Source organism: Roseateles sp. SL47 (assembly GCF_026625885.1).
Lineage (GTDB): Bacteria > Pseudomonadota > Gammaproteobacteria > Burkholderiales > Burkholderiaceae_C > Roseateles.
Window position 1 is genome coordinate 2,284,693 of sequence record NZ_CP113068.1, and the last position, 57,671, is coordinate 2,342,363.

The 57,671-nt window shown below is 64.3% G+C and carries 54 protein-coding genes (2 of these 54 only partly in view); 27 read left to right on the forward strand and 27 right to left on the reverse strand.

Annotation, left to right across the window (positions count from 1 at the left end):
• The 19 genes from OU995_RS09860 to OU995_RS09950 form a co-directional block, all read right to left on the reverse strand.
• On the reverse strand, positions 1-323 hold the 5' portion of the coding sequence (locus tag OU995_RS09860) for an HAD-IIIA family hydrolase (protein WP_267835341.1). 1,603 nt of this gene lie to the left of the window's left edge; the window shows 323 of its 1,926 coding nt (coding positions 1-323); the start codon lies at positions 321-323; the stop codon falls past the left edge of the window.
• Positions 324-354: 31 nt separating this feature from the next.
• On the reverse strand, positions 355-1,170 hold the full coding sequence (locus OU995_RS09865) for a glycosyltransferase (protein ID WP_267835342.1): 816 nt from the start codon (positions 1,168-1,170) through the stop codon (positions 355-357).
• A gap of 11 nt (positions 1,171-1,181) precedes the next feature.
• The gene (locus OU995_RS09870) at positions 1,182-2,144 is read right to left on the reverse strand and encodes an NAD-dependent epimerase/dehydratase family protein (RefSeq protein WP_267835343.1); all 963 of its coding nucleotides are present in this window, start codon (positions 2,142-2,144) and stop codon (positions 1,182-1,184) included.
• 31 nt (positions 2,145-2,175) lie between these two features.
• Entirely contained in the window at positions 2,176-3,084 is a 909-nt protein-coding gene (locus OU995_RS09875) for a glycosyltransferase (protein WP_267835344.1), read from the reverse strand.
• Positions 3,085-3,110: 26 nt separating this feature from the next.
• Complete coding sequence (locus tag OU995_RS09880) at positions 3,111-4,304, reverse strand: hypothetical protein (protein ID WP_267835345.1); 1,194 nt, start codon at positions 4,302-4,304, stop codon at positions 3,111-3,113.
• Positions 4,305-4,388: 84 nt separating this feature from the next.
• Entirely contained in the window at positions 4,389-6,290 is a 1,902-nt protein-coding gene (locus OU995_RS09885; RefSeq protein WP_267835346.1) for a glycosyltransferase, read from the reverse strand.
• On the reverse strand, positions 6,272-6,772 hold the full coding sequence (locus OU995_RS09890; protein WP_267835347.1) for an acyltransferase: 501 nt from the start codon (positions 6,770-6,772) through the stop codon (positions 6,272-6,274). The genes OU995_RS09885 and OU995_RS09890 overlap by 19 nt, the downstream gene beginning before the upstream one ends.
• Positions 6,773-6,882: 110 nt before the next feature.
• The gene (locus OU995_RS09895) at positions 6,883-7,914 is read right to left on the reverse strand and encodes a glycosyltransferase family 2 protein (protein ID WP_267835348.1); all 1,032 of its coding nucleotides are present in this window, start codon (positions 7,912-7,914) and stop codon (positions 6,883-6,885) included.
• Positions 7,911-9,245 (reverse strand): hypothetical protein, encoded by a 1,335-nt coding sequence (locus tag OU995_RS09900; protein ID WP_267835349.1) that lies wholly within the window; start codon positions 9,243-9,245, stop codon positions 7,911-7,913. Before OU995_RS09900 ends, OU995_RS09895 begins: the two co-directional genes overlap by 4 nt.
• A gap of 44 nt (positions 9,246-9,289) precedes the next feature.
• Positions 9,290-10,165: a transketolase family protein gene (locus OU995_RS09905; RefSeq protein ID WP_267835350.1), complete on the reverse strand. Its 876-nt coding sequence runs from the start codon at positions 10,163-10,165 to the stop codon at positions 9,290-9,292.
• Positions 10,158-10,973 carry a transketolase gene (locus OU995_RS09910; protein WP_267835351.1) on the reverse strand — a complete coding sequence of 272 codons (816 nt, stop codon included), beginning with the start codon at positions 10,971-10,973 and terminating at the stop codon, positions 10,158-10,160. Before OU995_RS09910 ends, OU995_RS09905 begins: the two co-directional genes overlap by 8 nt.
• Positions 10,970-12,034 carry an NAD-dependent epimerase/dehydratase family protein gene (locus OU995_RS09915; protein ID WP_267835352.1) on the reverse strand — a complete coding sequence of 355 codons (1,065 nt, stop codon included), beginning with the start codon at positions 12,032-12,034 and terminating at the stop codon, positions 10,970-10,972. The genes OU995_RS09910 and OU995_RS09915 overlap by 4 nt, the downstream gene beginning before the upstream one ends.
• Positions 12,035-12,041: 7 nt before the next feature.
• The gene (gene rfbH, locus OU995_RS09920; protein ID WP_267835353.1) at positions 12,042-13,394 is read right to left on the reverse strand and encodes a lipopolysaccharide biosynthesis protein RfbH; all 1,353 of its coding nucleotides are present in this window, start codon (positions 13,392-13,394) and stop codon (positions 12,042-12,044) included.
• Complete coding sequence (gene rfbG, locus OU995_RS09925; RefSeq protein WP_420714881.1) at positions 13,391-14,488, reverse strand: CDP-glucose 4,6-dehydratase; 1,098 nt, start codon at positions 14,486-14,488, stop codon at positions 13,391-13,393. Before rfbG ends, rfbH begins: the two co-directional genes overlap by 4 nt.
• Positions 14,479-15,252, reverse strand: a complete 774-nt coding sequence (gene rfbF / locus OU995_RS09930) for a glucose-1-phosphate cytidylyltransferase (RefSeq protein WP_267835355.1) — start codon at positions 15,250-15,252, stop codon at positions 14,479-14,481. Before rfbF ends, rfbG begins: the two co-directional genes overlap by 10 nt.
• A 35-nt stretch (positions 15,253-15,287) precedes the next feature.
• On the reverse strand, positions 15,288-16,301 hold the full coding sequence (locus tag OU995_RS09935; protein WP_267835356.1) for an FAD-binding oxidoreductase: 1,014 nt from the start codon (positions 16,299-16,301) through the stop codon (positions 15,288-15,290).
• Positions 16,301-16,681: a MarR family EPS-associated transcriptional regulator gene (locus OU995_RS09940; RefSeq protein ID WP_267835357.1), complete on the reverse strand. Its 381-nt coding sequence runs from the start codon at positions 16,679-16,681 to the stop codon at positions 16,301-16,303. Before OU995_RS09940 ends, OU995_RS09935 begins: the two co-directional genes overlap by 1 nt.
• A gap of 53 nt (positions 16,682-16,734) precedes the next feature.
• Positions 16,735-17,856, reverse strand: a complete 1,122-nt coding sequence (locus OU995_RS09945; protein ID WP_267835358.1) for a Wzz/FepE/Etk N-terminal domain-containing protein — start codon at positions 17,854-17,856, stop codon at positions 16,735-16,737.
• A gap of 68 nt (positions 17,857-17,924) precedes the next feature.
• The gene (locus OU995_RS09950; RefSeq protein ID WP_267835359.1) at positions 17,925-19,976 is read right to left on the reverse strand and encodes an SLBB domain-containing protein; all 2,052 of its coding nucleotides are present in this window, start codon (positions 19,974-19,976) and stop codon (positions 17,925-17,927) included.
• Positions 19,977-20,107: 131 nt separating this feature from the next.
• Here OU995_RS09950 and OU995_RS09955 point away from each other — a divergent pair, with 131 nt between their 5' ends.
• Positions 20,108-21,232, forward strand: coding sequence for an MraY family glycosyltransferase (locus tag OU995_RS09955; protein ID WP_267835360.1), 1,125 nt, complete (start codon positions 20,108-20,110; stop codon positions 21,230-21,232).
• A 72-nt stretch (positions 21,233-21,304) separates the two neighbouring features.
• Positions 21,305-22,819: a DEAD/DEAH box helicase gene (locus OU995_RS09960; protein ID WP_267835361.1), complete on the forward strand. Its 1,515-nt coding sequence runs from the start codon at positions 21,305-21,307 to the stop codon at positions 22,817-22,819.
• A 154-nt stretch (positions 22,820-22,973) separates the two neighbouring features.
• Here the strand turns inward: OU995_RS09960 and OU995_RS09965 are convergent, their stop codons facing one another.
• Positions 22,974-23,744, reverse strand: coding sequence for an SAM-dependent methyltransferase (locus OU995_RS09965; RefSeq protein WP_267835362.1), 771 nt, complete (start codon positions 23,742-23,744; stop codon positions 22,974-22,976).
• Positions 23,741-24,481, reverse strand: a complete 741-nt coding sequence (locus OU995_RS09970) for a Maf family protein (protein WP_267835363.1) — start codon at positions 24,479-24,481, stop codon at positions 23,741-23,743. The genes OU995_RS09965 and OU995_RS09970 overlap by 4 nt, the downstream gene beginning before the upstream one ends.
• Before the next feature lie 71 nt (positions 24,482-24,552).
• Here OU995_RS09970 and OU995_RS09975 point away from each other — a divergent pair, with 71 nt between their 5' ends.
• From OU995_RS09975 to nagZ, 19 genes are all read left to right on the forward strand, one after another.
• Entirely contained in the window at positions 24,553-25,119 is a 567-nt protein-coding gene (locus OU995_RS09975; RefSeq protein ID WP_267835364.1) for a YceD family protein, read from the forward strand.
• Between the two features lie 263 nt (positions 25,120-25,382).
• Positions 25,383-25,568: a 50S ribosomal protein L32 gene (rpmF, locus tag OU995_RS09980; protein ID WP_091726670.1), complete on the forward strand. Its 186-nt coding sequence runs from the start codon at positions 25,383-25,385 to the stop codon at positions 25,566-25,568.
• A gap of 345 nt (positions 25,569-25,913) precedes the next feature.
• Positions 25,914-27,065: a phosphate acyltransferase PlsX gene (plsX, locus tag OU995_RS09985; protein ID WP_267835365.1), complete on the forward strand. Its 1,152-nt coding sequence runs from the start codon at positions 25,914-25,916 to the stop codon at positions 27,063-27,065.
• Positions 27,062-28,072, forward strand: coding sequence for a beta-ketoacyl-ACP synthase III (locus OU995_RS09990; RefSeq protein ID WP_267835366.1), 1,011 nt, complete (start codon positions 27,062-27,064; stop codon positions 28,070-28,072). The genes plsX and OU995_RS09990 overlap by 4 nt, the downstream gene beginning before the upstream one ends.
• Positions 28,073-28,223: 151 nt before the next feature.
• Positions 28,224-29,165, forward strand: a complete 942-nt coding sequence (fabD, locus tag OU995_RS09995; protein WP_267835367.1) for an ACP S-malonyltransferase — start codon at positions 28,224-28,226, stop codon at positions 29,163-29,165.
• Between the two features lie 69 nt (positions 29,166-29,234).
• Positions 29,235-29,972, forward strand: coding sequence for a 3-oxoacyl-ACP reductase FabG (gene fabG, locus OU995_RS10000; RefSeq protein WP_267835368.1), 738 nt, complete (start codon positions 29,235-29,237; stop codon positions 29,970-29,972).
• Between the two features lie 213 nt (positions 29,973-30,185).
• Positions 30,186-30,425 (forward strand): acyl carrier protein, encoded by a 240-nt coding sequence (acpP, locus tag OU995_RS10005; RefSeq protein ID WP_267835369.1) that lies wholly within the window; start codon positions 30,186-30,188, stop codon positions 30,423-30,425.
• Between the two features lie 98 nt (positions 30,426-30,523).
• Positions 30,524-31,771 (forward strand): beta-ketoacyl-ACP synthase II, encoded by a 1,248-nt coding sequence (gene fabF / locus OU995_RS10010; protein WP_267835370.1) that lies wholly within the window; start codon positions 30,524-30,526, stop codon positions 31,769-31,771.
• A 268-nt stretch (positions 31,772-32,039) separates the two neighbouring features.
• Complete coding sequence (locus tag OU995_RS10015) at positions 32,040-32,402, forward strand: hypothetical protein (protein ID WP_267835371.1); 363 nt, start codon at positions 32,040-32,042, stop codon at positions 32,400-32,402.
• Positions 32,403-32,460: 58 nt separating this feature from the next.
• Positions 32,461-33,996 carry a DegQ family serine endoprotease gene (locus OU995_RS10020; protein WP_267835372.1) on the forward strand — a complete coding sequence of 512 codons (1,536 nt, stop codon included), beginning with the start codon at positions 32,461-32,463 and terminating at the stop codon, positions 33,994-33,996.
• A 577-nt stretch (positions 33,997-34,573) separates the two neighbouring features.
• Complete coding sequence (gene lepA / locus OU995_RS10025) at positions 34,574-36,382, forward strand: translation elongation factor 4 (protein ID WP_267835373.1); 1,809 nt, start codon at positions 34,574-34,576, stop codon at positions 36,380-36,382.
• Positions 36,383-36,387: 5 nt separating this feature from the next.
• Positions 36,388-37,350 (forward strand): signal peptidase I, encoded by a 963-nt coding sequence (lepB, locus tag OU995_RS10030; RefSeq protein ID WP_267835374.1) that lies wholly within the window; start codon positions 36,388-36,390, stop codon positions 37,348-37,350.
• 56 nt (positions 37,351-37,406) lie between these two features.
• Entirely contained in the window at positions 37,407-37,820 is a 414-nt protein-coding gene (locus OU995_RS10035) for a DUF4845 domain-containing protein (protein ID WP_267835375.1), read from the forward strand.
• 8 nt (positions 37,821-37,828) lie between these two features.
• On the forward strand, positions 37,829-38,536 hold the full coding sequence (rnc, locus tag OU995_RS10040; protein WP_267835376.1) for a ribonuclease III: 708 nt from the start codon (positions 37,829-37,831) through the stop codon (positions 38,534-38,536).
• A 308-nt stretch (positions 38,537-38,844) separates the two neighbouring features.
• A complete protein-coding gene (gene era / locus OU995_RS10045; RefSeq protein WP_267836231.1) occupies positions 38,845-39,756 on the forward strand; it encodes a GTPase Era in 912 nt (303 codons plus the stop codon).
• Between the two features lie 73 nt (positions 39,757-39,829).
• Entirely contained in the window at positions 39,830-40,576 is a 747-nt protein-coding gene (recO, locus tag OU995_RS10050; protein ID WP_267835377.1) for a DNA repair protein RecO, read from the forward strand.
• A gap of 15 nt (positions 40,577-40,591) precedes the next feature.
• Entirely contained in the window at positions 40,592-41,377 is a 786-nt protein-coding gene (locus OU995_RS10055; RefSeq protein WP_267835378.1) for a pyridoxine 5'-phosphate synthase, read from the forward strand.
• A 98-nt stretch (positions 41,378-41,475) separates the two neighbouring features.
• Positions 41,476-41,871, forward strand: a complete 396-nt coding sequence (gene acpS / locus OU995_RS10060) for a holo-ACP synthase (RefSeq protein ID WP_267835379.1) — start codon at positions 41,476-41,478, stop codon at positions 41,869-41,871.
• 60 nt (positions 41,872-41,931) lie between these two features.
• The gene (nagZ, locus tag OU995_RS10065) at positions 41,932-43,017 is read left to right on the forward strand and encodes a beta-N-acetylhexosaminidase (RefSeq protein ID WP_267835380.1); all 1,086 of its coding nucleotides are present in this window, start codon (positions 41,932-41,934) and stop codon (positions 43,015-43,017) included.
• Between the two features lie 80 nt (positions 43,018-43,097).
• On the opposite strand, the gene OU995_RS10070 is transcribed toward nagZ, so the two are convergent.
• Complete coding sequence (locus OU995_RS10070) at positions 43,098-44,321, reverse strand: MFS transporter (protein WP_267835381.1); 1,224 nt, start codon at positions 44,319-44,321, stop codon at positions 43,098-43,100.
• A 170-nt stretch (positions 44,322-44,491) separates the two neighbouring features.
• Between OU995_RS10070 and OU995_RS10075 the strand changes: the two genes are divergently transcribed.
• The gene (locus tag OU995_RS10075) at positions 44,492-45,472 is read left to right on the forward strand and encodes a LysR family transcriptional regulator (protein WP_267835382.1); all 981 of its coding nucleotides are present in this window, start codon (positions 44,492-44,494) and stop codon (positions 45,470-45,472) included.
• Here the strand turns inward: OU995_RS10075 and OU995_RS10080 are convergent, their stop codons facing one another.
• Both OU995_RS10080 and OU995_RS10085 read right to left on the reverse strand, forming a co-directional pair.
• On the reverse strand, positions 45,473-46,993 hold the full coding sequence (locus tag OU995_RS10080; RefSeq protein ID WP_267836232.1) for an oligopeptide:H+ symporter: 1,521 nt from the start codon (positions 46,991-46,993) through the stop codon (positions 45,473-45,475).
• A gap of 229 nt (positions 46,994-47,222) precedes the next feature.
• Entirely contained in the window at positions 47,223-50,354 is a 3,132-nt protein-coding gene (locus tag OU995_RS10085) for an Rne/Rng family ribonuclease (protein ID WP_267835383.1), read from the reverse strand.
• Between the two features lie 827 nt (positions 50,355-51,181).
• Between OU995_RS10085 and OU995_RS10090 the strand changes: the two genes are divergently transcribed.
• From OU995_RS10090 to OU995_RS10110, 5 genes are all read left to right on the forward strand, one after another.
• The gene (locus OU995_RS10090; RefSeq protein WP_267835384.1) at positions 51,182-52,165 is read left to right on the forward strand and encodes an RluA family pseudouridine synthase; all 984 of its coding nucleotides are present in this window, start codon (positions 51,182-51,184) and stop codon (positions 52,163-52,165) included.
• A gap of 82 nt (positions 52,166-52,247) precedes the next feature.
• Positions 52,248-52,904 (forward strand): HAD family hydrolase, encoded by a 657-nt coding sequence (locus OU995_RS10095; protein ID WP_267835385.1) that lies wholly within the window; start codon positions 52,248-52,250, stop codon positions 52,902-52,904.
• The gene (locus tag OU995_RS10100) at positions 52,897-53,283 is read left to right on the forward strand and encodes a Rieske (2Fe-2S) protein (protein WP_267835387.1); all 387 of its coding nucleotides are present in this window, start codon (positions 52,897-52,899) and stop codon (positions 53,281-53,283) included. The genes OU995_RS10095 and OU995_RS10100 overlap by 8 nt, the downstream gene beginning before the upstream one ends.
• Entirely contained in the window at positions 53,284-54,315 is a 1,032-nt protein-coding gene (locus OU995_RS10105) for a S49 family peptidase (RefSeq protein ID WP_267835388.1), read from the forward strand. It abuts the gene before it with no gap.
• Positions 54,316-54,495: 180 nt separating this feature from the next.
• Positions 54,496-55,461, forward strand: coding sequence for a ChaN family lipoprotein (locus OU995_RS10110; RefSeq protein WP_267835389.1), 966 nt, complete (start codon positions 54,496-54,498; stop codon positions 55,459-55,461).
• A gap of 157 nt (positions 55,462-55,618) precedes the next feature.
• On the opposite strand, the gene OU995_RS10115 is transcribed toward OU995_RS10110, so the two are convergent.
• From OU995_RS10115 to tcuB, 3 genes are all read right to left on the reverse strand, one after another.
• The gene (locus tag OU995_RS10115) at positions 55,619-56,059 is read right to left on the reverse strand and encodes a hypothetical protein (protein WP_267835390.1); all 441 of its coding nucleotides are present in this window, start codon (positions 56,057-56,059) and stop codon (positions 55,619-55,621) included.
• Between the two features lie 577 nt (positions 56,060-56,636).
• Entirely contained in the window at positions 56,637-57,614 is a 978-nt protein-coding gene (locus OU995_RS10120) for a Bug family tripartite tricarboxylate transporter substrate binding protein (protein ID WP_267835391.1), read from the reverse strand.
• Positions 57,615-57,649: 35 nt separating this feature from the next.
• Positions 57,650-57,671: the 3' portion of a tricarballylate utilization 4Fe-4S protein TcuB gene (gene tcuB / locus OU995_RS10125; protein WP_267835393.1), read on the reverse strand. Its footprint extends 1,163 nt past the window's final position; the window shows 22 of its 1,185 coding nt (coding positions 1,164-1,185); its start codon lies off the right edge, out of view; its stop codon occupies positions 57,650-57,652.

The following is a 57,671-nucleotide window of genomic DNA, read 5'->3' on the forward strand; positions in this document are numbered from 1 at the left end:
AGGAAGCGGCTGTCCATCGTGCCCAGCGCATCCACCAGGGCGCCGGCAGTGCCGCGGGCTTCGCCTTCCACGCAGTACTCGAGTTCGACACCAAAGCCGCTGCCGTCGCCAAAATGCGCGCGGATGGTCTCGTGCTCGTAATGGACCAACAGCGCAATACGCGTAAAGCCATGACGACGGCAGAGCTCGATTTGATGCTGCAGTACCGGCCGCCCATGGATGGGCGCCATCGGCTTGGGCAGATTGCCGGTGCGCACTTTGAGTCGGGTGCCCATGCCACCGGCAAGGATGGCAACGGTGCAAGGTCCGGAGGGCTGGGTCATGGGAAATCCGTGAAACAGAGGCGCGGTGTACTCAACCCTTGCGCAACAGCAGGTGATGGAACACCCGCTCCTGGATGGAGGCAGGGATGATTCGCCAGGTGGCAATCGCCAGCAGGCCGAACAGGCGGCGCGGCAGTTGCCGGGTACTGAAGTTCTTGGTCCGCGCACGCAGGTTGAACTGCCAGTGCTGCGGATTGCGACGTGTCGATTGCTGACGGTAGCGGACCAGCACTTCGGGCAGGTTGGCAAACCGGGCGCCTTGATTGAGCAGGCGTAGCCAGAGATCCAGGTCCTCCGCGAAGCGGAAGCTGGGGTCGTAGGCACCGGCCCGGTCCAGCACCGCTTTGCGCATCATCACCGTGGGATGTGCAATGGGGGTGGTGGTCTGGAAGCGCCGTTCAATGGTCGCAGCGTCGACGGGGTATTCGCGCACCGCAATGACCCCACGGTCGGCGCTGAAAATCTCGAGACCGCCGCCCAGCACGTCCACTTCGGGGTGCTGGTCCAGGTAGGCCACCTGGCGTTCCAGTCGATGCGGCAGGCAGATGTCGTCAGAATCGAAACGAGCAATCAGCGGCGCCCGTGCCTGGGAGATGCCGAGGTTCAGGCTGGCGGCCAGGCCGATGCGGGTCTCAGGATGGATGTAGCGGAAGCGGGCATCCCGTTCGCACAGGGCCCGGCAGGTGGCCGCTGCTTCGGGTTTGGTGCTTTCGTCGATCACCAGGCATTCGAAGTCCTGCAGTGTCTGCCCGGCAATGCTGTCCAGGCTGGCCGTCATGATCTCCGCCGACTCATTGAAGGCCGGCATGACGATCGTGACGCGGGGGGAGACGGAAGTATCTGACATGAAACGGCCGCTCAATGCCCTTGCTGGCGTGCGATCTCATCCACGGCGCGTTGCACGGCACCTGCCGAACTGACGCTGGGTTGCCAGCCGTAGGCTTGCATCTTGTTGGTGAGGTAGGTGAACTTGGGAACATCGCCCACCCATCCCTTGTTGCCTTGGCCGAAACTGAGGCGGGCTTGGGGCGCCACGCGGGCGACGACCATCTCGGCAATGCGCCGCACGGTGATGCCTTCGTCAGTAGGGCCGATGTTCACCAGCTCCACCTTGTGTTCAGACTGGCGGGCCCGCACCATCAGCATGGCGTTGACCAGGTCCGAGACATGAAGGTAAGCCTTCTGCTGGGTGCCGTCTCCCAGCACGTCAAGGTTGTCCGGGGTACGAGCGAGCTTGTTGATGAAGTCCAGGATGACACCATGTGTGGCAGGAACGCCCACCACATTCGGGAAGCGGAACAGGTTGACGCGGTCCAGAAAGCTTTCGGCCGCCGCGCTGGCCTGTGCCTCTGAGGCCAGCTTCATCGCGCCGTAGTTGGAGATGGGCAGCAGTGGCCCCAGACCTTCATGCAAGGGCTGGTTACCCAGGTCTCCGTACACGGCAGAGCTGGACGCAAAATGGAAGTGCTTCACGCGGTGAGCCCGCATGGCACGCAGCAGCTCGAAGGTCGTGCGGAAAGTGTCTTTGAAATCAACGTCGCTGTCTTCCACGCCGGCAGGAATGTCAGAGTTGGCGGCTAGGTGCCAGACCTCTTTCAAAGGGCCGAGGGCGGCCGCTTGATCGAAAGCCTGTGCCGTAGCGGCGCGGTCAGCCAGATCGGCCTCGATGACGTGGAGGCGGTCATGGGTGGGAAGGGCTTCGCGCCGGCCGCGGCAGAAATTGTCTGCCACCACCACGATGGCACCTTCATCCAGCAGGCGCGGAACCAGATTGGCTCCGACAAATCCGGCGCCGCCGGCCACGAAAATGACTTGACTCATGAATGAAAGATCCCTGGAGAGAATTTTTGTATCAATGCGGATGCTGCGGTGTGACACTGCGGCTTGTAGCCGATTGTCCCCCCTGCAGGCGTGCCGCAGCGGCGCCGACGCTCCAGCGACGCAGGAGAAAGTCTCGGATCCCCTTGAGCATCCAGGTCACGCGCTCCAGCCCGCGGTCCAAGATGAAGGGGTAGACCAGAAACTTGGGCGGTAGCAGGGCGCCGAGACGGACTTTCGAGTACAGCGGCACATGGCGGAAGGTGAGCAGCCGCAACGTATCCCGGAACTGGAAGTAGTGGCGATAGGGGGCGGGAACGTGATAGTGCATGCCCAGCACACTGCGCTGCGCCAGCCCAAGTCGGTGGGCCATCGGTACATTGTCCAGCTTGAACAGGCGCCAGCCCTTCTGGCCCATTCGCCAACACCAGTCGAAGTCGACAAAATCCAGGAAGAGCTCTTCAGAGAACAGGTCTTCTGGCATCAGGTCACCGATAGGGAACAGCATGCCGGAGGTGGCCAGGCAGGTCACCGGTCGGGCCTTCACCTCGGGTGTGATCTCTGGCAGGCCGCTCGTTTCCAGGACGGAGTCGTCCAGCATGAGCGGGCCCACCGCGCAGCGCTGCCCGCCCAGGGATTGCAGCCCGTCTGCGAGTGCTTGAAGGAAATCTGGCCCTGGCGTGCTGTCCTGATCGAACAGGATCACCGCATCACACCCCATCTCCCGTGCTTGGCGGATGCCCTGATTGAGCGCCGCACCGAGTCCCTTGTTCCGTCCATCCTGCAGCAGGGTCAGCTCGGGACAGTGCCCGAAGTCGTGTCCGCCCGGCGTGTTGTCCACCACGATGACGGCCTGGCAGCGGGCCGCCAGGGGGGCAACCCGTTCGCGGAAGGCCGCATCAGGCCGGTAGGTGGTGTAAATGGCCGCAATTCGATCAATCATGGGACAGCAGGCGGGGAACAGGGCGACTAGCCGGCGGATGAGCCGGATGCGACTGGGGTTGCAGGAGGCAGCACCGGCGCCGCAGTAGCGACACGGGTCGCAGCGTCGGCAGGGCGCGTACGGCGCGGGAAGCAGTGCACCAACAGCATCGTGGCGATGATCTGATTGGTGTCCAGGATGTAGGGGTTGCTGATGCCTGACAGCATGTAAAGCCAGAAGATCTGCTGGCCTTCACGGCTGAGGGTGCGCCGGGCGAAATAGAGGAGCGTAACGCCGTACAGAGCGGCTCCGATGAGCCCCAATTGATAGCCCACGAACAGCGCCTGCAGTTCGATGTAAAGGCTGTCGGAGTAATCGTTGAGCCGGCCGTTGGGAAACCTGCTGCCCAGACCCGCTCCGGTCAGCACCGCTGCCGGCAACGCGTCCGTGGCCCGCACAACCGCCTCGATCTGGTCAAAGCGGACGCCCATCGAAGAGCCGGCGCCATCAAACTTGCGAGTGACGGAATTGATGCCGACATCAGAGTTTGCAACGGCCACCACCGCCAGCACGCTGAACACGGTCAGCCAGGTGCGGGTGTGGGTGTAGAAGTAAGACTTGAACCGCAGGAAGACGGCGACCCCGGCCATCAGGAAGTAGGTGAGATTGCCCGCAGCCAACAGACCGACAACAGCCGTGATGAGCCCCCAACTTCTGAAGCGCGACGGTGGCTGCCAAAGGCAGATCGCGAACAGCAGCGGGATCAGCGCGTTGCCGATGACTTGGACACGGTAATAGACGCCGTCCAGCGTGTAGACGTCGCCCCAGTCACTCGTGAGGGCATAGGCGCGTACGGCACCACCCATCAGCGGATCCTGCATGACGGATAGGGTGAGCGACAGACCTGCGATGCCGATGGCCTGCAGCGTGACAGGGAAAAGCGCCCAGGCGGGCGATACCGGCTGGGAGCGAACCCCAAACGCCACCAAGGTGGCGATGGTGATGACCAGGAAGCGCAGACCGACCGTGGCCTCGTTACCTAGGAAGACGGACACCACCAGCGAGACGCAGCAATAGGCGAGCATGGGGACTATCGCCAAGGTGAGCTTGCTCAGGCGCAGCGTCACAGCCAGGATGAGCAGTGCCCAGGGGGCCGTGACACTGCTCAGTCCGGGGACCTGGGCGTGTCGGGTCAGCAGCAGGGTGGCGAGAGCGAAGGCCAGCGACAGGGCGACCGCCACTTTCGGACGACTTCCAGACGAAGGTCGGTCCACTGCCCAGTTGGAGAGGGGTTGCATGCTATTGCTCATCGCGTGCTCATGACATCAGGCCAGCCAGTAAATGAAGGCATGGTCCGGGCGGATGCCCCGTGACAGCAAATAGCCTAGCCGACGCACGGCACCGCCGCGCTCCGCATCGATGGCTTGTCGGCAGTCGCGAACGTTCAGGGTCGGCCACTGGCGCGACATCAGCGCCTGCAGCATGCCCAGGCGAAGGGATCGGGAGGTGCGCGCCTGGGCGCGGAAGCTGTCGAGCGCTCGTAGACGGCCGGCCAGTCGCTGCAGCAGTGGGCCGCGCCGAGCGACGCCACACTGGTTGCGGCCGTGCTGGCGGTACAGCATCAGCGGCTGCTCGATGGCCTGGATGCGTCCGGTGTATTTGCCGACCATGCCGATCCAGTAGTCGTGCATGGGGGCGCCCTCCGGCACGGGGAATGCGGCGTCGAGCAAGTCGCGGTTGCCCATCATGGTGCAGCCGGCCACGACGTTGATCACCGGCAGACCTGCCAGATTGCGGGCATAGGGGCGTGCGCTCAGGGTGTCCCAGAAGGAGTCGGCGGTTGGCGTGAGATCCGCGTCTGTCACCGTCATGTCGCAGAACACCAGTCCCGGGGTACCCGCCGGGCAGTCCAGCGCTTGCAATCGCTCCAGCGACGTTGCCAGTTTCTCGGGCTGCCAGACATCGTCCTGGTCGCAGAACGCGAATACCGGAGCCTGCACATGGGTGCTCAGCGCGTTGAGACAGCGGACCGTGCCGAGGTTGCCCAGGTCATCCTCGATCAACACGAAACGGTCCGGGTGGGTGGCGGAATAGTGGCGCAGGATTTCCAGCGACGAGTCCTTGGAACCGTCGTCGCGCATCAGGCAGCGCCAGGCGGTGTGCGTCTGCGAGAGCAGCGAGTCCAACTGGGCTTGCAGATACTGGCCGCCGTTGTAAACCGGCAAGAGGATGTCGATGGTCGCCATGAATGAAGACGTCGAAAGAGCCCCGTGCGCACGGTGCTGGGGCCGCTCTGGGACCTTGCCGGTCAACAGCCATCGTTGCATGGCTCGAGCTGCGTTGGGATGCTCTTTTTGCAAACGTTGGTGGAACCGGAAGAGGCGATAGGGCCGCACAATGCGAGCCAGAAGCGGCCACTCACGCAGAAGCAGGCGCTCTGACTCCAACATGTTGATGATCCGCCAAACCGGCATGGCTCCGAGTTCGACCACCGAAAGGTCATGCGACAACGTGCAGTCGATCACTCGCACGGACCGCCGCAGACTGTGCAGCCGAGTGAAGATCCAATGATCAACACCGTCGAGCCAGAGTTGTTCCGGTGGCGTGCCCATATCGCTGAACGCAGACGCTCGCAGCAACGTGCCGGAGGCGATCGCCGTCAGCCGCGCGTGCGCGGGAGCTTCTGCGTGGATGGGCAGCGGTCGCACAATGCCGGTATCCGCAATAACGCCGGGTGACACGGGCAGATCCCCGTGACAGACTCGTGGCACCAGTGCTGCCACCGTCGTATCAGTGGCGCCGGCGATGGCCGCCTTCTCCAGGAAGCCTGCAGGCAGGACGGTGTCCTGATCCAGCAGCAACAGCCACTGGTAGCCCAACTGTTGGGCTAGTTCGGCGGCGGTGAGAAAGCCGGCCCGGGTGCCACCGTTTGCCGGGTCGTGCCGGTAACTGAGTCGGGGGTCGGAGCGGAGCGCTTCCGGCAGCTCGGCAGGCTCGGGCGAGTTGTCGTGAAAGACGACGTGAGTCAACGAAAATGAAGCACTGGCGGGAGGCTCGCTCAACCAGGCCGAAAGTACCGGCCAGGCCGCTGCTTCCGTCGGCGCGCGTCGAAACAGGACAACGATGGCAAGGACGGACCCTTCTCGCACGGGGTTCGCGGAAGCGGTGTTGGGCGGAACACGAGAGGTAGTCATCGGCGCTGCAGCTTTCAACGGATGGGCATCCATGTCCCGGTCGTCCTGTCGAAACGCTTGATCGGGCGCGCAGGCGTTCCCACGCACAGCGTCTCGGCGGGAAGGTGTCCCCGCACCACTGAATTGGCTCCCACCACGACACCGTCCCCAATGTCACTGCCGGGCAGTACCACCACTCCATCGGCCAGAAAGACTCGATGTCCAATGCGGACAGGTTCGCCCGACAGGACGCGGGCCGTTGGCGGCTCATCTGGACTGGAGTGGGGACCTGCACCCTTGTAGGCACCATGATTGTGATCCGTCACATGGACCTTGCTGCCGATCAACACGTCATGGCCAATCGTCAGCGAGAACGCACACGCGATGTGGACGTTGTCGCTGCAACTAAGCCGCTCTCCGATATGTAATTTCGGGTCCAGCGGCTTCGAGCCGTCATGGGTCACGGCAGCCAGCCAAAGACCGCGTCCAGCACGAAAACCCCGGCCGACACGAATCTTTCGATCGGCAACGATCATGCTGCCTGCGCCTAGCACAAGACCGGGACAGTCCAAAAGGCGAGACCACATCCACGAGCGCACGCGCGTGGCCAGCATGTCGGGGCCCAGGGCCAGGACGCGGATCCACTTCATAGCGGTCGCAGCGCGCCGCGGGCGCGAGCGTTGAGCCTATCGTAAAGACTGACGAGGCGGGCGATCAAGCTGTTGAATCTCATCAGCCAGCGGGCAGAGCGCATCGGCAAGGATTCCAGCGGTAGCACCAGGAGCCGGTAGACCAGGGAGCTCCCCAATTGCGACTGCATGGCCGACGCAGCGCGTTCTGATCGGTCGAAGTCGCCCAGCGTGGCTTGGCGCAGCGCCCAGACGACGCTCGGCAGGAAATAGATGGACGTGCGGCTCACCAGCAGTTCCGCAAGCCTTCTGGATTCCTTGTCGCCAACGAACACCTCGCGGGCGATGCGTTGAAAGGAGTCGCCGAACACTCGAAGGACCGCATAACTCCCCCGATTGCCGGCAGTGGCGAAGACCGCGCGATTGCGAACGTGCACAAAGCGCTGTCCCTGGGCCAGCGCTCCGAACACCCAGCCCAGTTGAACCAGATGTGTGCCGGTGAATCGGCGCAGCGCCGCGTCGGGCGCAAATTGCCGACGAATCACACAACCCGAGACGAAGGTCATCCCGACATGAATCAGGCTGGCAAAGGCTCGGCGGTCCAGAAAGGTGGCGTCAAGCGCTTCAGACCTGAGGGTCTCGCGGTCCGCGCCGGTCACAGCGTCCATGTCCTTGCTGTTGATGTACACCAGGTCCGGTGAGGACTGCTTCAGCATGGTGAGCAGGACGGAAATGAGTCCCCGCTGAGGCAGATCGTCATCGCCGATGATCCAGAAATACTCAGTCTTGACCTCGGCGATACAGCGGCAGAAGTTCTCGTCGGGGCCTAGATTCTGGGCATGTCGCAGCACCCGCGTGTCCGGTACCTGGGCAGCGAACGCTCTCGTGACTTCCGGAGTGACATCCGTGGACCCGTTGTCACCAATCACCACGCGCACGAGACCGGGTTGTGTCGCCAGTTCGGCCTGCAACACGTCGAGCAATGCTCCAAGGCAATCGGCTCGGTTATAGGTCGGGATGCAGACTGTGAGGAGGGGAGCAGTCGTCATTCCGACCTCCGGCGATAGGTCGTATAGATGATCGTGACCCAGGGCAGGGCAACCAGAAGCGTGACACTGCTGTAGGCTGCGACAGCGGCCGTCAGACTGTGGCCTGCCATCCCATAGGCACCCACGGCAATTAGCACGGCAGTCACCAGAGACTGGCCGAGCAGAGGCTCTTCTTTGTGAGCGCGCATGTAAACCGCCATCGCAAAGATCGCCGCGTTGGCAACGGTGGCTGACGCCATCATCAGCAGGGCCGGTAAGGGCGGGATGCGATTCAGCACCGCCGGTGCAAATTGGCCGCCAATCTCCACAATCAGGACGAATGCCGCCACGCAAAGCGCAGTGACTCCGACAGTGCGCTTTGCCACGCGGTCAAACAGGGCATTCAGTTCCTTCCGCTCATGTCGGGCGACGTGCGCGGACATGGCAGGGACCTTCGCAGAAACCCAGCTGATTCCGAGCGTCAAGATCGACCAGAAGATCGTGTGCGCCAAGCCGAGCCTGCCGGCGTCCACCGGACCTTGCTGTGAGAAAACAATCGGCGTCAGGAAGTTAAAGATGAAATATCCACTCATCCAACTGAGTGCGATGCGCCACTGCAGCGGGAAAATGTCCCGCCGCCACGTATAGCGATGGACACCATCAGTGTCTAGAAGGTTGTAGGCGGCACCCCGCAATTGCTTCAGGGTTGCATGTCGGCTGAGCCAGACTATGGCCATCACCGCAGAAGCGGCCGGAACGGCCACCGCAGCCCAAAGGCCCTGATGGCTGAACAGCAGCACCCACAGCACGGCGTAGCCGACCATGGACTGGTGCATCCGCAAACGCGCAATTTGACCGACCTCACCCAACCCTTCACAGATCGCCAGACGTGCGCTCATGGCGAGATTCAGCGCTGTCGCACCAATCAGGGCGACCCAGGGGGGCAGCCATTCCATGATGGGCAGGGTGCCTTTCAAGGAGAAGAAGTAGCCCCCCCCGGCCAAGGCCGCCGCGAAGAACAGGGTGGCCATGGTGGCGTTCCACCTCGCTGCCAACCTGAGAAGCGAGGAGAGTCCGACCAGCCACTTCTGGTCGCCGCTCAACACCCCATGGGTCTCCCGGCGCAAGTGTGCTGCAGTGTGACTGGTCAGTTGGGTGAGCACATGGTTCAGCCCCAGCTCGAAGAAGATCTGAGCTGCAAGAACGGAGGCAAACGTGTAGTAGTAGCCCTGCTGGGCCGGGGTCAGAAATGCCGGGATCAGCAGCGCTGTTCCGCCTCCTGCAAGGACTGACCAGCCCCGGCTCAGAAGGGTCAGGAAGATGTGGATATCCATCCCGGCCAAACGGATCAAGCGCCCCACTGCGGTGGTGGAGGCACCCGGCATTGGTGATGGACTCACAAGCCGCCCAGCCGATTCAGCGTCGCCTGCGACCCGACAGTGCCGCAGACTTCAGGACTGAGCGCGACCGGCCGCACGATGCATGCCAGCTTGGAGTCCATGGCCTTCGCCTCCAGCATCCACGAGCCGAAGCCCCCATCTTGCAGGTGGTCCTCGATCGTTACCACCTCATCGTAGGGCCTCAAGATCTCGGCCTGGGCTGTCTTGTCGGCCATCGACCACAGCGGCATTGAGTGAACCGCGTGACCAGCGTGGGCCTCCTGCTTGACCCAGTCCATGGCGACCTGCAGACCCGCACCGGTGCTGAGCAGGGTGCGCTCGCCGCTACCCTCGCGGACTTTCAGCCAGCGGCCCGGGGCCACATCCGGGGGCGCTGGATGGAAATTCGGTTCACCCGCCTTGCCCAGACGGAGGTAGGACGGTCCGGGGTTGTTGACGAGGTAGCGCATGCAGGCACGCGTTTCCATCGGATCCCCCGGGGCTGCAATCAGCATATGCGGCAGCGTGCGCATCAGAGCATAGTCCTGCACCGCATGGTGGGAATAGCCAAGCGCTCCATAGGCCAGTCCTCCTCCCACGGCGACGACCGTCACCGGGAGTTGGTGATAGGCCACGTCATTGCGGATCTGTTCAGCGCAGCGGAACGTTGGGAAGTTGGCGATGGAGTACGTGAAGACGTGGTAACCCTCGGAGGCCATGCCCGCAGCCAGACCTGTCATGTTCTGCTCGGCCACGCCAGCGTTGATGAAGCGGTCGGGGAACTCATCCGCAAAGGGCTCAATCACTGAGTAGCCAAGATCACCGACGATCAGCGCGATCTGCGGATGCACGCGCGCCAGCGTCACCAACTCGTTGATAAAGGCGTTACGCATGGCGGATCTCCTCCAGGGCCTGTGCAAGTTGGTCAGCTGAGGGCGATTTGTAGTGCCAATCGACACTGTTCTCCATGAAGCTGACGCCCTTTCCCTTCGTCGTATGGGCAATCAGGAAAGAGGGCTTGCCGGCTTCCCACGGCGCGGCAGCGAGCGCTTCGTCCAAGGCACCATGGTCATGGCCGTCGACCTCACGCACGGCCCAGCCGAAAGCCCGAGCCTTGTCGGCGAGCGGCTCCACGCGCAGCGTTTTGTCGACGGTCGTGAGGCTTTGCAGTTTGTTGTAGTCAATGATGGCCACCAGGTTGTCCAACTGGTGATGAGCTGCGAAGAGCATCGCTTCCCAGTTCGACCCTTCACCAAGCTCACCGTCGCTCAGCAGCACGAAGGTCCGCCATGGCTGCCTGGAGCGTTTGGCCGCGAGCGCCTTGCCGGTGCCAAAGGGCAGACCGTGACCCAGTGAACCCGTCGAGAACTCGACCCCGGGCACCTTGTGGCTGATGTGATTCATCAGGTTGGAGTGATCGCGACCGTAGGTGGCGAGCGAGGCCTCACTGATGAATCCACGAGCCGCGAGCGTGGCATACACGGCCACGCAGGCGTGCCCCTTGCTGAGGATGAAGCGGTCGCGCAGGGCCCAGTCGGGCCTCTGAGGATCCACTTTCATCACCGAGCCGTAGAGCACCGTGACGATGTCTGCAATCGAGAGCGCGCTGCCGATGTGGGAAGCCTTGGCGTGATGCACCATGGTCAAAGCGTGGCCACGGACCGTTGCGGCAAGCGTCTTGAGTTCGGAGGGGGCAGTCATTGCAGTGCCTCAATCATGCGTTTAAAGCCTTGCGCCGGAGTGACTTCAGCCTTCCAGCCCAGCGATTCCAGACGGGCGGTATCGGGCACCAGCCTGTTGTATGCACTGGGTATGTAGTTCGGGCTGCTGGTGTCGACACGGCGATCCACCCTCAATCCCTTCTCGGGGAAAAGTCCGACCATGAGCTCGGCGAATTCCATCACCGACATCTCGGCCCCGGCATTTGCGACGTTATAGGCGGTCCCCGCCTCACCGCGCAGCATCACGGCAAAGAATCCTGCCACAGCGTCACTCGCATAACAGAAAGCGCGTCGGGCGGAGCCGTCGCTATTCATGACGATGTTTTCGTTGCGCAGTACGTTGTAGGTGAAATCTGAAAACACCCGACCGTCCTCTGGCGTCAAGCCCGGCCCATAGGTGTGGAACGGACGGACGATCCAGGTCGGGATCCGGTACTGGTGATGGAATGACACACAGGTCGTCTCACCTGCTCGTTTGCTCTCGGCATAGCAGGCGCGCAGCTGCGTGGGATTCACGACACCGTAATCGTCCTCCTTCAGCCCTGCGTTCCCGTTGACGGCTCCGTAAACTTCACTGCTGCTCACGAACAGGAAGCCCTTGGGATCTGAACTTTTCCTGAGCGCCTCCAGGAGCGCTGCCGTACCCACCGTGTTCGGCAACAAGGTGCCGACGGGGTCTGTCCCATAAAACCTTGGGCTCGCCTGGCTCGCTGCATGGATGATGTAGTGGACATCCCCGAGTTCCGGCACCGCCACAGTGTTCAGGTCCCAGGTTTTGATTTCCAGCGCGGAGCCATCGACGAGATCACTGAATCGTTCACGGGCTCGCTCGGCATTGCGGACGAGTGCGACCACACGAACCGGTTCCGCAACGCGGCCGAGGCGGTGAAGGGACAACAGCGTTCTGACCAGATAGGCGCCCAGGAAGCCGCCGGCACCGGTCACCACGACACGGCGCCCACTCAGTTGATTCCAGGGAAGGTCGCGCGCTGCAATGGCGCGCAGGTCTTCTTCCACGACGGCGTTGGTGATGGCGGTCATATGGCGTTCAGAAATTAAGCCCGAAGAACTCTTCCAGCTTGTCCGCGATGTAGTCCAGCTGCGGTTCACCCAGCGCCGGGAACGTGCCGAGCCAGAAGGTCTGGTTCATCACAACGTCGGTGTTGGTCAGCTCGCCGCTCACTCGATAGTTGCGGCCGGCCATGTAGGGCTGCTTGGTCAGGTTGCCGGCGAACAGCAGGCGCGTGCCGATCTTGTTCTCTTCCAGGAAGTTGATCAGATCGGCGCGCTTCACACCGGCCGTCTCCTTCAGCACCAGCGGGAAGCCGAACCAGGACGGTTCGGACTTCGGCGTCGCTTCCGGCAGATGCAGGAACTCGGCGCAGCTCTGCAGGCGGTTCTTGAGGTAGGTGAAGTTGGCGCGGCGCTTGGCGATGAACTCGTCCACACGGTCCATCTGTGCGAGGGCACAGGCGGCCTGCATGTCTGAGATCTTCAGGTTGTAGCCCAGGTGGCTGTAGGTGTACTTGTGGTCGTAGCCATCGGGCAGGTCGCCGCCCAACTGCTCCTTGGTCCAGCAGAAGCGCTTGTCGCAGGTGTTGTCCTTGCCGGGCGGGCAGTAGCAGTCGCGGCCCCAGTCGCGGAACGATTCGGCGATCAGCTTGAGTTCGGGGTTGTTGGTGAACACCGCGCCGCCTTCACCCATCGTGATGTGGTGCGCCGGGTAGAAGCTCAGCGTACCGATGTCACCGAAGGTGCCGACCAGCTTGCCGTCGTAGGTGGCGCCGAGCGCGTCACAGCAGTCTTCCACCAGCCACAGCTTGTGCTTCTTGCACAGCGCCGTGACGACGTCCAGGTTGAACGGATTGCCCAGGCTGTGGGCCAACATGATGGCCTTGGTCTTGGGTGTGATGGCCGCTTCAATCTTGCTGGCGTCGATGTTGTGCGTGGCCAGATCCACGTCCACGAACACCGGCACGGCGCCGAACTGGAGAATCGGATTCACGGTGGTCGGGAAGCCCGCCGCCACTCCGATGACCTCATCGCCCTGCTTGATGGCGCGGTCGCCCAGCTTGGGGCTCGTCAGCGCGGAGAACGCCACCAGGTTGGCGGACGACCCCGAGTTGACAGTGATCAGGTACTTGACGCCCAGGAACTGCGCGAGGCGTTGTTCAAACTGGGCGTTGAAGCGGCCGGTGGTCAGCCAGCCGTCCAGCGAGGCCTCGACCATCAACTGGAGTTCTTTGGCGCCGATCACCTTGCCGGAGACCGGCACAGCGCTCTGGCCCGGAACGAAGGGCTTGGGTGCATAGGCAATGTCCGCATATTGCTGGACCAGGTCGCTGATCTGGCTGCGCAGCTTGTCCAGCTGCGGTTGGAAATTGACGGGGGAAGTGCTCATGCGTGGGCTCGGTGATCGTGGTGCGAGGCGTTGTAAGAAGAAATCTGCTCAAGGCAGATGGCATGCATGTCCTGGCCCTTCAGCCAGGCCTGATGCCATTCAGTGATGCGGGTCAGGGCAGTCTCCAGGGACCACCGCGGCGCCCATTGCAAGCGCTGACGCGCCTTGGAAATATCCAGCTTGAGGAAGTGCGCTTCATGGGGGTGGTCGCCGGGCTGAAGCGTCCAGCGGGCGCCGTGGCCCCAGTGCTCGCACAAATGCTCGACGATCCATTGGACCGGACGGGCATCCTCGTCACGGGGCCCGAAATTCCACCCTTCGGCATCAGTCTGGCCGTGCAGGTACAGCCGCTCGGCCAGCAGGAGGTAACCGGACAGGGGCTCCAGCACATGTTGCCAGGGCCGGATGGCGTGAGGATTGCGGATGAGCACCGGCTCATCGGACTGCAGTGCCCGGAGGATATCTGGAAGCAACCGATCCGCTGCCCAGTCTCCGCCGCCGATAACATTGCCGGCGCGTACCGTGGCCATGGCGATGCCGGCGTCTTTCAGGAAGGACCGGCGATAGGCACTGCTCACCAGCTCAACGCAGCCTTTGCTGTTGGAGTAGGGGTCGTGGCCGCCCATCGGCTCGTCTTCACGGTAGCCCCAGACCCATTCCCGGTTCTCGTAGCACTTGTCCGTCGTGATGTTCACGATGGCCTTGACCGAGCCAACCTGACGGGCGGCTTCCAGTACATGCACCGTGCCCATCACGTTGGTGGCATAAGTCTCCACCGGTTGCTGGTAGGACAACCGGACGAGCGGCTGGGCCGCCATGTGGATGACGATTTCCGGACGGAACTCGTCCATCTGGGCCTGCACCGCTGCGAGGTCGCGGATGTCCACGATGCGATGTTCCATGCCCGTAGCCACGCGGGCCACATGAAACAGCGCCGGTTCTGTCGGGGGATCAAGCGCGATGCCGCGCAACTGAGCGCCCATCGACTGGAGCCACAAACTCATCCAGCTTCCTTTGAAGCCGGTGTGCCCGGTCAGCAGAACGCGTTTGCCCTGCCAGAACGCTGGATCCGTATGCGCCACACTCATTTCCAGGTCTTCCACGGTGCCTTGCCGGAGGCCCACAGTTCTTCCAGATAGGTCTTATCCCGCAGCGTGTCCATCGGTTGCCAGAAGCCAGTGTGCTCGAAGGCCATCAATTCGCCATCGCTGGCCAGGCGCTGGAGCGGAGCTTGCTCCCAGACCGTGCTGTCGTCTTCGAGATAGTCCAGCACACGCGGAGACAGGACAAAGAAGCCGCCGTTGATCATGGCGCCATCGCCCTTGGGCTTCTCCATGAAGCTGCGAATCTGGTGACCTTCGATGTGCAGGGCACCGAAACGGCCCGGCGGATACGTTGCGGTCAGGGTGGCCGCCTTGCCGTGCTGGCGATGGAAGTCGATGGCGGCGCTGATATTCACATCGCTCACGCCGTCGCCGTAGGTGAAGCAGAAGGCCTCGTCATTGCGCACGTAATCGGCCACACGCTTGAGTCGACCGCCGGTCATGGAATCATCCCCGGTATCTACCAGCGTGACGTTCCAGGGCTCAGCCCGCTTGTGATGCACTTCCATGCGATTGCTGCGCATGTCGAAGGTGACGTCGGACATGTGCAGGAAGTAATTCGCAAAGTACTCCTTGATCACATAGCCCTTGTAGCCACAGCAGATGACGAAGTCATTCACCCCATGGTGCGAGTACATCTTGAGGATGTGCCAAAGGATCGGCTTGCCACCGATCTCCACCATCGGTTTGGGACGAAGGGCTGTCTCTTCACTGAGGCGAGTGCCCAGGCCGCCGGCCAGGATGACTGCTTTCATGGGGGTCCTATGAATCGGAGATCGTCGAAAGGGGCTCAGGCTTCACCCGAGCTCACAAAGGCATCGGAGTGGAAGCTGCGGGGCGCGAGGCCCAGGCTGCACAACTGATTCTGGGCGTCGCGGATCATTGCATCCGATCCGCAGGCATAGACCCTGGCCTCTTGGAGGTCCAAGCCATCTGCCAGCAAAGCGGCCTGAACATGGCCGCAGTTTCCTGTCCAGTCTGCATCGGCACGCGACAGGACAGGAATGAACCGCAAGCGGGGTCGTAAGGCCTCCAGCCGCGTGTCTTCTTCCGGGCGCCAGTATAGGTCGGCAGGCTGACGCCCTCCCCAGTAGACACTGATGGATCGAGGCTGTGTGCTTGCCTCGTTGAGGGCCAGGCCCTCCAGCATGGCCTTCACCGGCGCGATGCCGGTGCCGGTGGCGAGGAAGACCAGGTCTCGACCGGCATGGCCGCGCAGGAAGAAAGTACCCAGCGGACCCCGAAGACGCAGGAGGTCATTGGCTTTGGCGTCGCGGAACCAGTACTGGCTCATCTGGCCCTCGGGGACCTCCCGAATGTGCAATTCGATGAGCTGATCATTCCGCGGTGCATTGGCGATGGAATAGCTTCGACGCAGCCCCTCCGCACCGATGACATCAATGTATTGCCCCGGCAGGAATGCCAACGGTGAGGACGGCGGCGTGCGCAGAACCACCCGCATCACATCGTGCGAGAGCTTGTCCAGCGACTGGATGCGGCACGGGACGGTCTTCGGATCCGGCAGCGATATGTCGCCCAGATCCTCGATGTCCAGAGATACGTCTGAACAGGCACCCCGCACGCAAGTCAGTACAAACCCATCTGCCTGCTCCGCGGTGCTCAGGCCGGTTTCGTCTTGCAGCGCAGCGGTTAAACCGGCAGTGACACGGCTTCGGCAGGTGCTGCAGCGACCGGTGCGGCAACTGTAGTCCAGCGTCAGATGCTGGCGCAGGGCCGCGTCCAGCAGCGACTCTCCTTCGGCCGCCTTGAAGGTCTTGCCATTGGCAATGGTGACGGTGTACATCAAAGGGTCTCAGAGCAATCTTCAGAGGACGCATCAGGCTGCGCATTGCCACTCTGCGACAACTCGGAGCGCAGGGCGTCAATTTCCCGCTGCAACTGTTCGAACTGCGCTTCCTTCTGGGCCAAAAAGTCGCGCGCCAGCCTCAACTTGGCTTTAGCGCCACTGGGCGTCAGCAAATACATGTAGGCGATCTTGTTGTCGGCGCGCCTGAAGTTGTTCACTTTTACCCAGCCGCGATCCACGACTGCACGCAGGCAGTAGTTGATCTTCCCTACGCTGACGCCGAGCCCGCGGGCTAATGCACGCTGGCTGATCTCGGTGTGACCCTCAATCTGCTGGAGCAGGGCGTAATCGAGTTCGTTGGTGACAGAAGAGGGCACAGTGGGTGTGTTCAACGTTTGAGCGCACCCACTTTACCATGTGTCTCCTGCCGTCAGCCTGCGTCTGCTGGGGCCGATTTCTGGCGTCGCGACTGACGCCACAGAAGAAAGGCACAGAGCGCCAATCCCGTCGCGAAGGCCGTGACCAGGGCAATTTGCGCACGCTTAGGTTTGCTCTTGTATTCCGGCTTGGTCGCAGGATCGATCACCTGGATCAGGAAGCCCTCCCGGCTCTCGTCCAATCGAGCGAGTTCGTATTGCTTTGAGAACAACTCAAACAGCGTCTCTTGGTACTTAAATTCGCGGTATTTGCCAATGTAGTCAGTGCCGACGCTGTTGCTGCTGCCCTCCATGCGTGCAAGCTCGCTGCGCAGCGCACCTATCGTGGCGGACTGCTGCTGGACTTCAGGGGCTGAATCGGTCAGAGACCGTCGCACGGTTTGCAGCCGAACTTCGGCGGCGGTCAGTTCGGCTTTGACACGGGCATAGTTTTCAGCTGCGGTCCTTGGTTCGGTCTTGAGCGCGCCCGGGTTGAAACCAACGGTTTGGAGTTCCTGCTGCGCGCGAGTCAGTTGATCCTTTGACTGCTTGAGTTGTTCCTCAAAGAAGGCGCGGCGCTGCTGTGCTTCGGTCAAGAACAGTCCCGACGTCATGTGCCTCAATTCTTCGACATACTGATTCGCGATGTCAGCTGCCATCTGCGGATCTTTGGAGTCGACCTCCACACTGATGAGGCCGTCCTTCTTGCCCAGTTCGATTCGTGCTGACCTTTTCAGGAATGCCCGAGCCTCAAATCGATATTTGGCCTTGGATGCCTCCATCAATTTGAACTTCTCGACGATTCGATCCTCCACCGTCACGCTCTGCATGAACGCCACATATTGGTCGCCTGGCGTCTTGATGGCACCGGATCCGCCGGCGAGGCTCGCTAGTGCACCGAGCGACTGCAGCGCCGCCGCCGCAGACCCCTGTTGCTGCTGCGGCGGCAGAAAAGTGGTTTTGGCGGTGTAAATGGGGTCCATCAGGTAGGTTACACCCAGCGCGATGGCCCCAGCAGCGATGGGCCCTGCAACGAGCAGGCGCCAGCGGGGCAGCAGGGTCGCTGACACATGGATTGATGGCGGCTGGTCGGCGCTGTGTTCAGCGGACGGCCGATAAGGCGAAGATGCGGACATTGATGAAGGTCCATGGACGGGGGCAGGCGAACGGCCCTCGTCATTGAGGTGCTCGGAGGATCCAGTCATTAGTTGTTCTTGAGGGTTTGCAGCGCCGCAACGCCCAGGCCGAACTGATACAGGATTTGCGTCCAGTCCTTCGCCTCCTGGATGAAGGTGGTCTTGTTCAGCTCTTCGGGAACGAACACCGTGTCACCGGGCAAGGCCTGCATGCTGGTCATGTTCGAGCCGAAGCCCAACCAGCCGCTACTGGACTGGCGAGCGCTGATCACACTGCCGTTCGCACGAAGCACGAACATGCTGCTCGGGTCTGCGCCTCGCGTCGGACCGCCGGCGAGTTTGAGTACATCGTCGACTGAAGAGTTGTCGGTCAGCAGATAACTCCCCGCATTGAAGACGCTGCCAAATACTCCCACCGTGTTGGGACGAGCGGGAATCAACAACCGGTCGCCACTTTCGACCGTCAGCGGAGGGAGTGAAGAGGCGGTCGGTTCCAGTTGCAGCACGATCCGACCCGTCGGGCGGACGGCACGTAAGCGTTCAATGAGCCTGGAGGTATTGTTGGCCCGCGCCACTTGAGCTTGCGCTTCATCGGCCGTTGAGGTCCGCTGTGTGGACGTGTTGCGGGTGAACTCCGTTTCCAGATCCCGCAGCGCACGGTCGTAGTTTTCCTGCTGCGAGCGACGAACGCTTTCTCGCGAGAAATCTGTGCCAAAGATATAGGCCTGCGGCGTCAAACCACCGGCCGCCTGAATGGCATCCACCAATGTCGCGTTGGGGGCCAGCACATATTCCCCAGGGCGCGCCACTTCGCCTTCCACCTGCACCCGCTTGTACTGCTTGTACAGCGGCAGTTCGGAATTCACGCTGCTGAACACTCGCAGCACGTCGCCGTTGCCGACATTGGCTTTCAACTGCTGCGGCAAGGCCAGTTCCACCACGCGCCGGTCGATACGGTCACTGAGGCGTTCCACCGATACACGGGTCCGGTCGGCGACAGCACTGAAGCCGCCGGCCATGGCCAGCACGTCTTCCACCGTCTCGCCCGGCTTCAGTTCACCGATGGTGGCTTTGTTCACGCTGCCCAGAATGGCCACCTGCGGGCCGATCGGGCCGACATGGATGACGTCTTCCGCCTGCAGTGGCCGGTCCGAGGACTTGTCACCCTTCAGCAGAAAGTCGTAGGCATCAAACTGGGCCACCAATTGGCCGTTGCGGCGCAGTTCGATATTGCGGAAGCTTCCCGCGCCCGAGGGGCCGCCAGCGCGGATCAGGCCGGACACCACGGTGGCCAGGCTGCTTACCGTGTACGCGCCCGGCTTGGAGGTAAAGCCGGTGACATAAATGCGGATGGAACGCAGGCGGCCCAGGGTGGCGCTCACCTGGAAGTTCTTGAAGACCTGGGCGACGCGGCCGCGTACCACGTCATTCAGATCGCCATAACGCACGCCAGCGACCATGATCGGGCCGACGCGGGGAATGGTGATCCGGCCGCTGCGATCCACGGTGAGGCGCAGGTCGGCATCCACCGAGCCCCACAGCGTGACCTGAACTTCATCGCCGATACCGATCAGGTAGTCGGTCGGCGCTTCACGCGGCCCGTCTCCGACATTGCCGCCCGACAAGGGCTCGTCCAGCATCAAGCTGGCGCCGAGGCGGCGCACCACTTCGTCCGGGTTGATCCGCTTCGTGATGGCGGCGCTGCCACTATTGCTGCTGCTAGATGCCAGGGTGCCAGCGCGCTCGGCCTGACGTTCCAGCTTCTGTTGCTCTTCCAACTGCTGAAGATCAATGCCCAGCAGCTTGTTCACATAGATCTCGAACTCGTTCGGCACATAGCGGGCGCGGCGAGCCTCACCGGACGTGGTCGATGTGCTGTTCTGGGCATTCGAGCTGTCCGACGTGCTGCGAGACGAATTCAGCCGGACCGGCCCTGACATGCCGTCGCCGGACGATGAACTCGACGAGGCACTGCTGCCAAGATTGTCGTTATCGGCCGCGTGCGCCGCCAGCGTGCCGACACCCAGCGCACAGGCCAACAGGGCGGTCCCTGCATGGCGAGCCAGTTGGGTCAGACCAGTGATGGCCGATACAGAGGCGCGGTGGGCGCTGATATCCATGCGAAGTCTCATAAAGTCTGGACTGGACCTGCCAGGGCCAAGCGCCCTCGCAGCAAGCCGCCGCATTCTAAGAGCACGTTGTGGTGTCAAAACCGCTATGTGCAGCGAACACCCTCGCTACACTGCCGCGCATGCTGTTTCTGCTGATTCCCTTCGCCCTGGCGGCGGTGGTCACCCTGTACGTGGTGCACTCGTCCACCCGGCACGGCCACCTCTCGGCGGACCACGATCTGTCCGGGCCCCAGAAGTTCCATGCGCGTCCGGTTCCTCGCATCGGTGGGGTGGGGATCTTTGTTGGCCTGGCTGGCATGGTGGCCGTGTGCTACCTCCAAAAGAGTGCCAATGCCCAACTCGGCGCGCTCCTCCTGCTCTGCGGCCTGCCAGCCTTCGGCGCCGGCCTGATCGAAGATTTCACCAAGCGGGTGTCCCCCGCCAAGCGGCTGCTGGCCACGGCCGTGTCTGCCGCCCTGGGCGTGTTTGTCCTGGGTGCCGCCATCACCCGTACCGACATCCCTGGCCTGGATCTGATCGTCGGCACCACCGCTGGCGCCTTCATCGCCACCGTCTTCACCGTGGCGGGGGTGGCCAATTCGGTCAACATCATCGACGGCTTCAACGGTCTGTCGTCGATGTGTGTCAGTCTGATGTTGCTGGCGCTGGCCTATGTGGCTTACCAGGTCGGTGACACCGAGCTGGCCCTCTGGGCCTTGGCCGGCGTGGGCGCCATCCTCGGCTTTTTCGTCTGGAACTATCCCGCAGGCATGATCTTCCTGGGGGATGGGGGGGCCTATTTCATGGGCTTTTATCTCGCGGAAATGGGCATCCTGCTGATCTCGCGCCACAGCGAGGTGTCGCCCCTGTTCGCGCTGATGGTCTGCATCTACCCGGTGTTCGAGACGGTCTTCTCCATCTACCGCCGCCGCGTGCTGCGGGATGTTTCGCCGGGTGCGCCGGATGGCATCCATCTGCATTCACTGATTTACCGACGCCTGATGCGCTGGGCGATTGGCGCCCGCGATGCGCGCGTCATGACCCGCCGCAATTCGATGACCGCCCCCTATCTTTGGACGCTGTGCATCTCCTCACTGGCGCCAGCGCTGCTGTTCTGGGACTCCACCCCGATGATCCTGGCCTGTATGGTGCTGTTCGGCATCACCTACGTGGCCCTGTACTGGCGCATCGTCCGTTTCAGGACCCCCAAGTGGATGGTGTTCCGGGGAGATCCGCGCAAGGTGCCAGGCAACGAACCCCGCTGAGCGACACCCGGTGTTTCATGGTTTTGGGCCGGATTTGGGGCGAATGCGGCCCATAAGGGATAATCCTCCCCCATGACAGACACAACCCCGACGCCAAGCCCGCGATTTGACACGCTGCCGCTGGACCCGAAGCTGCTGCGCGCCGTCGCCGACCAGGGCTACGCGACGATGACGCCCATCCAGGCCAAAGCCATCCCCGTGGTGCTTTCCGGCCGTGATGTGATGGGCGCCGCCCAGACCGGCACCGGCAAGACCGCCGCCTTCTCCATCCCGCTGCTGCAGCGCATGCTCAAGCATGAAAACGCCAGCGCATCGCCCGCCCGCCATCCGGTGCGGGCCCTGGTGCTGGCGCCCACGCGGGAACTGGCTGACCAGGTGGCCAACAACGTCAAGGCCTACGCCAAGCACACCCAGCTGCGGGTGGCCTGTGTCTTCGGCGGGGTGGACATGAAACCCCAGACGCTCCAGCTCAAGGGCGGCGTGGAAGTGCTGATCGCAACGCCGGGCCGTCTGCTGGATCACATCGAAGCCAAGAACTGCGTGCTCAATCAGGTCGAGTATGTGGTGCTGGACGAGGCCGACCGCATGCTGGACATCGGCTTCCTGCCGGACCTGCAGCGCATCCTCAGCTTCCTGCCCAAGACCCGCCAGACCCTGCTGTTCTCGGCGACCTTCTCGCCGGAAATCAAGCGCCTGGCCCAGAGTTACCTGCAGGAGCCCGACCTGGTGGAAGTGGCGCGTCCCAACGCCACCGCCTCCACGGTGGAGCAACGCTTCTTCAGCGTGGAAGACGACGACAAGCGCGCCGCCATCCTGCATCTGCTGCGCCAGCGGCAGATCACGCAATCCATCGTGTTTGTGAACTCCAAGCTGGGCGCGGCCCGACTGGCGCGTTCCTTCGAGCGGGATGGCCTGAAGACGGCGGCGCTGCATGGCGACAAGTCGCAGGACGAGCGCCTGAAGTCGCTGGAAGCCTTCAAGCGGGGGGAAGTGGAGCTGCTGGTGGCCACCGACGTGGCGGCGCGCGGTCTGGACATCGCGGACCTGCCCGCGGTTTTCAACTTCGACGTGCCGTTCAACGCCGAGGACTACGTCCATCGTATTGGCCGTACCGGTCGCGCCGGCGCTTCCGGTCTGGCGTTCACCTTGGTCGCCCGCTCGGACGCCCGTCTGGTGGGCGAGATTGAAAAGCTCATCAAGCGCAAGCTGGAACTGGAACCGTTGCAACTCGAGGACGATCGTCCGCGCCGCCCTGAGCGGCGTGAGCGTGAGGACCGGTCCGAGTCGCGCTCGGATTTTCGCTCCGATTCGCGCCATGAAGAGCGCCCCCGGCGCGAGCGGGAAGACCGTCGTGACGAGGCCTATGCGGGTGCTTCCGCTCCGCGTTTGCAACCGCGTGCGCCTTACGATCCCTTGTTCGACAAGCCCTATGAGGCCTCGGATCGGGCGGAGCCGCCGAGCTGGGAGAACTCTGCCGCTGCGGCCCAGGCCGCCGTGCGGGGCGCGGCGCTGTCCAGCATCAAACCCAAGCGCAAGGTGGCGGCCTTGTTCGGAGCCAAGAAGCCTGCGGCCACGACCGAGTCCTGAGCACCCGGTCGGGCGTCAGTGCCAGTAAAAAAGGGCGGATCTGCGGATCGCGCCCTTTTTTCTTGGGTCCTCGGGTCATGGGACCGTCTTGGCGAGCGGGCGGGCGGCCGGCCGGCGGCGCGCGCTCTCCCTTGATCGCCAAAACGGGTGTTGGTCAGCGCCCGCTCAAGAACGCAAACACCGCCGGCACCTTGTCCGGTACCGTGCGTGGCGCCTTGCGCCATTGCGCCACCGTGGCGCTGTAGGTCCAGGCGTCCGCCAGACTCAGTCCGCAGCTCACCGACAGGACGGTGCCTGGCTTGAGCTGCGCCACCAGCGCCTGGAGCAGGGCGCTGTTCCGATAGGGCGTTTCGATCATCAACTGCGTTTGCTGCTCGCGGGCCGACAGTGCCTCCAGATCCTTCAGCCTTGCCTGGCGTGCGACGGCGTCGGTGGGCAGGTACCCGACAAAGGCAAAGCTTTGTCCGTTCAGCCCGCTGGCGGCCACGGCCAGCAGCAGTGAACTGGGCCCCACCAGCGGCACTACCGGCACCCCGGCCGCATGCGCAGCCGCCACCAGTCGGGCGCCCGGATCGGCCACGGCGGGCATGCCGGCTTCCGAAATCAGGCCCATGTCGATGCCGGCCAGCGCGGGCGCCAGCAGGTCGTGCCATGCGCCGTCGTCGGCGGCAGCGGGCGCACGGCCCTTGGGGGGGCGCGGGAGTTCCACGATCTGCTGTTGCTGCAGCGGCAGGGCCAGCGGATGCAAGGCATCCACCCGCTTGAGAAATGCGCGGGTGGTCTTGGCATTCTCGGCCGCCCAGTGGGTCAGGCGGGCCGCGCGCGACATCACCGCCTCGGGCAGCACCTCGCGCAGATCCACGTCGGGGCCGTCGATGCCGAAATCCAGGGTGTTGGGAACGAGGTAAAGGCGGCCCAGGGTCACAAGGGGTCTCCGGAAGCAAGGGAAGAGGAGGGATGGGGCAGGGCGGACGTCATCGGCACGCTCAAGCCTGCCTGACGCAGCAGGCGGCAGGTGCGGATCAGCGGAAGGCCGATCAGCGCGGTGGGGTCGTCGGACACGATCGCCTCCAGCAGCGAGATGCCCAGGCCCTCCGCCTTGGCGCTGCCGGCGCAGTCGTAGGGCTGTTCAGCGCGCAGATAGGCCTCGATCTCGGCATCCGACAGGTCACGGAAGCGCACTTCCACCCGGGCCAGGTCGGTGGCCTCGAATCCACTGGCCTGGCAGACCACCGCCAGCGCCGTCTGAAAAATCACGGTGCGGCCTCGCATGGCGCGCAGTTGCGCCACGGCCCGTTCATGGTTGCCCGGTTTGCCCAGCGCTTGGCCGTCCAGGTCCGCCACCTGGTCGGACCCGATCACCACGGCCTCCGGCCGCAGCCGTGCCACCGCCTGAGCCTTGGCCAGCGCCAGCCGGCCCGCGAGTGTTTCTGGCGTCTCCCCGGCCAACCGCGTCTCGTCGACCTGCGGCGCCAGTACGTCGAAGGGGTGCTGAAGTCGGCCCAACAGCTCCCGCCGGTAGGGCGAGGTGGACCCCAAGACCAGTGGACGCGAGCAGTGAAGGGCGGAGGTACCGGTGCTCGAAGCGGCGGACGGTGGATGGGCCGGATGGGCCGGATGGCGCGGAACGGGCGGATTGGCGGCGGAGGCAGGAGCGCTCATGGCCGTGATTCTCCCATCGGCGGAGGCCACGGTTGGACGTGGTGGGGCTGGGGGCTCGTACACTTGCAGCCATGAAGTCCCGTGCTCTGAACCCCCTCAAACTGGATGTTGAAGCCTTCGCCCGCGAAGGTGGGACGCTCGAAGGCGAATGGCCGGCGGCCGTATTGCCGCGCCTGGCGGAAACCGCCGCTCCCGAAGCGCCTGCAACCGACTGGCCGGCCGTGCGCTGGGCTGCGGCGGGCGAAATCCGCACGCCTCGTGGGGGTGAAGCCCAGATCTGGATGCGCCTGGACGCCCAGGCCCATGTGGCGCAGACCTGCCAGCGTTGCCTCAAGGCGGTGCATGAAGAGATCGCCATGTCCCGCTGGTTCCGCTTCGTGCGGGATGAGGACCAGGCGGCCCAACTCGATATGGACAGTGAAGACGATGTCCTGGCCCTGGCTCGCCACCTGAATCTGCAGGAATTGGCAGAAGATGAGCTGTTGCTGGCCCTGCCGTTGGTGCCACGCCACGACGTCTGCCCGGAGCCGCTCCCCCTCGCCGAGCCCGATGAGCTGGAGGAGGTGGTGGAAGAGAAGCGTCCCAATCCGTTCGCAGCCCTGGCAGCCCTGAAGAAGGGAACGTCTGGTAAAGCCTGAGGGCGCTGTGCTACACTCGCCGGCTTTCCCGGTTCAATTGCTTCAGGCTTTGATGCTTTGATGCCTTGCAGGCTGATCCCTGCAGGTCTTCTGAGATGCCTGAGATACCTGAAGTGCGCTGAAATGCGCTGAACCGGCCGAGGCATCGGTTGTGGTCAATCTGTAAAGTGCCACCACCCCTAGCGCAAAACCATCGCAGGCCTCGAATTCACGAAGCTCGATCATTTTTTGATCACCGCGCCGAAGCCTTTAGGAGAATTTTCATGGCCGTTCAGCAAAACAAGAAGTCGCCTTCCAAGCGTGGCATGCACCGCTCGCACAACGCCCTGGGCACCCCGGGCACCGCGATTGAGCCCACCACCGGTGAAGTGCATCTGCGTCACCACATCAGCCCCAACGGCTTCTATCGTGGCCGCAAGGTTCTGAAGACCAAGGCTGACGCTGCCTGATCGTCCCGACGCCGTCGGTCACGTTCAGTCGCCATCAGCGATGTCATGGTGCCCTGGCGCCATGATTGGTCTCTTCAGACCCTCAGCTTCCACAGTGTTGCTTTCAAAGCCCGGTTCAGCGCATGGCGTTGCCGGGCTTTTGCTTTGCTGGATCGTCTTCAGCGGCAATAGTGCGGCAACCGTGCGGCAACATGGTGGAGAGGCATGGCTCCATCGGGCCAGGTGGCTGGCGGGCGGATTGCCGCACCGCGTCGCTACCCTTGTCCGCCGCAGCGGCCTCGCGTAAGGTGACCCATCGGCCGCTCGCCACCAGGCGGTCCCATTTTCTGTCCCTCATTGGTTTCGATGTCTGACACCCACGTCCAGCAGTCCTTGTCCTCAGCGTCGCCCACGTTGCCCCTGACGCCTTTGCGGCTGGCGGTGGATTGCATGGGTGGCGATCACGGTCCCTCCATCACTCTGCCGGCCTGCAAGGCCTTCCTGAGCAACCATCCGCAAGCCGAACTGCTGCTGGTGGGGCGCCCGGAAGCCTTGGCCGAGGCCGCGCAATGGCCGCGTTGCCGCATCGTGGCTGCCAGTGAGGTGGTCACCATGGAAGATCCGATCGAGATGGCCTTGCGCCGCAAGAAGGATTCGTCCATGCGCGTGGCCCTCCAGCAACTGAAGGCGGGGCGTGAGGGGGAGGCCCCGCAGGCGCAGGCCTGCGTGTCGGCCGGCAATACCGGTGCGCTGATGGCGGTGGCGAAATACCTGCTCAAGACCATGGACGGCATTGACCGTCCGGCCATTGCCACCGTGATGCCCAATCAGATGGGCGGCTTCACCACCGTGCTGGACCTTGGCGCCAATGTGGATTGCGCGCCCGAGCATCTGCTGCAGTTCGCGGTGATGGGCAGTGCGCTGGTGTCCGCCGTGGATGGCAAGCAAGAGCCCACCGTTGGCCTGCTGAACATCGGTGAAGAGATGATCAAGGGCAACGAGACCATCAAACGCGCTGGCGAACTGCTGCGCGAGGCCCATGCCCACGACACGCTGCGTTTTCACGGCAATGTCGAAGGCAACGACATCTTCAAGGGCACCACCGACATCGTGGTGTGTGACGGATTTGTCGGGAATGTGGCGCTCAAGACCGCCGAAGGCCTGGCGAGCATGATCTCCAGCTTCATCCGTGCGGAGTTCACCCGCACCGGCTGGACCAAGATCGTCGCTCTTCTTGCCATGCCGATCCTGCAACGCTTCAAGAACCGCGTCGATCATCGTCGATTCAACGGCGCCGCCCTGTTGGGACTACGGGGTCTGGTCTTCAAGAGCCATGGTTCAGCGGATGCGTTTGCTTTCGAGCAGGCTTTGAACAGGGCTTATGATGCGGCTCGCAACCGGCTTCTAGACCGGGTTCATGATCGAATCGTCGCAACGATGCAGGCACTTCCGGTGTCTGCCAGTGAGGAGGGCGGCGATGCTGGAGACACGGCAGTTACGGCTGCCAATGCTGCATGACCACTGCTTCCGCCCCTAATTCCCCCACTTCCCCCCGTTATTCGCGCATTCTCGGTACGGGGAGCTTCCTCCCCGGCGAGCGGGTGAGCAATCAGGCACTGGCCGACCGGCTGGCGCAGGATGGCATTGAGACGTCCCATGAGTGGATCGTTGAACGCACCGGCATTCACGCCCGCCACTTTGCCGATGCCCACACCACGTCCAGCGATCTGGCACTGCCGGCCGCACGCGCGGCGCTGGAGTCCGCCGGTGTGGCCGCCGAAGAGATCGACCTGATCATCGTGGCCACGTCCACGCCGGATATGGTGTTCCCGTCCACGGCCTGTCTGCTGCAGCAGAAGCTCGGCATCCATGGCTGCCCGGCATTTGACGTGCAGGCGGTGTGCTCCGGCTTCGTGTATGCACTGACGGTGGCTGACGCCATGATCAAGAGCGGCGCCGCCAGCAAGGCGCTGGTGGTGGGTGCGGAAGTGTTCTCCCGCATTCTGGATTTCAAGGACCGCACCACCTGTGTGCTGTTTGGTGACGGTGCCGGCGCCGTGGTGCTGGGCGCCAGCGACACCCCCGGCATCCTGGCCAGCGAGCTTCATGCCGACGGCCGCCATGTGGACATTCTCTGCACCCCGGGCGCCGTCTACGGCGGCGAGGTGCTGGGCCATCCGCTGCTGAAGATGGACGGCCAGGCCGTGTTCAAGCTCGCCGTGGGCGTGCTGGACAAGGTGGCCCGCGCCGTGCTGGAGAAAGCCGGCCGCACCGATGAAGACATCGACTGGCTGATCCCCCACCAGGCCAACATCCGCATCATGCAGGGCACGGCCAAGAAGCTGAAGATGTCCCTGGACAAGCTGATTGTCACGGTGGACGAGCACGGCAATACTTCCGCAGCGTCCATCCCTCTTGCACTGGACGCCGCCGTGCGCTCCGGCAAGATCAAGCGCGGTGATACGGTCATGCTGGAAGGTGTGGGTGGTGGTTTCACCTGGGGCGCGGTGCTGCTGGATTTCTGATCCGCCTTCATCCGCCTCCATCCGCATCTTCCGACGCCTTATTCGTTCGCCTCCCGAGTCTGCACATCAAGCCAGCCGTCTTTGCCCGTCTTTGTCGCCCGACTCCTCGTTGTCCAATTTTTCAATCTCACTACCGACTGATCCGTCAGCCATGAGCAAGAGCTTTGCATTCGTCTTCCCCGGCCAAGGGTCTCAATCCGTCGGCATGCTGGACGCCTGGGGCGATCACCCTGAAGTGGTTCGCACCGTGGCGGAAGCCTCGGCCGCTCTGGGCGAGGACATCGGTGCCCTGATCAAGCAGGGTCCGAAGGAACAACTGGACCTGACCACCAACACCCAACCGGTGATGCTGACGGCCGGTGTGGCCTGCTACCGCGCCTGGATGGCCGAGACCGGCTTGGTGCCGTCCGCCGCTGCCGGCCATTCACTGGGCGAGTACACCGCGCTGGTGGCGGCCGGTGCGCTGAGCCTGTCGGACGCGCTGCCGCTGGTGCGTTTCCGCGCCCAGGCCATGCAGGAAGCGGTGCCGGTGGGCACCGGCGCCATGTCCGCCATCCTGGGCCTGGAGGCCTCCGCTGTCCGTGAGGTCTGCCTGCAAATCGCCACAGACACCGGTGAAGTGGTCGAGGCCGTCAATTTCAACGATCCCAAGCAAACCGTGATCGCCGGCAGCAAGGCCGGTGTGGAAAAGGCCATGGAAGCGCTGAAAGCCGCCGGTGCCAAGCGCGCGCTGCCGCTGCCGGTGTCCGCGCCTTTCCATTCCAGCCTGATGAAGCCTGCGGCCGATCGCCTCCGCGAGAAGCTCGCAACCGTCGACTTCAAGCCAGCCGCCTTCCCGGTGATCAACAACATCGATGTGGCCGTGACGGACAGCCCGGAAGCACTGCGGGATGCACTATATCGCCAGGCTTTTGGCCCGGTGCGTTGGGTGGAAGTGGTGCAGGCCTTGAAGGCCCGCGGCCTGACCACCCTCATCGAATGCGGTCCCGGCAAGGTGCTGGCGGGCATGGCCAAGCGGATCGACGGCGACATCGTCAGCACCACCGTGCTGGACCCGGCGTCGCTGGTGGAAGCCAAGGGTCTGGTGGCCTGAGGGGCCACACGCTCCGCGTACCCCGCCCGTACCCCGCCCGCATCAAGCTGAACAAAGCTGAGGATCCCCATGAGTGAAAGCAAGCAAGTTGCATTGGTCACCGGCGCCAGCCGCGGCATCGGCCGTTCCCTTGCCCTGACCCTGGCCCAGAAGGGCTTCACCGTCATCGGCACCGCCACGAGCGAGTCCGGTGCCCAATCCATCACCGAGGCGCTGCAGCCGCTGGGCGGCCGTGGTGTGGTCCTCAATGTGAATGATGGCGCCGCCGTGGAAGCCCTGGTGGATGCCATCACCAAGCAGGACGGTGGGCTGCAGGTGCTGGTCAACAATGCCGGCATCACCCGGGACATGCTGTCGATGCGCATGAAGGATGAAGACTGGGACGCCGTCCTGGACACCAACCTCAAGGCCGTGTTCCGCGCCAGCCGCGCGGTCATGCGCACGATGATGAAGCAGCGTTATGGCCGCATCATCAACATCACCTCGGTGGTGGGCGCCTCCGGCAATGCCGGCCAGGCCAACTATGCAGCGGCCAAGGCCGGTGTCGCGGGCATGACGCGTGCCCTGGCACGGGAGCTGGGCAGCCGCAACGTCACCGTGAACTGCGTGGCGCCCGGCTTCATTGCCACCGACATGACCGAGGTGCTGCCGGAGGCCCAGAAGGCCGCTTTGCTGGCACAGATCCCGCTGGGCCGCCTGGGTGACCCGTCCGAAATTGCCAGTGCGGTCGCCTTCCTGGCCTCTGCCGAAGCCGGCTACATCACCGGCTCCGAACTGCATGTCAATGGCGGCATGTACATGAGCTGAGGGCCTGGCCCCATCCGTTTTTTCAGAATCGTGGTGCCCGCCCCCAAGGGGTGGGTACCCACCGGATTCACCCGGCCGGTGTAGGGCTGATAGAGTCCGAGCGCGTTCACGTTCCCAAAGGAACCGATCGCCTCGGGGGCGCCGAAACTTAGAGGCGCCACTCTAAGGCCTTAGAATCCCGGGTTGTTCTAGCAAACCCCTCCTGGAGGAGTCATGAGCGATATCGAAGCACGTGTCAAGAAAATCATCGCCGAGCAGCTCGGCGTGCCTGAAGCCGATGTGACCAATGAAAAGGCCTTCGTCGCCGATCTGGGCGCTGATTCTCTGGACACCGTGGAACTGGTGATGGCCCTGGAAGACGAGTTCGGCATCGAGATCCCGGACGAGGAAGCCGAAAAGATCACCACCGTTCAGCTGGCGATCGACTACGCCGTCAAGCACCAAAAGACTTGATGAAGGGCCCGGAAGGCCCTGGCGCCTTCCCCCTTCCCGGGCGCGCTCTTGTAGCGCAGTCCCGAGGCGTTCCCGCAGTATCACTTCAGTCATAGAGCATGAGCCGTCGTCGCGTCGTCGTCACCGGTCTTGGCCTGATCAGTCCCGTGGGTAACACGGTCGAGCAGGGCTGGGCCAATATCGTGGCTGGTCAATCCGGCATTGATCACATCACCCGGTTTGATGCCAGCAACCTGGCCTGTCAGTTCGCGGGCGAGGTCAAGGGCTTCAACGTGGAGGAGTACTTCTCCGCGAAGGAAGCGCGGCACATGGACACCTTCATCCATTACGGTCTGGCGGCTTCGCTGCAGGCCGTCCGGGATGCAGGTCTGCCCACTGGTGAGGCCCTGCAGCCCGAACTGGCCGAACGCATTGGCGTGCTGGTCGGCTCCGGCATCGGCGGCCTGCCCATGATTGAAGAGACCCATGCGGAGCTGACCTCGCGTGGCCCCCGCCGCATCTCGCCGTTCTTCGTGCCGGCTTCGATCATCAACATGATCTCCGGTCACGTGTCCATCCAGTGCGGCTTCAAGGGCCCGAACCTGGCCATCGTCACGGCCTGCACCACCGGTCTGCACAGCATCGGTCAGGCAGGGCGCATGATCGAGGCCGGTGATGCGGACGTCATGGTGGCCGGCGGTGCCGAATCCACCGTGTCGCCGCTGGGTGTCGGTGGCTTCGCCGCAGCCCGCGCACTCTCCACCCGCAACGACGACCCCAAGACCGCGTCCCGCCCCTGGGACAAGGATCGTGACGGCTTTGTGCTGGGCGAGGGCGCTGGTGTGCTGGTGCTGGAAGAATACGAACACGCCAAGAAGCGTGGCGCCAAGATCTATGCGGAACTGGTGGGCTTCGGCATGAGCGCCGATGCTTATCACATGACCGCACCGGATGTGGACGGCCCGACCCGCTCCATGCGCAATGCCCTGCGCAATGCCGGTCTGAACCCCGACCAGATCCAATACATGAATGCCCACGGCACCTCCACGCCGCTGGGGGATGCCAACGAGACCAACGCCATCAAGCAGGCCTTTGGCGGCCATGCCAAGAACGGACTGGTGGTGTCGTCCACCAAGTCGATGACCGGCCACCTGCTGGGCGGCGCCGGCGGCATCGAATCGGTGTTCACCGTCAAGGCGATCCACGACCAAATCGCCCCGCCGACGATCAACATCTTCAACCAGGATCCCGCCTGCGACCTGGACTACTGCGCCAATGAAGCGCGCAAGATGCCTATCGAATACGCCGCGAAGAACAACTTCGGTTTTGGCGGTACCAACGGCACCCTGATCTTCAAGCGGGTGTAAGCAGGCCCTGCGCGGTGGCACCATGACCGCGCAGGCACGCACTGCATCTGCCGCCCCCTCGAAGGGCGCCCGACGCCGGGTCCATCGTCATGCGATGGCCCGGCGTTTTTCATGTCCGCCGGATCCGGTGTGGCGGCTGGTCCATGATCTGATCTGTGCCGTTGGGTTCGGCGCGGCAGGGTGGGCGGGGCTGATGCATTGGAGCGCGTTGGACGGCGCCGTGGTCCCCGGAGGCCGGGCGGCCTTGGGCGCAGCGGGTGTGGCGGCCATGATCGTGTGGCTGCTGGCGCGGCAATGGCAGATCCGGCGCGTGGCCCGCGCCGTGCGGGGCGGTGTCCAGGGCCTGCGCTGGGATCAGCAGCAGTGGTGGTGGCAACCTGCGGGTGCGTCGCTTGCCGGATCGGACGCGGCAGCCAAGGGTGTCGCCTCAGCTGTTGAGGTGCCGGTCCAGATGCCCGTGCAGGTTCAGGTTCAGGTGCTGCTCGATCTCGAACGCTGGATGTTGCTGCGGCTGGTGCCCTCCGGAAGTGGCTGGCGGTTCTGGCGGCATCGGCTGCTGCCGATGTCGCGGCGACAGCAGGGCGGCCACTGGTCGTTACTGCGGATTCACCTCTTCATGGCACGAACCTGAGCAATTCCGTGCATGATGTACCTTCTGTCCCACTGATCTGCTCCTGACGCGAGTCTTCATGTCCAACACGTTCCGTCATCTTGCCCTGGCGCTTGCAGGCGCCGCTGCGCTGCAGGCGCCTTTGCATGGGCTGGCCCAGCCGGCAGCTCCGGTGGCCACGCCGCCTGCTGCACCCGCTTCCGGTCCGGCCTTGCCGGCCGCACCCCTGCCGGACCTGGCGCGTGCGCTGCCGGACTTCAGTGTGCTGGTGGAGCTGGCAGGCCCGGCCGTGGTCAACATCCGGACCTCGGAAAAGATCAAGGTCAGCCCGAATGCCCAGCTGGATGAGCAGATGCGCGAATTCCTGCGCCGCTTTGGCATCCCGGTGCCGCAGCAGCGCAAGGGAGCGCCTGCACCGAATACGCCGGCCCCGGATGACGATGATGACGATGGCGATGACGATGCTTCTCCCCAGCGTCGCGGCCTGGGCTCCGGTTTTGTGATCGGCGCCGACGGTTATGTCATGACCAATGCCCATGTGGTGGACGAAGCCGATGAGGTGATGGTCACCCTCACCGACAAGCGCGAATTCAAGGCCAAGGTGGTGGGGCTGGATCGCCGCACCGACGTGGCCGTGCTCAAGATCGACGCCACCGGTCTGCCCATGCTGCGCATGGGGGATGTCGGCAAGCTGAAGGTGGGTGAGTGGGTGATGGCCATCGGCTCGCCCTTTGGTTTCGACAACACCGTGACCGCTGGCATCGTCAGCGCCAAGGCACGCGACACCGGGGACCTGCTTCCGCTCATCCAGACCGATGTGGCCATCAATCCCGGCAACTCCGGTGGCCCGCTGCTGAACCTGCGCGGCGAGGTGGTGGGCATCAACTCGCAGATCTACAGCCAGTCCGGCGGCTTCATGGGCATCTCCTTCGCGATCCCCATCGACGAAGCCATGCGTGTGGCCGATCAACTGCGCAGCAAGGGCCGGGTCACCCGCGGCATGCTGGGCGTTTATCCGGACGACCTGACCAAGGAAGTCGCAGAAGCGATCGGCCTGGGCAAGCCGCAAGGCGCGCTGGTCACCCGCATCACAGCCGGCGGCCCCGGTGAGAAGGCCGGCCTGGAACTGGGCGACGTCATCACCCGCTTCAACGGCAAGCCGGTGGAAAAGGCTGTGGACCTGCGGCGCCTGGCCGCTGCCACCCCGCCCGGCACCAAGGTGCCGATGCAGGTGTTCCGTCGCGGCAGCTACAAGGACCTCCATGCCACGCTGGAAGCCTTGCCGGATGACCGCTCGGCACCCACGCCCGAACCCGAGGCCCCGGTGCAGACCGGCGCCCAGGCCTGGGGCCTGATCGTCAGTGAACTGACCGATGCCCAGCGCAAGGAACTCAAGCTCAGTGCGGGTATCAAGATCGATGCAGTGGATGGCTCCGCCGCCCGCGCCGGCCTGCGTCCAGGCGACCTGATCCTCTCGGTGACCAACACCGAGATCAAGACGCTCAAGCAGTTCCAGGCGGTACTGGCCAAGGTCGACAAGACCAAGCCGCTGCAGATGCTGGTCCGTCGAGGCGACGCGGTGACCTTCGTGGTGCTGAAGCCGGGCAAGGGCTAATCAAGCCGGTGGTGGGTGTCTGTCAGGGTAAACCCTCAAGGCTCGACTTCAACCCACCGCCCATCTGGGGCTTTCCGTCATGCGGAATCCGCAGCCGCTCTGCGAGCACACTCTGCACACCTTCTGTCGGTTGGTGCTCGCTAGCGGTTGTGACCAACCCGGGGGATTGATGCTGCCCTCCGCTACAATCGCACCGCGTCCGGCTCCCTTTGTAGCCATCCCGGCAGTGAATCAAGACGGCCCCCTCAACGGCCAGAATGATCCACAGGATGTCCTCAAGCTTTTGTGGATAACCTGTTGAAAAAATTCCTGTTGGCGAAGGGCAACGCCCGCAAAGCTCGCATCCATGCGGTTTTCAGGGCGGCCCTTTTGGCTACAATGAAAGCCCAACAAGCAGTTGCCATACGTTTTGTTGGAAGGCGCGTCACCGTTTCGACGTGCCTTTTTTTTATGTCCCGTATGTTCCGTGGGGGCCCACAAACGGCCTTCGCTTCGCCGCCATCCAGCGGGCTCGGGAGCCGTTCCATGTGCGGCCTCTTCCCGGCAGCTTCCCTGTCTGCGGCCTCCGACTGAGTCCATGAACCACATCCGCAACTTCTCCATCATTGCCCACATCGATCACGGCAAGAGCACCCTGGCCGATCGCATCATTCAGCGCTGCGGGGGGCTGTCGGATCGGGAAATGGAAGCGCAGGTGCTGGACTCGATGGACATCGAGCGTGAGCGCGGCATCACCATCAAGGCGCAGACCGCTGCGCTGCAATACAAGGCGCGTGATGGCCAGGTCTACAACCTGAACCTGATCGACACCCCGGGGCACGTCGACTTCTCTTATGAAGTGAGCCGCTCACTCTCCGCCTGCGAGGGGGCGCTGCTGGTGGTGGACGCCAGCCAGGGCGTGGAAGCGCAGACCGTGGCCAACTGCTACACCGCGCTGGAGCTTGGCGTGGAAGTGGTGCCCGTGCTCAACAAGATGGACCTGCCGCAGGCCAACCCGGAAGGGGCCAAGGCGGAGATCGAGGACGTGATCGGCATCGATGCCACTGACGCCATTCCGTGCTCGGCCAAGACCGGCATGGGCGTGGACGAGATCCTGGAAGCGATCATCGCCCGCATGCCGGCACCCAAGGGTGTGGTGGAAGCGCCGCTGCGCGCCATGATCATCGACTCCTGGTTCGACAACTACGTCGGCGTGGTGATGCTGGTCCGTGTGGTGGACGGCACGCTGCGCAAGGGCGAGCGCATCCGCATGATGGCCACCGACGCCGTCTACCCGGCCGAACACCTGGGGGTGTTCACCCCCAAGTCCGAGCCGCGTGACCGGCTCAATGCGGGCGAGGTGGGTTTCATCATTGCCGGCATCAAGGAACTGGCGGCGGCCAAGGTGGGTGACACCATCACCGTCGAAAAGAAGCAGCCCAACAACCTGGGCCCGGCGACCGAGGCCTTGCCGGGTTTCAAGGAAATCCAGCCCCAGGTGTTTGCCGGTCTCTACCCGACCGAAGCCAGCGAATACGACCAGCTCCGCGACGCGCTGGAAAAGCTCAAGCTCAATGACGCCTCGCTGCGGTTTGAACCGGAAGTCTCCCAGGCGCTGGGTTTCGGTTTCCGCTGCGGCTTCCTGGGCCTGCTGCACATGGAAATCGTGCAGGAGCGTCTGGAACGGGAATTCGACCAGGATCTGATCACCACCGCCCCTAGCGTGGTGTATGAAGTGCAGCTGAACGACGGCGAAATCATCGAGGTGGAAAACCCCTCCAAGATGCCGGAGCAGAGCAAGATCGGCGAGATCCGTGAGCCGATCGTCACCGTGCATCTGTACATGCCGCAGGAATACGTGGGCCCGGTCATGACCCTGGCCAACCAGAAGCGCGGCGTGCAGCTGAACATGGCCTATCACGGCCGCCAGGTGATGCTCACCTATGAAATCCCGCTGGCCGAGATCGTGCTGGACTTCTTCGACAAGCTGAAGTCCGTGTCGCGGGGTTATGCCTCCATGGACTACGAGTTCAAGGAATATCGCGCCTCGGACGTGGTGAAGGTGGACATGCTGATCAACGGCGACCGCATTGATGCCTTGTCCCTGATCGTCCACCGCTCGCAGTCCCAATACCGCGGCCGCCAGGTGGCAGCGAAGATGCGCGAAATCATTCCGCGCCAGATGTACGACGTGGCCATCCAGGCGGCCATCGGCGCCAACATCATCTCGCGGGAGAACATCAAGGCGCTGCGCAAGAACGTGCTGGCAAAATGCTATGGCGGCGACATCACCCGCAAACGCAAGCTGCTGGAAAAGCAGAAGGCGGGCAAGAAGCGGATGAAACAAATCGGTTCGGTGGAGGTGCCGCAAGAAGCCTTCCTGGCCATCCTCCAAGTCGAAGAATGAACGCGATGAGTGCACTGACCGGGCTGCTGTATGCCGCCCTGATCGCCTACCTGGGCGGCTGGTTCTCGGGCTACTGGAACGGCAATTTCTCGCTGTTGCTGTTTGTGCTGACGCTGGTGACGCTGGGTTACTGGACGGCCGAACGCTTTTATTTCCAGCCGGCACGCCGGCGCCAGGCGCAGATCGCTGCGGACGCCTGGGAGAAGGAGCAGCGCTGGCGCGGTGCCGAACTCACGCCCGGCGCCCGCGACGTGATCGCCGAGCCGCACCTGCGCCAGCCCTGGTGGCTGGACTGGACCGCCGGCCTGTTCCCGGTCATTCTCATCGTCTTCCTGTTGCGCTCCTTCCTCTTCGAGCCCTTCAAGATTCCATCCGGCTCCATGGTCCCGACGCTGTTGATCGGTGACCTGATCCTGGTCAACAAGTTCCACTACGGCATCCGCCTGCCGGTGATCAACAAGAAGATCATCAGCAACCATGATGTCGAGCGGGGCGATGTGGTGGTGTTTCGCTATCCGCTGAACCCGGGCGTGGACTACATCAAGCGCGCCGTCGGCGTGCCCGGCGACGAAATCCGCTACGTCAATCAGAAACTGTATGTGAACGGCACGATGGTGCCGACGCAGTCCCAGGGCGACTTCTTTGATGACGACCCCAGCTCGATGCGCATCCGTCCGATGTTCACCGAGAAGCTGGGTCGGGTGGAACACAAGATTCTGGTGGACCCGCAACCGCGGGGCCCGCTCAACCCGATCGCCCAATTCCCCTACCTGCAAAATTGCACCTACACGCTGGAAGGTGTGACCTGCAAGGTGCCGCAGGGCCATTACTTCATGATGGGCGATAACCGCGACAACTCGCAGGATTCCCGCTATTGGGGATTCGTGCCGGATGAGAACATCGTGGGCAAGGCCTTTGTGGTCTGGATGAATTTCGGGAATCTCAAACGCATCGGCAGCATCCAGTAACGACGGATTGCGGCACGATGCCGGATACTGAACAACGAAGATTGGGAGCACTTGCAATGACCGGGGCCAGCCACACCACCACCGCCACTGACATCCACCCAGCGCCTCGCCGCGCACCGGCCGGCCACCGCCAACGCGGCATCAGCCTGTTCGGCCTGCTGTTCTGGGGGGTGATCCTGGCCTTCCTGGCCGTGGTGGGCATGCGGGTGGCCCCCACGGTGATGGAATACTTCACCATCCTGAAGGCCGTGGAAAAAATTGCCAGCAGCGGCCCTTCGTCGGTCAGTGATGCGCGCGCGGCATTTGCCCGTACGCAGGAAATTGAATACTCCATCGTCAGCATCAAGCCGAACGATCTGGTCATCACCAAGCGCGAAGAGAAGGTGAAGATCAGTTTTGCCTACGACAAGGAAGTGTCGCTGGGCGGCCCGGTGTATCTGCTGATCAAATACAAGGGCGAAACCCGCTGAGGATGCCGATGACCCCCCAAGCGCTCGATGCACTCCAGCAACGACTGGGCTACCGCTTCACCAAGGCGGAGCTGCTCCAGCGTGCGCTGACGCATCGAAGCTTCGGGCAGCAGCACAACGAGCGCCTGGAGTTCCTGGGCGACGCGGTGCTGAATCTGGCGGTGTCGGCCCTGCTCTACGAGCGTTTTGCCGGCTCCGACGAAGGGGACCTCACCCGCATCCGTGCGCACCTGGTGCGCGAGGACAGCCTGCACAAGCTGGCCCTGCAACTGCAGATGCCGGCCACCCTGCGCATGAGCGAGGGGGAGGCCCGGGGCGGTGGCGGCCAGCGTCCGTCCATCCTGGCGGATGCGCTGGAAGCCGTCATCGGTGCGGCCTTTCTGGATGGTGGCTACCAGGCCGCCAACGACATCGTCCGTGGTCTGCTGGGCGACCTCATCTCCGGCAGCGGCATCGATCAATGGGCCAAGGACGCCAAGACTGCGTTGCAGGAATGGTTGCAGGCGCGCAAGCTGCCGGTGCCGGTCTACCGCATCGTCGAAACACGCGGCCAGGCCCATGCCCAAACTTTTACCGTTGAATGCCAGGTGCCTGCGCTCAGCCTGGCGCGGACTGGCGACGGCCGCTCCCGCCGCATGGCGGAGCAGGAAGCAGCCCGGCAGCTCCTGGACGAGCTGCTGGCTGGCGACAAGCCCGGCACCGGCTTGCGCGACTAATCAAAGGCATTTCCATGAACAGAACCTCTCGCGGCGGCCCGGTCTCCGGACCGGCTGCTACTGAACCGACCGCGCTTGACGGCAAGCCGGATGACGCCCTGCCTGCGGCCCGCGATGCGACCCATACTGCGGCTGAACACCAGGACCTCCAAGGCCATGCGCGTGATGATGCGGATGATGTGGCGGATGTCGAGGATGTCGAAGATGAGGGCGATCACACGCAGGACGCTGAGCATGACAGCGATGACGATGACAGCGATGAGGACGACCACAACGAGGACAACAGCGCCTCCAGCGTCCGCGGCGGCATCGGTGCACCGCCGGTGCAGGTCTACGAGGGGGATGCCCGTTGCGGGCTGATTGCCATCGTCGGCCGGCCCAATGTGGGCAAGTCCACGCTGCTCAACGCCCTGGTCGGACAGAAGGTGTCCATCACCTCCAAGAAGGCCCAGACCACGCGCCACCGCATCACCGGCGTGCGCACCGTTGAAGAAGCGCAGTTCGTTTTTGTGGATACCCCTGGCTTCCAGACCCGCCACAGCTCCGCCCTCAACCGCAACCTGAACCGTACGGTGCAGGGCGTGCTGTCGGATGTGGACCTGGTGCTGTTTGTGGTGGAAGCCGGCCGCTTCGGCCTGGATGACGCCAAGGTGCTGTCCCTGCTGCCGCAGGACAAGCCGGTGGTGCTGATTGCCAACAAGCTGGATGCCGTCACCCGCCGTGCGGAGCTGATGCCCTGGCTCAAGAGCATGCAGGAGCGCCGCAACTTCAGCGAATTCGTGCCCTTGTCCGCCCGCAAGGATGCGGATGTGCAGCGCCTGTTCCAGATCCTCAAGCCTTATCTGCCCAACCAGGAGTGGTTCTACGACGAGGACGCGCTGACCGACCGCAGCGAGAAGTTCCTGGCCAGTGAAATGATCCGCGAGAAGCTCTTCCGCCTCACCGGCGACGAGCTGCCCTACAGCGCGACGGTGATCATTGACCGCTGGGAAGAAGAGGGCAACCTGCGCCGCATCTCTGCCACCATCGTGGTGGAGCGGGATGCGCAGAAGGGCATGATCATCGGCGCGGGCGGTGAACGCCTGAAGCGGATCGGCTCGGAAGCCCGTCAGGAGCTGGAAACGCTGATGGATGCCCGTGTTTTCCTGGAGCTGTGGGTCAAGGTGCGCTCCGGCTGGGCGGATTCAGAAGAGCATCTGCGCAGCTACGGTTATGAGTGACCGCCGGGGGTGCTCCCGGAATGCGGGCTGACCCCATGTCCGCCGCTCGTTTGAACCACCTGCCGAGGCGCTGATGGTGTGGGGATATGTGCTTCACCATTACGACTGGAGCGAAACCAGCCTGGTGCTGGATCTCTTCACGCGTGATCACGGCCGCCTGGCGGTGGTGGCCAAGGGCGCCAAGCGGCCCTATTCGCAGCTGCGCAGCGTGCTGCTGCCTTTCCTGCGGCTGCAAGTGACCTTGAGCAAGCCCTCCAAGATGAATGAGGAGGGGGCTGCGGAAGTGCGCACGCTGCGAGGCGCCGAATGGGTGGGCGGCCAGACGCTGCCGACGGGCGCGGCCCTGTTCAGCGGGTATTACGTCAATGAGCTGCTGCTCAAGTTCCTGCCCCGGCAAGACCCGCAGCCGGCGCTGTTTGACGCCTATGCGGACCTGATGCCGCAACTGCAATCCGGCGATGGCGCCCAGAGTGCGCTGAGGGCCTTCGAGCTGCGCCTGCTGGCCGATTGCGGCCTGCTGCCCGATCTCAGCGTTTTGGCCACGACCCAGACGGCCCTGGAGCCGGAACGCCTGTACATGCTCTCGCCGGAATCCGGTGTGATCGTGCCCACGCAGGACGCACCGCAACTCAGCGGCCAAGCGCTGGTGCACCTGCAGGCGGCGCTGATGCATGGCAGCATGGAGGCCTTGCGCGCTGCTTGTGACCAGGCAGGTTCCTCTCTCAAGCCCTTGCTGCGGGCGCTGCTTCACTATCATCTGGGGCATCGGCCGCTGCGAACGCGGCAGGTGCTGCTGGACGTCCAGAAGCTGCTGAACTGAACGGAAAGTGTTTGCATGAATCCCTTGATGGCCCCTGAGGGCTCCCGCCATGACGCGCGCTGCGCGCTCTCCGTCAACGTCAACAAGGTGGCCCTGCTGCGCAACACGCGGCACCTGGGCATTCCCAGCGTTACCCGGGCGGCCCAGCTGTGCCTGGAAGCCGGGGCGCAGGGCATCACCGTGCATCCCCGTCCCGACGGGCGGCACATCCGTGACCACGATGTACGGGAACTGGCGGCGCTGTTGAAAGCATGGCCGCAGGCGGAATACAACATCGAGGGCAACCCGACCCAGAACCTGATGGATTTCATTCGTGAAACCCGCCCCCATCAGGCGACCTTCGTGCCGGACAGCGAAGACCAGTTCACTTCGGACCACGGCTGGAATCTCCCTGCGGATGCCGAACGGCTGCGGCCCATGATTGCCGAGTGCAAATCCCTGGGCGTGCGGGTGAGCCTGTTCATGGACCCGGTCCCGGAAGCGATGCCGCATGTGGCGGCACTTGGCGCGGACCGCATCGAGCTCTACACCGAGACCTGGGCCAGCGCCTTCGGGACGGACCGGGAAGCCGCCGTGCTGGCAGGCTTCACCGCCACGGCGCGTGCGGCTCTGGCCCAGGGCCTGGCCATCAATGCCGGCCATGACCTCAACCGGGAGAACCTCACCCGCTTCCTGCGGGAAGTGCCCGGCGTGGCGGAGGTGTCCATCGGCCATGCCCTGGTGGCGGATGCGCTGGAGCTGGGTTATGCCGAGGCGGTCCGTGACTACCAGCGTTGCATTCAGCGCGCGTACGTTGGCTGAGGCTGGCTGACACTGACTGACACCGGCTGAGGCCGGCCGACGTCGACTGCCGCCGACTACCGCGCGTCCGCCCCAGCTGAACTGATCAAGGACACACAATGATCTATGGCATTGGTACCGACATCTGCGACATCCGCCGCATCCGCGACACCTTCGAGCGGCGCGGCGAGCGCTTCGCCGCCAAGGTGCTGGGGCCGCATGAAATGACCGTGTTCCAGGACCGGTTCGCCCGCGTGCCCGCCCGGGGCATTGCTTATCTCGCCACGCGCTTCTCGGCCAAGGAGGCCTTCTCCAAGGCGATTGGTCTGGGCATGCGCATGCCCATGACCTGGCGGGATTGCGAAGTGGTCAAGGCGCCCAGCGGCAAACCCGATATCCGCCTGCACAACGCGCTGGCCACCTGGTTCGAAGCCAAGGGCCTGACCGCCCACGTGACCGTCACTGACGAAACCGAATATGCCGCCGCCTTCGTGGTGGTGGAAACGCGCGACTGACCCTGCCGCCCCGGGTCCGCCGCCTGCCGATGGACCATTGGCTCTTCTTCTGGACCCCCCATGACCGAATCCCTGCACGCCCCCGTCATTCTCGACATTGCCGGCACCACGCTGACCGCAGATGACCGTCGCCGCCTGGCGCATCCGCTGACGGGGGGGCTGATCCTGTTCGCCCGCCACTTCGACAATCGCGCCCAACTGACCGCTCTGTGCGCGGAAGCCAAGTCCATCCGGCCGGATCTGCTCATCGGGGTGGATCAGGAAGGCGGTCGTGTGCAGCGTTTCCGCACCGACGGTTTCACCGCTTTGCCGGCCATGCGCAGCCTGGGTGAGCTGTGGATGGACGATGCGATGCGTGCCGTGCAGGCCGCCACGGCCACCGGCCTGGTGCTGGCGCTGGAATTGCGTGCCTGCGGCGTCGACATGAGTTTTGCGCCGGTGCTGGACCTGGACCATGAAGACGATGCCCGCCAGTCCCGCAGCCCGGTCATCGGCTCGCGCAGCTTCCATCGCGACCCTCGGGTGGTGAGCCTGCTGGGGCAGAGCCTGATGCAAGGCCTGGCCCTGGCGGGCATGGCCAGCTGCGGCAAGCATTTCCCGGGGCATGGGTTCGTCTCGGCCGATTCCCATGTGGACGTGCCGGTGGACGGCCGCAGCCTCAAGGCCATCCTGGCCGAAGATGCCCGTCCGTTTGAATGGCTCAGCCTCAGCCTGTCCGCCGTGATGCCGGCGCATGTGGTCTATCGCAAGGTGGACAGCCGCCCGGCCGGTTTCAGCCGCCGCTGGCTGCAGGAGATTCTTCGTGAGCGCCTGGGGTTTGCCGGCGCAGTCTTCAGTGACGACCTGGGCATGGCGGGCGCGCGTGTCATCGAAGGCCGGCCGGTGGGCTTCACCGAAGCGGCGCTGGCCGCCTTGGAGGCCGGGTGCGATCTGGTGCTGCTGTGCAACCAGAGCCTGGAAGCGGGCGGCGAGGCGATCGACGAACTGCTGGAGGGCCTCACGCAGGCTCAGGCCGATGGCCGTTGGGCGCCAGCCATCGACAGCGAAGCGCGGCGTGCGGCCTTGCTGCCGCAGTCCGCGCCGCTGACCTGGGACGAGCTGATGCTCGCCCCGCGTTATCTGGAAGCACTGGCCCGGCTTCCCTGAGGGGACATCACCGGCACGCTGCCGGAATGCCCTGCAGCCCTGCAGCCCTGCAGCCATGAATGCGCCGCAGGGCGCTCCGATCACTCCTTGTCTGCCGTCAGACGCAACACCAGCGTCACCAGGCTCGCAAAGGTGGCCAGTGCGGTCACCCCCACCCAGCCCAGATGGCTCAGCAACAGGCTGCCCAGCGCGGCGCCCGTGGCCATGCCGATGAACATGCCGGTGAAGAGGATGGCGTTCAGGCGGCTGCGGGCGGCGGGGTCCAACCCATACACGATGGTCTGGTGGGCCACCAGCACGGCTTGCACGCCGAAGTCGAAGACGATGGCCAGCACCACCAGCAGCACCAGGGCGGAGCTGCGGTCCAGCAGCGGTGTGATCGACATCACCGCAAACGACACGGCGGTGAGCAGGGCGCCGATCTGCGTCACCATGCCCGGGCCGCGCTTGTCGGCCACCCGGCCGGCCAGCGGGGCCGCCAGGGCGCCTGCAGCACCTGCCAGCCCGAAGGCACCGGAGACGGCGCTACCCAGGCCATAACGATGGTGCAGCATCACCGCCAGGGTGGACCAGAAGGCGCTGAAGGCCAGCGACAACATGCCCTGGGCCATCGTGGCCCGGCGCAGCGCGGGATAGGCACGCCAGAGGCCGCCGAGTGAGCGCATCAGGGCCGGGTAGGTCGTTGCCACTGGCGGACGCACGGACGGCAGCAGACGCCAGCTCACCAGGCCGATCACCGTCAAAGCGGCGGCAGCCAGGCCAAAGACCCACCGCCAGCCAAAGGCTTGTGCCACCACACCACTCATCACGCGCGACAGCAGGATGCCCAGCAGCAGCCCCGTCATCACCTGGCCCACGATGCGGCCCCGGTGTTCGGCAGGGCTGAGCGCGGCGGCCATCGGCACCACGTCCTGCGCGAGCGTGGCAGTCAGGCCGAGCACCGCACTGGCGATCAGGAACGGGGTGTAGGCGGGCACCAGGCCGCACAGCAGCAGGGTCACCACCAGCAGCACGAACTTGGTCAGGATGACCTTGCGGCGGTCAAACCGGTCGCCCAGCGGCGTCAACAGCAAAATGCCTGCGGCGTATCCCAGCTGGGTCAGCATCGGCACAGCGCCGATCTGGGCCGTGCTGGCGTGCAGGTCTTCCGCCAGCGGCGCCAGGATGGGCTGGCTGTAGTACAGCGACGCAGCGCCAAGACCGGCCGAGGCGGCCATCAGCACGATCAGGGCCGGGCTTGGGCTCTGTGCAGCGCCTGCGGCTGCGGGCGCGCGGGGCGTGCCGGGAAGTGGAAGGACGGACATGAAGGACCTTTCTGGATCGGAATCGAGGCGCCGGCGGTGCGGGGAGGTCAGGGGGAGCGGGCACGCCCCGGCCAGCGGGTGTGTCGTCAAAACGACTTGGAATGAATTGTTGGGAGGGGAGGGGGTCTTCAGAAGATGGCTGGCTTGCACAAGCGCTATACCCTTGGCGTATGAATGACCCGATCCGCGACCTCGGCGGCCAGGACCGCATCTCCCTCCTCCAGACCTTTTTGCAGGTGGTGGAGGCGGGCAGCTTTTCGGCGGCGGCCCAGCAACTGGGCACCACACAGCCCACGGTGAGCCGCCGCCTGCAGATGCTGGAAGCGCTGCTGGGCGCCCGGTTGGTGGAACGGTCCACGCGTGGCCTGCGGCTCACCGAAGAGGGCCGGCGATGTCTGGCCCAGGCCCGATCGCTGATCGACGGCTGGAACAGCCTCAGCGAGGACATGGGCGAGAACAACCAGCCCCTCAGTGGTCGGTTGCGGGTGCGTGTTCCCCATGCGTTTGGCCAATACCAGCTGATGGAGGTGCTGGCCCGTTTCATGAAGGACCATCCGCAGCTGTCGGTGGAATGGATGCTGCAGGACGAACTGCCCGACTTCAGCCGCGAAGCCGTGGACTGCTCGGTGGTGGTGGGGCAGGTGGAACGCCCGGAGCTGATCATGGTGCCGCTGGCCGAAGTGCCGCGCGTGCTGGTGGCTGCGCCGGAGGTGGCGGCGCGTCTGCCGGCCGACCTGCAGCACCTGGCCCCGCAGGACCTGGCCGATGCCTTGTCGCAGCAGCCCTGGCTGGCCTTGAGCACCTTCTACCGGGATGAGATCCGGATCCGTCCCCAGGGCGGCGGCGAGGTGCTGACGGTGCCGTTGAATTTCCGCTTCGGCACCGACAGCCTCTTTGCGCTGGTCGAGGCGGCCCGGCTGGGGTTGGGCGTGGCGGCCGTGTCCCACTGGGCGGTGATGGACGACCTGGCTGCCGGCCGGCTGGTGCGGGTGCTGCCCCACTGGTGTGCCATGCCGCTGCCGTTCTCGCTGGTGTTCCCGTCGCGCCGCCATCAACCGGCACGTCTGCGGGCCTTTACGGCGCTGATGCGCGAGGTGGTGCCCGCCATCCCCGGCATGCGGGCCGTGGGGGCGGGCGAGCGGCCTCGCTGATCAGTCGCGGTAGCGGTTCTGCAGGTCGTAGCTGCGGGCATACCCCGCGAACAGCAGGGCGGCGAGCAGTGCAAAGCCGGCGAAGAAGAACATCTGGAAGGCGGTCACGCTGGCGCCGGTGCTCTGGATGTAGCCGGTGACGGTCTCGCCCTTGACGCTTGCATTGGCCACCAGCACCCACAGGTTGCCGATGGTGACCGACAGGTTCCAGAAACTCGTGATCACCCCCTTCATGGCCAGGGGTGCCTGGCTGTAGGCGAATTCCAGGCCGGTGGCGGAGACCAGCACTTCACCCAGGGTGAGGATGGCGTAGGGAAGCACCTGCCACACGATGGAGACGTTCTGGCCGCCGTCGATCCACAGTTGCAGGCCGCCCACCACGATCCAGGCCACGCCGGACAGCGCGATGCCGGCGCCCATGCGGCGCAGTGCATTCAGCTTCAGGCCGGCGCGTTCCAGCAGCGGGTACAGCACCAGGTTGTTGAACGGGATCAGGATCATCACCAGCGCCGGGTTCAGCGCCTGCATCATGGACGACTTGAACCACTCCGGCTTGCTCATCTGGTCGGCCTGCAGCACCCAGGTGGAGGCCTTCTGGTCAAACAGCGACCAGAACGGCGTCACCAGCGCAAACAGCACCAGCAGGCGCAGAACGGTGCGCACCCCTTCCACCGCTTCATCCGGATGCGTGCCGCGTGCGCGGGGCAACTGGATCCAGGCGCCAATGCCGCCAAAGCCCATCAACAGCACCAGCGCGAAACAGAAGGCAATCACAAAGCCCCATTTCGGCGACATGGCCAGCGAGCCGATGGCCAGCAGGCCGCCGAAGAGGGCAATGGTCAGGCCGGGACGACCTTCGCCATCGCGGCGAGCCATCAGGGCGGTGCGGACCACCTTCAGGAAACCATGCGGATCCTGGGCAGCGGTCGGCGGCACATGCACATAGCGGCGGCGGCCGCTCCAGAAGATGGCGGTGGCGATGAACATCAGCGCGCCGGGAATGCCGAAGGCCACGCTGGCACCCAAGCGGTCCAGGAAGATGGGCATCAGCAACGAGGCAAAGAACGAGCCGAAGTTGATGATCCAGTAGAAGGCGTCAAACACCTTCTGCGCCAGTGACCGGTTGGTCTTGTCGAACTGGTCGCCGATGAAGGAACTCACCAGCGGCTTGATGCCGCCGGAGCCCAGGGCGATCAGGAAAAGGCCGGTGTAGAAACCGTGCAGGTTGTTCTCGAAGATCGCCAGGCAGGCATGGCCCGCGCAGTAGACCAGGCTGAGCCAGAAGATGGTGTTGTACTTGCCGAAGAACCGGTCGGCCAGCCATCCACCCAGCAGCGGGAAGAAGTAGACGCCGATCACGAAGGTGTGGAAGACCTCCTTGGCTTCGCCTTTGCGCAGCGGCTCCGGAATGGCCAGCAGCAGGCTGGTCATCAGGAACACCGTCAGGATGTTGCGCATGCCATAGAAGCTGAAGCGCTCGCAGCCCTCATTGGCAATGATGAAGGGGATCTGCGCAGGCATCTTCGGTGCCGCTGCTGCAGTGCTGGCGGCAGGGCCCGTGCCCAAAGGCGGGATGGAGGCGGACGATGAGCTCAAGGGGGTCTCCCGGCGGAATCATGGCCACGATGGGTGGCGTTCGAATGAGGCACGGTAGTGCCAGCAAGGACCAAAACAACAGGCAAAAAAGAGCCGCCGGGCAAAGGCCGCGGCGGCTGCGCGGACGGAAGACGCCGTAGCGTCTTCCGTCGGTTCAGGCTTCGAAGGGCAGTTTGAACTGGCTGAGATCCTTGCGGGTCTCGACCAGCACCAGTGGGCCTTCATCGACCACCGTCACCGGGGCCGGTTCACGGCCCGGTGCGGCGGCCTTCGGCTCGGCGGCGATGGCGGCCTGGACGGCAGCGATCTTCTCCGCATCGCTGTTGACCCAGACCAGGCCAGCGCTTTCGGCGACGGCGTTCAGGTCGGCCAGCGGCAGCTCGAAACGCGGCACGGCAGGTGCTGCCGGAGCGGCGGCGACAGGGGCAGCTGCAGGGGCCGCAACAGGCGCTGGTGCAGCCACCACGGGAGCGGCTTCCGGTGCGGCGGCGGCCACCACGGGGGCGGGGGCGCTCACCGGAGCGGCCGACGCTGCGGCAGCGGCCACCGGGGCCGATGCTTCAGACGCCAGATCCAGCGGCTGTTGCACATCACCGGCATCGGCCTGCGCCTGACCTTCGGTCCTTGCGTCCGGTGTGCCGGCCTCTCCGTCACGACGGTCGCGGCGATAGCGGTCACGTCCACGACGGCGACGACCATCACGGCCCTGCGCTTCGCCTTCTTCACCGGCCGGGGCTTCGCCTTCGGCGACATCACCCACCGGCTCGGCATGGCCGGTCTCGATGTCCACGGGGGACTGGCCGTCCACCGAGGCGTCCACGCCCTCGGCGCCTTCCGTACCTTCAGCACCTTCCGCACCGCGCTCACCGCGGTTGCCACGGCGACGACGGCGGCGGCCACCACGCTCCTCACCGGCTTCGGTGTTCAGCGCCAGGCCATCGGGCAGGGTGTCGGCAAATGCCGTCGGCGAGTCCGCCTGTGCAGCATCGGTGCCGGCCAGGCTCAGGGCCTGATCCTGCACGGGCTCCAGACCGGCGTCCTGACGCGGGGCACGATCACCACGTTCTTCGCGGCGGCGGCGGCCTTCAGCGCGATCACCACGATCACCACGCTCATTGCGGTCACCGCGTTCGGCACGATCACCCCGGTCGGCGCGGTCACCGCGTTCGGCGCGTTCGCCACGTTCCTGGCGCGGTGCGCCCTCGGTGGTGGTGGTGTCCGGCTTGTCGGCACGCGGCTCGTTGCGACGGCCACCGCGCTCACTGCGGTCACCGCGTTCGGCACGATCACCACGTTCGGCACGATCACCCCGCTCGGCGCGCTCACCGCGTGGGGTGCCGTCCTGCGGCTTGCCTTCGCCCCGGCCCTTGCCGTCGCGGCCCTTGACATCGCCGCGCTCGCTACGTTCACCGCGCTCGCTACGCTCACCACGTTCACCACGACGCTGACGGTCACCACGACCGCCCCGCTCGCCCGCGCGCTCACCACGCTCCTTGCGGGCCGGTTCGGCAGCCTTGGCCGCCGGTTCGGGCGCAGGGGCCGGTGCCGGAGCGGCACCGAACAGACGCTTGATGAAGCCGAAGAAGCCACCGCCCGCATCAACCGGCGCAGCAGGCGCTGCCACCGGTGCGGCCACGGCCGGCTCGGCCGCCTTGACGGGGGTCGGGACCGGCATCGGCGCGGGTTGTTCAGGCAGGATGCCCTTGATCACCGGCTCTTGCTTGTTCTGCTTCTCGGCGCCGCGGCGGGTGATGCCCACCTCGTCCTGCGGCTCCTCGATCATGGTGTAGCTGGCCTGCAGGTTTTCCAGACGCGGGTCGTCGTGGCGCAGGCGTTCCAGCTTGTAGTTGGGCGTCTCGAGATGCTTGTTGGGCACCAGCAGCACGGTCACGCGCTGCTTCAGCTCGATCTTGGTGATCTCGGTGCGCTTCTCGTTCAGCAGGAAGCTGGTCACTTCCACCGGCACCTGCACGTGCACGGCTGCGGTGTTGTCCTTCATCGACTCCTCTTGCACCATGCGCAGGATCTGCAGCGCGGAGGATTCGGTGTCGCGGATGTGGCCGGTGCCGTTGCAACGCGGGCAGGTGATGTGGCTGCCTTCGGACAGGGCCGGGCGCAGGCGCTGGCGGCTCAGTTCCAGCAGACCGAACTTGCTGATGGAGCTGAACTGCACACGGGCGCGGTCCTGGCGCAGGGCGTCGCGCAGGCGCTGCTCGACGTCACGGCGGTTCTTGGACTCCTCCATGTCGATGAAGTCCACCACGATCAGGCCACCCAGATCGCGCAGGCGCATCTGGCGGGCGATTTCGTCGGCCGCTTCCAGGTTGGTGCGGGTGGCGGTTTCCTCGATGTCGCCGCCACGGGTGGCGCGTGCCGAGTTCACGTCCACCGACACCAGCGCTTCGGTGTGGTCGATCACGATCGCGCCGCCGGACGGCAGGTTCACCGTGCGGCTGAAAGCCGTCTCGATCTGATGTTCGATCTGGAAGCGGCTGAACAGCGGCGCATCATCGCGATAGCGCTTTACCTTGTGAGCCGTTTCCGGCATCACATGGGTCATGAATTGGTGGGCCTGCTCGAAGATGTCGTCGGTATCGATCAGGATTTCGCCGATGTCGGCGGTGAAATAGTCGCGGATGGCGCGAATCACCAGCGACGACTCCTGATAGATCAGGAAGGCACCCTTGCCACCATGAGCCGCCTCGTCAATGGCGGTCCACAGCTTGAGCATGTAGTTCAGGTCCCACTGCAGCTCGGCGGCGTTGCGGCCGATGCCGGCGGTACGGGCGATCAGCGACATGCCCTTGGGGTAGTCCAGCTGGTCGAGGGCTTCCTTGAGCTCTTCGCGGTCTTCACCCTCGATGCGGCGGGACACGCCACCGCCGCGCGGGTTGTTGGGCATCAGCACCAGGTAACGGCCGGCCAGCGACACGAAGGTGGTGAGGGCGGCGCCCTTGTTGCCCCGTTCTTCCTTTTCCACCTGGACCAGCAGTTCCTGGCCTTCCTTGATCACGTCCTGGATCTTGGCGGAACGGACGTCCGCGCCTTCGCGGAAGTACTGGCGGGAAATTTCCTTGAAGGGCAGGAAACCGTGGCGGTCTTCGCCGTAATCCACGAAGCAGGCTTCCAGTGACGGCTCGACCCGTGTCACCACGGCCTTGTAGATATTGCCCTTGCGCTGTTCGCGCCCTTCGATTTCGGTCTCGAAATCCAGCAGCTTCTGTCCATCGACGATGGCCAGGCGACGCTCTTCCTGCTGCGTCGCATTGATCAGCATGCGTTTCATCAGTTCTCCTCCACGGCCGAGTCTGTTCTCGGCCGAACCACATCAGAACCGCCGCCGGATATTCAGAAGGACCGGCGGGCGATTCAAACGATGCACGAGAAACGCGAGAGAACCGTGGAAGGAATCGCCCTGGACTGCAGACAACGGACAGAACGTCCGCTTAGTGATGCAGCGTTGGCGCGTGCGCGTCGGGCTCCGGTCCGTCTGTTCCGGCCCGCAAGCATGTCCCCGATCGGATCGGGGCCACGGCCCGCCCACGGCCGGTGACCAGCGTCCGGGCAGAGCCGGGACGCGCACGCTGGCGGCGGGGGGTGAGGGGGACTGGGGGAATCATCCGGACTGAAAGCCTGGGCGCTGACGCCAGGACGCAGGCGGGAGCCGTCGTCCTGACGTCGTGAAACCTTGTTGTTGTACCGGCACCGCCTGATATTGAAGCGGCCACACGGCATGGTTCTGACGACGTTGCTCTTCCGTCCTGCTGCCTGGACTGCCCGCTCACTTGGGGAACGGGCCCGACACGGCCGACAGGGCGTTGCACAACCATTGCCACACTGTTGTTGCAGCGTGCGAGGAGCCTCGATGGGGCTGCCGCACAAGTGCCTGCACAGGTAAAATGAGAAAAATCAAACACTTACAACGCGAACGTGGCAAGCAGCATTATAGGGGCTAAAGCCCGCAAGGCCGCCCCAGGGACTGCCCGGGGTGCCACGCGCTCAGGGGACGGGCCAAAACCGGCACGGACCCGGGCTGCGGCTGCCGTTCCGTCGGCCACAAAAGCAGCGGTGTCCTCGGTGGTTGTGACCCCCACACAGGCTCCCCCGGCTCCCTTGGCTCCGTCGGCTCCTCCAGCGCCCCAGGTCCGCCTGCTGACCGTGGACGAGGGCTCCGAGGGCCAGCGCCTGGACAACTTCCTGATGCGAGAGCTCAAAGGAGCGCCCAAAACCCTGGTCTACCGGATCATCCGGTCCGGGGAGGTGCGGATCAACAAGGGCCGCTGCAGTGCCGATTCGCGTCTGAGCTCTGGGGATGTCGTACGCGTACCGCCCCTGCGCCTGGCCGACAAGCCGGACGACAGTGCCGTGCCCGGCCGGGAATTCCCGGTGGTCTTCGAAGACGAGTACCTGATCGTGGTGGACAAACCCGCCGGGGTGGCGGTTCACGGTGGCTCGGGCGTGAGTTTCGGGGTGATCGAACAGTTGCGCCGCGCCCGGCCGCAGGCCCGGTTTCTGGAACTGGTGCACCGGCTGGACAAGGAAACCTCCGGCCTGCTGATGATTGCCAAGAAGCGCAGCGCGCTCAACCATCTGCAGGATCAGTTGCGGGACCGGGAAACCGGGAAACGTTACGCCGCGCTGGTGTGGGGGCGCTGGACCCCTTCCAAAAAGGTCATTGACGTGCCGCTGCTCAAGTTCGTCGGCGGTGACGGCGAGCGCTGGGTGCGCGCCATCAATGATTCACACGATCCGGGGGCGGACCAGGCCAAGCGGTCGATCAGCCTGGTGCGTGTCACCGAGGCGCTGCCAGCACACAGCCTGCTGGAAGTCACCATCAAGACCGGCCGCACCCATCAAATCCGCGTGCACCTGGCCAACGAAGGCCACAGCATCGTCGGGGACCCAAAATATGGGGATTTCGACGCCAATCGGACCATCGCCCGGGGCGCGCTGCGTTTTGACCGCATGTTCCTGCACGCCAAGGAACTCCGATTCACCCATCCAGCCAGCGGGGAAGAGATCTTGCTGACAGCACCGTTGCCGCCGGCCTGTGAGAATCTGCTGGTAGGGCTGCGCAAGGCGCCCGCCGCCGCATGACCGGCCTTGGCCCCAATGCCGGCTCTGCCCATGCCGCCCACACTGCCCAACTCCCTCCCGTACCGCTCACCCGCCACGCCCCATGCCACAACGCTTTGACCTGATCGTCTTTGACTGGGACGGCACGCTGTTCGATTCCACCGCGCTGATCGTCAAGAGCATGCAGGCGGCCGCCGTTGACCTTGGCCTGGAGGCGCCCAGCCGTGAGCGCGCCAGCTATGTCATTGGCATGGGGCTGGTGGAAGCCTTGTCCCATGCGCTGCCGGGCCTGGACCGGTCGCTGTATCCGGCGCTGGGGGAACGCTACCGCCATCACTACCTGGCGTCCGCCCATGAGGTCACCTTGTTCGAGGGCGTGCCGGTGATGCTGCAGGCCCTGAAGGCGCGGCACCACTGGCTGGCGGTGGCCACCGGCAAGAGCCGTCGCGGTCTGGACGAGGCTTTGGCAGCGGTCAACATGGCGCAGCTGTTTGACGGCACCCGCACCGCCGATGAAACCGCCAGCAAGCCGCATCCGCAGATGCTGCTGGAGCTGATGCGGGAATTTGGCACCGAACCGGAACGCACCTTGATGATCGGCGACACCAGCCACGACCTGGAACTGGCGCGTAATGCCGGATGCCCCGCCGTGGCGGTGACCTACGGCGCTCATGCCCATGAGGGCCTGCGCACCTACAACCCACTGCTGGTGGCGCACGACGTGCCCAGCCTGCACACCTGGCTGCTGGACCATGCCTGAGGAACAGAGCCAGGCTGGCGTCCCACTGTGCGCCTCGGGGGCGCTGGAAGACAAGGGCAAGGCCCACACCTTCGACGTGTTGCACTTCCGGCAGTCCGCTACCGCCTTTGCGCTGCGCTTTGAAGGCCAGGTGGTGGCCTACCTGAACCGCTGCGCCCATGTGCCCACGGAGATGGATTGGCAGGAAGGCGAGTTCCTGGACCGGGACAAGCGCTACATCATCTGTTCCATCCATGGTGCGGTCTATCACCCGCTGGACGGTCGCTGCGTGACCGGCATGTGCGGCCGCATCGGCCTGACCCGCCTGGACGTTCGCGAAAGCAACGGACAGGTCTATTGGTACCCTTCCCGGGACACCCGTCCCGCCTTTGAGGACTGAATGAATCAGAACCCGAATGATCTGCCGCCCCCGATTCCGGACGCCACCGCGCGGCCGGAAGACATGTTCCGCGCTGGGCCCGCCACGGGCCACGCCGCCGGGGCGGCGCCACGGCCCTATGAACAGGTGCTGGAGCAATTCGCCCACGACTATCTGCGCGACCGCCGCAGTGAACGGCGCTGGAAGCTGTTCTTCCGGCTGATCTGGGCCAGTGTCGTCCTGCTGCTGGTGTGGGGGATGTTCTCGCAGCGCCACCACACCGGAACCACCACCGGCCCGCACACGGCGCTGGTGGATGTGCGCGGGGAGATTTCCGCGGATACGGAAGCCAGTGCCGAACTGATCGTCTCGGCGCTGAAGAACGCCTTTGAAGATCCGGGCAGCGTGGCGGTGGTGCTGCGCATGAACTCGCCGGGCGGCAGCCCGGTGCAGGCCGGCATCGTCAATGACGAGATTCGCCGCCTGAAGGCGCTGCACAACAAGAAGGTCTATGTGGTGGTGGAGGAAATGTGCGCCTCCGGGGCCTACTACATTGCCGCTGGGGCCGATGAGATTTATGTCGACAAGGCCTCCATCGTTGGCTCCATCGGCGTGCTGATGGACGGCTTTGGTTTCACCGGTCTGATGCAGAAGGTGGGCGTTGAGCGTCGGCTGATGACGGCTGGGGACAACAAGGGCATGCTGGACCCGTTCTCGCCGGTGTCGGCCAAACAGCAGGCCTATGCGCAGGCCATGCTGGACCAGATCCATCAGCAGTTCATCAAGGTGGTGCGCGAAGGCCGTGGCGACCGTCTGAAGGAAACGCCGGAGACCTTTTCGGGCCTGTTCTGGAATGGCGAACAGGCGGTGAAGATGGGTCTGGCCGACGGCACGGGCAACCTGGACTACGTGGCCCGTGAAGTGATCAAGGCTGAAGAGGTGGTGGATTACACCCCGCGCGACAACGTGGCGGAACGCCTGGCCAAGCGCTTTGGTGCGGCCATGGGGGCTGGCGCGGTGAAGACCCTGCGTGAGACGACCAGCATCCGTTGACGCGGATTCACGCATGCACGCAACAAGGGTCCTGCGGGGCCCTTTTTCATGGGGCGGCCCTTCTTGTGGCGCAGACGCGGCGCCATGCGATGCTCACCCCTTCTGGTTCCCAGCCCGTGAGACTGTCAAGGTCCCCCTGCCAGGCCTGTTCCCGATCGATCCTTTCAAGGAATGTCTTTCATGAACACTGTCCTGTCTCCCCGGTTGAAGCGCGTGTGGGCGCGGTTCGGAGTGGTGTGTTGGTTGGCCCTGGTCGCCGCTTGCGGCAGCAACGTGGAGGCCGTGCGTGGCACAGGCCCCGGCGGCCCGGATTCAAGCCGGCCGATGCCGCCCTTGAGTCAACCGGCATCGAGTCAGCCGTCCCCGATTCAACCGTCCGTGGGCCGAGCGCCCTCGGCGCTGACCGCCCCCTACGTGCTGCTGGGGGAGGTGCATGACAACCCGGCCCACCATCAAGCCAGGGCCGAACTGTTGCAACGCCTGCTGACGCAGGAACCTCACACCGTGGTGGTGGTGGAACAGATTTCGCGGGATCACGATGCCGCGATGGCCAAAGCCCGCGAGCAGGGCGCCGATGCCTTGGACGTGGTGCTGGCGGCCGGTCAGTTTGATCGCAAGGGCTGGGGCTGGCCGCTGCATCAGCCGATCTTTGAGGTGGTGGTGCGCAGCCCCGCCGAGCTGCGCGGCGGCAATCTGGAGCGGGATCAGGTGAGGCGCATCGTGCGGGAAGGCGACGCCGCCTGGCCGCAGGACCTGCTGGCGCTGCGATCCCGCGCGGCCTGGAGTGAAGCGCAGCAGCAGACGCTGGCGCAGGACATCCAGGAGGGGCATTGCGGTGCCATGCCCCCGTCCATGTTGCCTGGCATGGTGAATGCACAACGGGCCCGGGACGCCGCAATGGCTCAGGCCATGCTTAATGCGCGGGCCCAGGGGGCGAAGCGTGTGGTGCTGATTGCGGGCAATGGACATGTCCGCCGGGATGTGGCCGTACCGGTGTATCTGCAGGCGGCGGGAGTGGCGCCGTCGGAGATTGCGGTGGTGGCCTATCTGGAAACGGACAGCGCGACGCCAGCCGCGCTGTATGACCAGATCGAACGCGCGCCGGCTCCGCCCCGTGAAGATCCGTGTGCGGCGTTCAAGCGCTGAAGGGGCGCTCCAGCGTGGCGAAACCATCATCTACAACCATGCGCTCCGAGGGGCGGCAGCGCCCTGGGCTCGCCGCCTGAAACTGAGGCCGCAAGGCAGTCGCTGGCGAACTACGCAGTCAGCCTCCTGCTGCTGAAGTCCGCCGGGGTTTGGCCGCTCATACCCTGGCGAGGAAGGCCGCCGCATCACCCGCGTCACACTTCCAGTCTGCGAAGACCCCGACGAGATTGCACTCCACGCAGTGGCATGCGATGTAGTACCAGCGCACGTCATGTGTGCCCTCGTGGACGGCGACGCCGGACATCAGCTCGAACACCTCGTTCTCGCACACGCACTCGTGCGTCCCCGGCACGGCTTCTTCGACGTGGTCCGCGCTGTCGCCCATCAGGTGTTCCTGCCCGCAGTCGGTGCAGGTGCGGATGGCCACGCCGGCTTCTTCATCGGTCTGCAGCGCGAAGGTCCGGCACCCGCAATCGCATTTGGACGCGGCAAACCGGACGGCTTCATGGCGATTCGCAGCGCTGTAGCTGCGCAGTTCGGCTTGGGTGTCGCCAGAGGTCGTCCCATACCAGAACTCGCCCTTCTTTGTCAGTGCCATTGATGCTGCTCCATTCTTCAAGGTGGGCTTCCCGGCAGGCCCGACGCCAAGCTCGCCCCTATCATCTGGATTTTGCCCGTAGGCCCGGGGAATCGTCGTAAAAAGCGCGGATCGGGGGGGCGCCGACACTGGCTGCAGACATCCTCAAATGCCGAGTATTGGCGATCGCAACCATCTGGCGGCCTCCGATTCGATCAGCTCACATCAGCCTGGAGCCGAGACGCAGCGTTTGCGGTCCACCAGTCTGATAACCAAGCGGGCTGCCCCAATCAGTTGGGGGACAGCACCCTGGCACTTCCAGGGTGAGAGCAAGGTCAGGACGCCTTGCAGGTAGACCTTCAGACGGTGTGCCCAGGTGAGGTCGGTCGGCGATCCATTCGAGCGGCTGCCTGGGGCAAGTCGATCATGATCACCACCCCGGTGCCGGGGTTCTGTGCCTTGATGGAGCCGCTCATCTTGCTTGGACACATCCGAGCCACGAAGAGACCTTGGCCCTTGCTGGCGATCCGGTTAGCGACCGGTCCCGGCCAGCCCCAGCACCGCGCGTGGCCTCTTGCGAACCCACTGACCTCGCGAATCAGTTCGCGGTGATCTTGCGATCGCGCACAATCGCGCCCCACTTGGCGTCCTCCTTCTTCATGAAGTCGGTGAGCTCGGCGCGAGTGGTGGGCTGTGGTGTCAGGCCGTGCTTGTTCAGCGCGTCCTTCACACCTGGGTCGGACAGCACCTTGACAATGGCTTGGTTCCAGCGTTCCAGCATAGCCACCGGCGTCTTGCCGGGCGCAACAAAGGCATACCAGTTCAGGGCCTCGAATCCTGGAAATCCGGACTCGGCCACTGTTGGGATGTTCGGCATGTAGGCCGTGCGGGTGAGGCCCGTGGTGGCCAGCGGGATCAGCGTGCCGGCTTCGATGTGCGGCAGCGCCGTTGGCGGCGCCGAGAAGTACGCGGCGATTCGATCACCCAACAGGTCCTGCAGCGCCGGGGCGCCTCCTTTGTAGGGCACGTGCACCATGTGGATGCCCGCGCGCTGCTCAAACAGCTCCCCGGCCAGGTGCGAGGCCGAGCCGGCCCCGGTCGAGGCGTAGTCAACACTGTCAGGCTTCATCTTGGCCAAAGACACGAACTCGGCCAGAGTCTTCACGCCCAACCCCTTGCGCACCACCAGCACATTCGGGAAATTCACCCCACCGGAGATGGCGGCCAGGTCTTTGAAGGGGGCGTAGGACACCTTCATCACATGCGGGGCGATGGTCAGCGGGCCGATGGAGCCGAACAGAAGCATCGTGCCATCGGCCGGGCCGTTGGCCACCTGCTGGTGCGCGATGTTGCCGCCGGCGCCAGCCTTGTTGTCGACCACGATGGTCTGACCGATGTCCTCCCCGAGCTTCTTGGCGATCAGTCGAGCTGCTGCATCGGCCGCGCCCCCAGCGGCGAAGCCCACCACCAGGGTGACGGTCTTCTTTGGCGGGAAGTCTTGGGCCGGTGCGCGGCTGGCGAGGCACACGGCTGCGGCGGACAGGATCGTGGCGCGCAGAAATTGTCGCTTGTTCATTTTTTGTCTCCTCGCGGTTTTTTTTGACTCGAGTCTCAGTCGGTGCCAAGGCCGATT

Bases quoted from the DNA above. Each gene is read 5' to 3' on its own strand.
- OU995_RS10105 (WP_267835388.1), top strand. From the start codon at position 53,284: ATGAATCAGAACCCGAATGATCTGCCGCCCCCGATTCCGGACGCCACC.
- OU995_RS10085 (WP_267835383.1), bottom strand. From the start codon at position 50,354: ATGAAACGCATGCTGATCAATGCGACGCAGCAGGAAGAGCGTCGCCTG.
- OU995_RS09960 (WP_267835361.1), top strand. From the start codon at position 21,305: ATGACAGACACAACCCCGACGCCAAGCCCGCGATTTGACACGCTGCCG.
- OU995_RS09990 (WP_267835366.1), top strand. From the start codon at position 27,062: ATGACCACTGCTTCCGCCCCTAATTCCCCCACTTCCCCCCGTTATTCG.
- recO (WP_267835377.1), top strand. From the start codon at position 39,830: ATGGTGTGGGGATATGTGCTTCACCATTACGACTGGAGCGAAACCAGC.
- acpS (WP_267835379.1), top strand. From the start codon at position 41,476: ATGATCTATGGCATTGGTACCGACATCTGCGACATCCGCCGCATCCGC.
- rfbH (WP_267835353.1), bottom strand. From the start codon at position 13,394: ATGAGCACTTCCCCCGTCAATTTCCAACCGCAGCTGGACAAGCTGCGC.
- OU995_RS10095 (WP_267835385.1), top strand. From the start codon at position 52,248: ATGCCACAACGCTTTGACCTGATCGTCTTTGACTGGGACGGCACGCTG.
- OU995_RS10110 (WP_267835389.1), top strand. From the start codon at position 54,496: ATGAACACTGTCCTGTCTCCCCGGTTGAAGCGCGTGTGGGCGCGGTTC.
- rnc (WP_267835376.1), top strand. From the start codon at position 37,829: ATGACCCCCCAAGCGCTCGATGCACTCCAGCAACGACTGGGCTACCGC.
- OU995_RS09875 (WP_267835344.1), bottom strand. From the start codon at position 3,084: ATGATTGATCGAATTGCGGCCATTTACACCACCTACCGGCCTGATGCG.
- OU995_RS10070 (WP_267835381.1), bottom strand. From the start codon at position 44,321: ATGTCCGTCCTTCCACTTCCCGGCACGCCCCGCGCGCCCGCAGCCGCA.
- OU995_RS09910 (WP_267835351.1), bottom strand. From the start codon at position 10,973: ATGACTGCCCCCTCCGAACTCAAGACGCTTGCCGCAACGGTCCGTGGC.
- OU995_RS10015 (WP_267835371.1), top strand. From the start codon at position 32,040: ATGATCGTGTGGCTGCTGGCGCGGCAATGGCAGATCCGGCGCGTGGCC.
- OU995_RS10120 (WP_267835391.1), bottom strand. From the start codon at position 57,614: ATGAACAAGCGACAATTTCTGCGCGCCACGATCCTGTCCGCCGCAGCC.
- OU995_RS09970 (WP_267835363.1), bottom strand. From the start codon at position 24,481: ATGAGCGCTCCTGCCTCCGCCGCCAATCCGCCCGTTCCGCGCCATCCG.
- OU995_RS10035 (WP_267835375.1), top strand. From the start codon at position 37,407: ATGACCGGGGCCAGCCACACCACCACCGCCACTGACATCCACCCAGCG.
- nagZ (WP_267835380.1), top strand. From the start codon at position 41,932: ATGACCGAATCCCTGCACGCCCCCGTCATTCTCGACATTGCCGGCACC.
- OU995_RS09905 (WP_267835350.1), bottom strand. From the start codon at position 10,165: ATGCGTAACGCCTTTATCAACGAGTTGGTGACGCTGGCGCGCGTGCAT.
- OU995_RS09915 (WP_267835352.1), bottom strand. From the start codon at position 12,034: ATGACCGCCATCACCAACGCCGTCGTGGAAGAAGACCTGCGCGCCATT.
- OU995_RS10100 (WP_267835387.1), top strand. From the start codon at position 52,897: ATGCCTGAGGAACAGAGCCAGGCTGGCGTCCCACTGTGCGCCTCGGGG.
- acpP (WP_267835369.1), top strand. From the start codon at position 30,186: ATGAGCGATATCGAAGCACGTGTCAAGAAAATCATCGCCGAGCAGCTC.
- fabF (WP_267835370.1), top strand. From the start codon at position 30,524: ATGAGCCGTCGTCGCGTCGTCGTCACCGGTCTTGGCCTGATCAGTCCC.
- OU995_RS10080 (WP_267836232.1), bottom strand. From the start codon at position 46,993: ATGCCTGCGCAGATCCCCTTCATCATTGCCAATGAGGGCTGCGAGCGC.
- fabG (WP_267835368.1), top strand. From the start codon at position 29,235: ATGAGTGAAAGCAAGCAAGTTGCATTGGTCACCGGCGCCAGCCGCGGC.
- OU995_RS09975 (WP_267835364.1), top strand. From the start codon at position 24,553: ATGAAGTCCCGTGCTCTGAACCCCCTCAAACTGGATGTTGAAGCCTTC.
- OU995_RS09890 (WP_267835347.1), bottom strand. From the start codon at position 6,772: ATGATCGTTGCCGATCGAAAGATTCGTGTCGGCCGGGGTTTTCGTGCT.
- OU995_RS09895 (WP_267835348.1), bottom strand. From the start codon at position 7,914: ATGACGACTGCTCCCCTCCTCACAGTCTGCATCCCGACCTATAACCGA.
- rpmF (WP_091726670.1), top strand. From the start codon at position 25,383: ATGGCCGTTCAGCAAAACAAGAAGTCGCCTTCCAAGCGTGGCATGCAC.
- OU995_RS09935 (WP_267835356.1), bottom strand. From the start codon at position 16,301: ATGTACACCGTCACCATTGCCAATGGCAAGACCTTCAAGGCGGCCGAA.
- OU995_RS10055 (WP_267835378.1), top strand. From the start codon at position 40,592: ATGAATCCCTTGATGGCCCCTGAGGGCTCCCGCCATGACGCGCGCTGC.
- OU995_RS10020 (WP_267835372.1), top strand. From the start codon at position 32,461: ATGTCCAACACGTTCCGTCATCTTGCCCTGGCGCTTGCAGGCGCCGCT.
- plsX (WP_267835365.1), top strand. From the start codon at position 25,914: ATGTCTGACACCCACGTCCAGCAGTCCTTGTCCTCAGCGTCGCCCACG.
- OU995_RS09885 (WP_267835346.1), bottom strand. From the start codon at position 6,290: ATGGATGCCCATCCGTTGAAAGCTGCAGCGCCGATGACTACCTCTCGT.
- OU995_RS09865 (WP_267835342.1), bottom strand. From the start codon at position 1,170: ATGTCAGATACTTCCGTCTCCCCCCGCGTCACGATCGTCATGCCGGCC.
- OU995_RS10115 (WP_267835390.1), bottom strand. From the start codon at position 56,059: ATGGCACTGACAAAGAAGGGCGAGTTCTGGTATGGGACGACCTCTGGC.
- fabD (WP_267835367.1), top strand. From the start codon at position 28,224: ATGAGCAAGAGCTTTGCATTCGTCTTCCCCGGCCAAGGGTCTCAATCC.
- OU995_RS09950 (WP_267835359.1), bottom strand. From the start codon at position 19,976: ATGGATATCAGCGCCCACCGCGCCTCTGTATCGGCCATCACTGGTCTG.
- OU995_RS09870 (WP_267835343.1), bottom strand. From the start codon at position 2,144: ATGAGTCAAGTCATTTTCGTGGCCGGCGGCGCCGGATTTGTCGGAGCC.
- rfbF (WP_267835355.1), bottom strand. From the start codon at position 15,252: ATGAAAGCAGTCATCCTGGCCGGCGGCCTGGGCACTCGCCTCAGTGAA.
- OU995_RS10075 (WP_267835382.1), top strand. From the start codon at position 44,492: ATGAATGACCCGATCCGCGACCTCGGCGGCCAGGACCGCATCTCCCTC.
- lepB (WP_267835374.1), top strand. From the start codon at position 36,388: ATGAGTGCACTGACCGGGCTGCTGTATGCCGCCCTGATCGCCTACCTG.
- OU995_RS09945 (WP_267835358.1), bottom strand. From the start codon at position 17,856: ATGTCCGCATCTTCGCCTTATCGGCCGTCCGCTGAACACAGCGCCGAC.
- OU995_RS09955 (WP_267835360.1), top strand. From the start codon at position 20,108: ATGCTGTTTCTGCTGATTCCCTTCGCCCTGGCGGCGGTGGTCACCCTG.
- lepA (WP_267835373.1), top strand. From the start codon at position 34,574: ATGAACCACATCCGCAACTTCTCCATCATTGCCCACATCGATCACGGC.